The sequence below is a fragment of the Frondihabitans sp. PhB161 genome, assembly GCF_003814635.1.
Taxonomy (GTDB): Bacteria; Actinomycetota; Actinomycetes; order Actinomycetales; family Microbacteriaceae; genus Frondihabitans.
On the sequence record NZ_RKQW01000001.1, the window covers coordinates 1,301,084 to 1,354,876 of the forward strand.

Annotated in this window: 66 protein-coding genes (1 of these 66 running past the window's edge); 26 read left to right on the top strand and 40 right to left on the bottom strand. The window is 64.4% G+C overall.

Translation table 11 applies throughout. The features are described 5' to 3' along the window. The first annotated feature begins 11 nt into the window (after positions 1-11). Positions 12-158 carry a hypothetical protein gene (locus tag EDF39_RS17475; protein WP_157510058.1) on the top strand — a complete coding sequence of 49 codons (147 nt, stop codon included), beginning with the start codon at positions 12-14 and terminating at the stop codon, positions 156-158. Between the two features lie 114 nt (positions 159-272). Here the strand turns inward: EDF39_RS17475 and EDF39_RS06280 are convergent, their stop codons facing one another. The 13 genes from EDF39_RS06280 to EDF39_RS06335 all read right to left on the bottom strand — a co-directional run bounded on the left by EDF39_RS06280 (position 273) and on the right by EDF39_RS06335 (position 7,314). Next, on the bottom strand, positions 273-632 hold the full coding sequence (locus tag EDF39_RS06280; protein ID WP_233572989.1) for a phosphatase PAP2 family protein: 360 nt from the start codon (positions 630-632) through the stop codon (positions 273-275). A 246-nt stretch (positions 633-878) separates the two neighbouring features. Further along, positions 879-1,328, bottom strand: coding sequence for a YsnF/AvaK domain-containing protein (locus tag EDF39_RS06285; RefSeq protein WP_123941397.1), 450 nt, complete (start codon positions 1,326-1,328; stop codon positions 879-881). 133 nt (positions 1,329-1,461) lie between these two features. Continuing rightward, positions 1,462-2,124 (bottom strand): hypothetical protein, encoded by a 663-nt coding sequence (locus EDF39_RS06290; protein ID WP_233572990.1) that lies wholly within the window; start codon positions 2,122-2,124, stop codon positions 1,462-1,464. 26 nt (positions 2,125-2,150) lie between these two features. After that, positions 2,151-3,026, bottom strand: a complete 876-nt coding sequence (locus EDF39_RS06295) for a DUF2382 domain-containing protein (RefSeq protein WP_123941399.1) — start codon at positions 3,024-3,026, stop codon at positions 2,151-2,153. A gap of 211 nt (positions 3,027-3,237) precedes the next feature. Continuing rightward, a complete protein-coding gene (locus tag EDF39_RS17780; RefSeq protein ID WP_255410109.1) occupies positions 3,238-3,366 on the bottom strand; it encodes a hypothetical protein in 129 nt (42 codons plus the stop codon). A gap of 14 nt (positions 3,367-3,380) precedes the next feature. After that, on the bottom strand, positions 3,381-3,986 hold the full coding sequence (locus EDF39_RS06300) for a hypothetical protein (RefSeq protein ID WP_123941401.1): 606 nt from the start codon (positions 3,984-3,986) through the stop codon (positions 3,381-3,383). Then, positions 3,983-4,561 carry a hypothetical protein gene (locus tag EDF39_RS06305; protein ID WP_123941403.1) on the bottom strand — a complete coding sequence of 193 codons (579 nt, stop codon included), beginning with the start codon at positions 4,559-4,561 and terminating at the stop codon, positions 3,983-3,985. The genes EDF39_RS06300 and EDF39_RS06305 overlap by 4 nt, the downstream gene beginning before the upstream one ends. Next, complete coding sequence (locus tag EDF39_RS06310; protein WP_123941405.1) at positions 4,558-4,953, bottom strand: hypothetical protein; 396 nt, start codon at positions 4,951-4,953, stop codon at positions 4,558-4,560. Before EDF39_RS06310 ends, EDF39_RS06305 begins: the two co-directional genes overlap by 4 nt. Beyond that, positions 4,950-5,141 carry a hypothetical protein gene (locus tag EDF39_RS06315; RefSeq protein WP_123941407.1) on the bottom strand — a complete coding sequence of 64 codons (192 nt, stop codon included), beginning with the start codon at positions 5,139-5,141 and terminating at the stop codon, positions 4,950-4,952. The genes EDF39_RS06310 and EDF39_RS06315 overlap by 4 nt, the downstream gene beginning before the upstream one ends. Then, positions 5,138-5,593 (bottom strand): Asp23/Gls24 family envelope stress response protein, encoded by a 456-nt coding sequence (locus tag EDF39_RS06320; RefSeq protein WP_123941409.1) that lies wholly within the window; start codon positions 5,591-5,593, stop codon positions 5,138-5,140. The genes EDF39_RS06315 and EDF39_RS06320 overlap by 4 nt, the downstream gene beginning before the upstream one ends. 175 nt (positions 5,594-5,768) lie before the next feature. Beyond that, positions 5,769-6,095 (bottom strand): hypothetical protein, encoded by a 327-nt coding sequence (locus tag EDF39_RS06325; protein WP_123941411.1) that lies wholly within the window; start codon positions 6,093-6,095, stop codon positions 5,769-5,771. Next, the gene (locus EDF39_RS06330; RefSeq protein ID WP_199726152.1) at positions 6,095-6,751 is read right to left on the bottom strand and encodes an Asp23/Gls24 family envelope stress response protein; all 657 of its coding nucleotides are present in this window, start codon (positions 6,749-6,751) and stop codon (positions 6,095-6,097) included. The genes EDF39_RS06325 and EDF39_RS06330 overlap by 1 nt, the downstream gene beginning before the upstream one ends. Further along, positions 6,748-7,314: an RNA polymerase sigma factor gene (locus EDF39_RS06335; protein ID WP_123941413.1), complete on the bottom strand. Its 567-nt coding sequence runs from the start codon at positions 7,312-7,314 to the stop codon at positions 6,748-6,750. The genes EDF39_RS06330 and EDF39_RS06335 overlap by 4 nt, the downstream gene beginning before the upstream one ends. A 291-nt stretch (positions 7,315-7,605) precedes the next feature. Here EDF39_RS06335 and EDF39_RS06340 point away from each other — a divergent pair, with 291 nt between their 5' ends. The 4 genes from EDF39_RS06340 to EDF39_RS06355 all read left to right on the top strand — a co-directional run bounded on the left by EDF39_RS06340 (position 7,606) and on the right by EDF39_RS06355 (position 10,235). Next, positions 7,606-8,322 carry a TetR/AcrR family transcriptional regulator C-terminal domain-containing protein gene (locus EDF39_RS06340; RefSeq protein ID WP_233572991.1) on the top strand — a complete coding sequence of 239 codons (717 nt, stop codon included), beginning with the start codon at positions 7,606-7,608 and terminating at the stop codon, positions 8,320-8,322. 143 nt (positions 8,323-8,465) lie between these two features. Continuing rightward, positions 8,466-8,822 (top strand): hypothetical protein, encoded by a 357-nt coding sequence (locus tag EDF39_RS06345; protein ID WP_123941415.1) that lies wholly within the window; start codon positions 8,466-8,468, stop codon positions 8,820-8,822. Positions 8,823-8,982: 160 nt separating this feature from the next. Beyond that, a complete protein-coding gene (locus EDF39_RS17915) occupies positions 8,983-9,570 on the top strand; it encodes a VanZ family protein (protein WP_123941417.1) in 588 nt (195 codons plus the stop codon). A 116-nt stretch (positions 9,571-9,686) separates the two neighbouring features. Then, positions 9,687-10,235 carry a GNAT family N-acetyltransferase gene (locus EDF39_RS06355; RefSeq protein WP_123941419.1) on the top strand — a complete coding sequence of 183 codons (549 nt, stop codon included), beginning with the start codon at positions 9,687-9,689 and terminating at the stop codon, positions 10,233-10,235. 71 nt (positions 10,236-10,306) lie between these two features. On the opposite strand, the gene EDF39_RS06360 is transcribed toward EDF39_RS06355, so the two are convergent. The 5 genes from EDF39_RS06360 to EDF39_RS06385 form a co-directional block, all read right to left on the bottom strand. Continuing rightward, positions 10,307-11,065: a hypothetical protein gene (locus tag EDF39_RS06360; RefSeq protein WP_123941421.1), complete on the bottom strand. Its 759-nt coding sequence runs from the start codon at positions 11,063-11,065 to the stop codon at positions 10,307-10,309. Further along, positions 11,062-11,664, bottom strand: a complete 603-nt coding sequence (locus EDF39_RS06365; RefSeq protein WP_123941423.1) for an RNA polymerase sigma factor — start codon at positions 11,662-11,664, stop codon at positions 11,062-11,064. Before EDF39_RS06365 ends, EDF39_RS06360 begins: the two co-directional genes overlap by 4 nt. A gap of 110 nt (positions 11,665-11,774) precedes the next feature. Continuing rightward, complete coding sequence (locus tag EDF39_RS06370; RefSeq protein ID WP_123941425.1) at positions 11,775-12,272, bottom strand: GNAT family N-acetyltransferase; 498 nt, start codon at positions 12,270-12,272, stop codon at positions 11,775-11,777. A 552-nt stretch (positions 12,273-12,824) separates the two neighbouring features. Then, positions 12,825-13,721: an arginase family protein gene (locus EDF39_RS06380; protein WP_123941427.1), complete on the bottom strand. Its 897-nt coding sequence runs from the start codon at positions 13,719-13,721 to the stop codon at positions 12,825-12,827. Positions 13,722-13,839: 118 nt separating this feature from the next. Beyond that, the gene (locus EDF39_RS06385; protein ID WP_123941429.1) at positions 13,840-14,433 is read right to left on the bottom strand and encodes a TetR/AcrR family transcriptional regulator C-terminal domain-containing protein; all 594 of its coding nucleotides are present in this window, start codon (positions 14,431-14,433) and stop codon (positions 13,840-13,842) included. A gap of 76 nt (positions 14,434-14,509) precedes the next feature. Between EDF39_RS06385 and EDF39_RS06390 the strand changes: the two genes are divergently transcribed. After that, entirely contained in the window at positions 14,510-15,790 is a 1,281-nt protein-coding gene (locus tag EDF39_RS06390) for an FAD-dependent monooxygenase (RefSeq protein WP_123941431.1), read from the top strand. Positions 15,791-15,924: 134 nt separating this feature from the next. Here EDF39_RS06390 and EDF39_RS06395 read toward each other — a convergent pair whose 3' ends face one another. Then, on the bottom strand, positions 15,925-16,449 hold the full coding sequence (locus EDF39_RS06395) for a DinB family protein (protein ID WP_123941433.1): 525 nt from the start codon (positions 16,447-16,449) through the stop codon (positions 15,925-15,927). 554 nt (positions 16,450-17,003) lie between these two features. Here EDF39_RS06395 and EDF39_RS06400 point away from each other — a divergent pair. Continuing rightward, positions 17,004-17,969, top strand: a complete 966-nt coding sequence (locus tag EDF39_RS06400) for an endonuclease/exonuclease/phosphatase family protein (protein WP_158613174.1) — start codon at positions 17,004-17,006, stop codon at positions 17,967-17,969. A 21-nt stretch (positions 17,970-17,990) separates the two neighbouring features. Here the strand turns inward: EDF39_RS06400 and EDF39_RS06405 are convergent, their stop codons facing one another. Beyond that, on the bottom strand, positions 17,991-18,530 hold the full coding sequence (locus tag EDF39_RS06405; RefSeq protein ID WP_123941437.1) for a GNAT family N-acetyltransferase: 540 nt from the start codon (positions 18,528-18,530) through the stop codon (positions 17,991-17,993). 573 nt (positions 18,531-19,103) lie between these two features. Between EDF39_RS06405 and EDF39_RS06410 the strand changes: the two genes are divergently transcribed. Together EDF39_RS06410 and EDF39_RS06415 are read left to right on the top strand one after the other, a co-directional pair. Continuing rightward, positions 19,104-19,319, top strand: a complete 216-nt coding sequence (locus tag EDF39_RS06410) for a hypothetical protein (RefSeq protein ID WP_123941439.1) — start codon at positions 19,104-19,106, stop codon at positions 19,317-19,319. A gap of 86 nt (positions 19,320-19,405) precedes the next feature. Then, positions 19,406-20,422: a GNAT family N-acetyltransferase gene (locus EDF39_RS06415; protein WP_123941441.1), complete on the top strand. Its 1,017-nt coding sequence runs from the start codon at positions 19,406-19,408 to the stop codon at positions 20,420-20,422. A gap of 179 nt (positions 20,423-20,601) precedes the next feature. Here the strand turns inward: EDF39_RS06415 and pip are convergent, their stop codons facing one another. Genes pip through EDF39_RS06430 form a run of 3 tightly spaced genes read right to left on the bottom strand, consistent with a single transcriptional unit; the run spans position 20,602 to position 22,706 of the window. Further along, positions 20,602-21,543: a prolyl aminopeptidase gene (gene pip / locus EDF39_RS06420; RefSeq protein ID WP_199726153.1), complete on the bottom strand. Its 942-nt coding sequence runs from the start codon at positions 21,541-21,543 to the stop codon at positions 20,602-20,604. A 53-nt stretch (positions 21,544-21,596) separates the two neighbouring features. Then, positions 21,597-22,136: a GNAT family N-acetyltransferase gene (locus EDF39_RS06425; RefSeq protein WP_123941445.1), complete on the bottom strand. Its 540-nt coding sequence runs from the start codon at positions 22,134-22,136 to the stop codon at positions 21,597-21,599. A gap of 57 nt (positions 22,137-22,193) precedes the next feature. Beyond that, positions 22,194-22,706, bottom strand: a complete 513-nt coding sequence (locus tag EDF39_RS06430) for a GNAT family N-acetyltransferase (protein ID WP_123941447.1) — start codon at positions 22,704-22,706, stop codon at positions 22,194-22,196. A gap of 149 nt (positions 22,707-22,855) precedes the next feature. Here EDF39_RS06430 and EDF39_RS17710 point away from each other — a divergent pair, with 149 nt between their 5' ends. From EDF39_RS17710 to EDF39_RS06450, 4 genes are all read left to right on the top strand, one after another. Further along, positions 22,856-23,062, top strand: coding sequence for a hypothetical protein (locus EDF39_RS17710; RefSeq protein WP_233572992.1), 207 nt, complete (start codon positions 22,856-22,858; stop codon positions 23,060-23,062). Further along, positions 23,063-23,374, top strand: coding sequence for a tetratricopeptide repeat protein (locus EDF39_RS17715; protein ID WP_233572993.1), 312 nt, complete (start codon positions 23,063-23,065; stop codon positions 23,372-23,374). A gap of 111 nt (positions 23,375-23,485) precedes the next feature. Further along, the gene (locus tag EDF39_RS06440) at positions 23,486-23,959 is read left to right on the top strand and encodes a GNAT family N-acetyltransferase (protein ID WP_233573043.1); all 474 of its coding nucleotides are present in this window, start codon (positions 23,486-23,488) and stop codon (positions 23,957-23,959) included. A gap of 275 nt (positions 23,960-24,234) precedes the next feature. Next, on the top strand, positions 24,235-24,720 hold the full coding sequence (locus EDF39_RS06450; protein ID WP_123941451.1) for a GNAT family N-acetyltransferase: 486 nt from the start codon (positions 24,235-24,237) through the stop codon (positions 24,718-24,720). Between the two features lie 104 nt (positions 24,721-24,824). Here EDF39_RS06450 and EDF39_RS06455 read toward each other — a convergent pair whose 3' ends face one another. The 3 genes from EDF39_RS06455 to EDF39_RS06465 all read right to left on the bottom strand — a co-directional run bounded on the left by EDF39_RS06455 (position 24,825) and on the right by EDF39_RS06465 (position 27,884). Next, positions 24,825-25,199 (bottom strand): VOC family protein, encoded by a 375-nt coding sequence (locus EDF39_RS06455; RefSeq protein WP_123941453.1) that lies wholly within the window; start codon positions 25,197-25,199, stop codon positions 24,825-24,827. A 96-nt stretch (positions 25,200-25,295) separates the two neighbouring features. Continuing rightward, positions 25,296-25,991 (bottom strand): YafY family protein, encoded by a 696-nt coding sequence (locus EDF39_RS06460; protein ID WP_123941455.1) that lies wholly within the window; start codon positions 25,989-25,991, stop codon positions 25,296-25,298. 102 nt (positions 25,992-26,093) lie between these two features. After that, on the bottom strand, positions 26,094-27,884 hold the full coding sequence (locus EDF39_RS06465) for a phosphatase PAP2 family protein (protein ID WP_123941457.1): 1,791 nt from the start codon (positions 27,882-27,884) through the stop codon (positions 26,094-26,096). A gap of 186 nt (positions 27,885-28,070) precedes the next feature. Between EDF39_RS06465 and EDF39_RS06470 the strand changes: the two genes are divergently transcribed. Further along, positions 28,071-28,658: a DUF1349 domain-containing protein gene (locus EDF39_RS06470; protein WP_123941459.1), complete on the top strand. Its 588-nt coding sequence runs from the start codon at positions 28,071-28,073 to the stop codon at positions 28,656-28,658. Positions 28,659-28,788: 130 nt separating this feature from the next. Here the strand turns inward: EDF39_RS06470 and EDF39_RS06475 are convergent, their stop codons facing one another. Together EDF39_RS06475 and EDF39_RS06480 are read right to left on the bottom strand one after the other, a co-directional pair. Then, a complete protein-coding gene (locus EDF39_RS06475) occupies positions 28,789-29,460 on the bottom strand; it encodes a hypothetical protein (protein ID WP_123941461.1) in 672 nt (223 codons plus the stop codon). A 1,229-nt stretch (positions 29,461-30,689) separates the two neighbouring features. Further along, positions 30,690-31,370, bottom strand: coding sequence for an NADPH-dependent F420 reductase (locus tag EDF39_RS06480; RefSeq protein WP_255410118.1), 681 nt, complete (start codon positions 31,368-31,370; stop codon positions 30,690-30,692). 290 nt (positions 31,371-31,660) lie between these two features. Here EDF39_RS06480 and EDF39_RS06485 point away from each other — a divergent pair, with 290 nt between their 5' ends. After that, positions 31,661-32,359: a transglycosylase family protein gene (locus EDF39_RS06485; protein ID WP_123941465.1), complete on the top strand. Its 699-nt coding sequence runs from the start codon at positions 31,661-31,663 to the stop codon at positions 32,357-32,359. Between the two features lie 105 nt (positions 32,360-32,464). Here the strand turns inward: EDF39_RS06485 and EDF39_RS06490 are convergent, their stop codons facing one another. The 3 genes from EDF39_RS06490 to EDF39_RS17485 form a co-directional block, all read right to left on the bottom strand. Further along, positions 32,465-32,683: a hypothetical protein gene (locus EDF39_RS06490; protein ID WP_123941467.1), complete on the bottom strand. Its 219-nt coding sequence runs from the start codon at positions 32,681-32,683 to the stop codon at positions 32,465-32,467. A 121-nt stretch (positions 32,684-32,804) separates the two neighbouring features. Beyond that, a complete protein-coding gene (locus EDF39_RS17480; RefSeq protein WP_158613175.1) occupies positions 32,805-33,191 on the bottom strand; it encodes a PIN domain-containing protein in 387 nt (128 codons plus the stop codon). Next, positions 33,188-33,457, bottom strand: a complete 270-nt coding sequence (locus tag EDF39_RS17485) for a hypothetical protein (protein WP_055960226.1) — start codon at positions 33,455-33,457, stop codon at positions 33,188-33,190. The genes EDF39_RS17480 and EDF39_RS17485 overlap by 4 nt, the downstream gene beginning before the upstream one ends. Positions 33,458-33,542: 85 nt before the next feature. Here EDF39_RS17485 and EDF39_RS06500 point away from each other — a divergent pair, with 85 nt between their 5' ends. Together EDF39_RS06500 and EDF39_RS06505 are read left to right on the top strand one after the other, a co-directional pair. Then, on the top strand, positions 33,543-33,839 hold the full coding sequence (locus EDF39_RS06500) for a putative quinol monooxygenase (protein WP_123941471.1): 297 nt from the start codon (positions 33,543-33,545) through the stop codon (positions 33,837-33,839). A 161-nt stretch (positions 33,840-34,000) separates the two neighbouring features. Then, positions 34,001-35,254, top strand: coding sequence for a GAF domain-containing protein (locus EDF39_RS06505; RefSeq protein WP_123941473.1), 1,254 nt, complete (start codon positions 34,001-34,003; stop codon positions 35,252-35,254). Between the two features lie 210 nt (positions 35,255-35,464). On the opposite strand, the gene EDF39_RS06510 is transcribed toward EDF39_RS06505, so the two are convergent. Next, positions 35,465-36,361: an SDR family oxidoreductase gene (locus EDF39_RS06510; protein ID WP_123941475.1), complete on the bottom strand. Its 897-nt coding sequence runs from the start codon at positions 36,359-36,361 to the stop codon at positions 35,465-35,467. A gap of 112 nt (positions 36,362-36,473) precedes the next feature. On the opposite strand from EDF39_RS06510, the gene EDF39_RS06515 reads away from it, so the two are divergent. Next, positions 36,474-37,043 (top strand): TetR family transcriptional regulator, encoded by a 570-nt coding sequence (locus EDF39_RS06515; protein ID WP_123941477.1) that lies wholly within the window; start codon positions 36,474-36,476, stop codon positions 37,041-37,043. Positions 37,044-37,074: 31 nt separating this feature from the next. Further along, a complete protein-coding gene (locus tag EDF39_RS17785) occupies positions 37,075-37,197 on the top strand; it encodes a hypothetical protein (RefSeq protein ID WP_255410110.1) in 123 nt (40 codons plus the stop codon). On the opposite strand, the gene EDF39_RS06520 is transcribed toward EDF39_RS17785, so the two are convergent. From EDF39_RS06520 to EDF39_RS06540, 5 genes are all read right to left on the bottom strand, one after another. Next, a complete protein-coding gene (locus EDF39_RS06520) occupies positions 37,194-39,704 on the bottom strand; it encodes a glycoside hydrolase family 65 protein (RefSeq protein ID WP_123941479.1) in 2,511 nt (836 codons plus the stop codon). The genes EDF39_RS17785 and EDF39_RS06520 overlap by 4 nt on opposite strands. Further along, the gene (locus EDF39_RS06525) at positions 39,701-40,546 is read right to left on the bottom strand and encodes an HAD family phosphatase (RefSeq protein ID WP_304999868.1); all 846 of its coding nucleotides are present in this window, start codon (positions 40,544-40,546) and stop codon (positions 39,701-39,703) included. Before EDF39_RS06525 ends, EDF39_RS06520 begins: the two co-directional genes overlap by 4 nt. 159 nt (positions 40,547-40,705) lie before the next feature. After that, on the bottom strand, positions 40,706-41,491 hold the full coding sequence (locus EDF39_RS06530; RefSeq protein WP_123941481.1) for a hypothetical protein: 786 nt from the start codon (positions 41,489-41,491) through the stop codon (positions 40,706-40,708). A gap of 109 nt (positions 41,492-41,600) precedes the next feature. Continuing rightward, on the bottom strand, positions 41,601-42,467 hold the full coding sequence (locus EDF39_RS06535) for an aldo/keto reductase (protein WP_055960206.1): 867 nt from the start codon (positions 42,465-42,467) through the stop codon (positions 41,601-41,603). A 125-nt stretch (positions 42,468-42,592) separates the two neighbouring features. After that, positions 42,593-43,327: a CPBP family intramembrane glutamic endopeptidase gene (locus tag EDF39_RS06540; RefSeq protein ID WP_123941483.1), complete on the bottom strand. Its 735-nt coding sequence runs from the start codon at positions 43,325-43,327 to the stop codon at positions 42,593-42,595. Positions 43,328-43,443: 116 nt separating this feature from the next. Here EDF39_RS06540 and EDF39_RS06545 point away from each other — a divergent pair, with 116 nt between their 5' ends. The 6 genes from EDF39_RS06545 to EDF39_RS17920 all read left to right on the top strand — a co-directional run bounded on the left by EDF39_RS06545 (position 43,444) and on the right by EDF39_RS17920 (position 50,345). Continuing rightward, on the top strand, positions 43,444-44,880 hold the full coding sequence (locus EDF39_RS06545) for a polysaccharide biosynthesis tyrosine autokinase (protein ID WP_123941485.1): 1,437 nt from the start codon (positions 43,444-43,446) through the stop codon (positions 44,878-44,880). Further along, positions 44,877-45,455: a low molecular weight phosphatase family protein gene (locus EDF39_RS06550; protein WP_055960196.1), complete on the top strand. Its 579-nt coding sequence runs from the start codon at positions 44,877-44,879 to the stop codon at positions 45,453-45,455. Before EDF39_RS06545 ends, EDF39_RS06550 begins: the two co-directional genes overlap by 4 nt. Further along, a complete protein-coding gene (locus tag EDF39_RS06555) occupies positions 45,452-46,420 on the top strand; it encodes a hypothetical protein (RefSeq protein WP_123941487.1) in 969 nt (322 codons plus the stop codon). The genes EDF39_RS06550 and EDF39_RS06555 overlap by 4 nt, the downstream gene beginning before the upstream one ends. Then, positions 46,414-47,874, top strand: a complete 1,461-nt coding sequence (locus EDF39_RS06560) for a sugar transferase (RefSeq protein ID WP_055960190.1) — start codon at positions 46,414-46,416, stop codon at positions 47,872-47,874. The genes EDF39_RS06555 and EDF39_RS06560 overlap by 7 nt, the downstream gene beginning before the upstream one ends. Further along, the gene (locus EDF39_RS06565; RefSeq protein ID WP_123941489.1) at positions 47,874-49,202 is read left to right on the top strand and encodes a hypothetical protein; all 1,329 of its coding nucleotides are present in this window, start codon (positions 47,874-47,876) and stop codon (positions 49,200-49,202) included. Before EDF39_RS06560 ends, EDF39_RS06565 begins: the two co-directional genes overlap by 1 nt. 477 nt (positions 49,203-49,679) lie before the next feature. After that, positions 49,680-50,345, top strand: coding sequence for a glycosyltransferase (locus EDF39_RS17920; RefSeq protein WP_370275172.1), 666 nt, complete (start codon positions 49,680-49,682; stop codon positions 50,343-50,345). On the opposite strand, the gene EDF39_RS06570 is transcribed toward EDF39_RS17920, so the two are convergent. Genes EDF39_RS06570 through EDF39_RS06580 form a run of 3 tightly spaced genes read right to left on the bottom strand, consistent with a single transcriptional unit; the run spans position 50,342 to position 53,137 of the window. Continuing rightward, entirely contained in the window at positions 50,342-51,040 is a 699-nt protein-coding gene (locus tag EDF39_RS06570) for a DapH/DapD/GlmU-related protein (protein WP_123941491.1), read from the bottom strand. The two genes, EDF39_RS17920 and EDF39_RS06570, sit on opposite strands and share 4 nt — an antisense overlap. Next, positions 51,009-52,205 carry an oligosaccharide flippase family protein gene (locus tag EDF39_RS06575; protein ID WP_123941493.1) on the bottom strand — a complete coding sequence of 399 codons (1,197 nt, stop codon included), beginning with the start codon at positions 52,203-52,205 and terminating at the stop codon, positions 51,009-51,011. The genes EDF39_RS06570 and EDF39_RS06575 overlap by 32 nt, the downstream gene beginning before the upstream one ends. Before the next feature lie 38 nt (positions 52,206-52,243). Continuing rightward, positions 52,244-53,137, bottom strand: a complete 894-nt coding sequence (locus EDF39_RS06580; protein ID WP_158613176.1) for a glycosyltransferase — start codon at positions 53,135-53,137, stop codon at positions 52,244-52,246. Positions 53,138-53,575: 438 nt separating this feature from the next. Here EDF39_RS06580 and EDF39_RS06585 point away from each other — a divergent pair, with 438 nt between their 5' ends. Then, positions 53,576-53,793, top strand: the 5' portion of a protein-coding gene (locus tag EDF39_RS06585) for a serine O-acetyltransferase (RefSeq protein WP_123941497.1). 166 nt of this gene lie beyond the right edge of the window; the window shows 218 of its 384 coding nt (coding positions 1-218); it begins with the start codon at positions 53,576-53,578; its stop codon lies off the right edge, out of view.

Below are 53,793 nucleotides of genomic sequence, written 5' to 3' on the forward strand. Positions count from 1 at the left end.
AAACTCCGACCATGTCGGTCTTCGCAGTCTTCCTCGCCATCGTGGCGGGTCTCATGGCCATCGCCCTCGTCGCGCTCTTCGTGACCCTCGTCGTCCTGGCGGTGCGCGCCCGCGGCAAGCGACGCTCGGTGCAGTACCGCCCCGGCGCCGAGCGCTAACTATCGAGTCGGTGGGCGGTCGCGACAACGTTCGCGTCAGGCTCGTCCGGTTGACGAAGGCAAGCGTTGGCCCCGATTGTCGCCGCGTGCGAGGGGCTGATAGTTCTGGCCGTCTTATTTGTTCGGAGGCACAATCTGTCCGCCGAGGAGGCCGATAAGAAGGCCGACGAGGTTTCCGGTGGCCACGTCCGAGAACCAATGCGCGCCGATGTGCAGTCGCGAATATCCGACTGCTAATGCGAGGGCGGTGATGGCGATTCCACGGGTGGGGTCGGCAACCCACACTCCAGTGGCGAGCGCGGCCGCGGTGGCGGTGTGCCCGGACGGGAACGAGGGGCTCGTCGGAGTGTGGTTGAGGTGCCGGTGCGTGAGGCCGCGCAGTCGGGGTCGGGGAGCGCGGATGGCTGTTTTCGCGACGAGGTTTGCCAGCGTGGTGGACACGACGAGGGTGAGAGCGCCCCGGCGGGCTGCCACTCTGCCGTTTGCTCCTGTGAGGGCGACTCCGAGGATGACCGCAGCCCAGAACGCGGTCCTGTCCGCGCTGCTGGACAAGGCGAATAGGCCGGTATTCACCCGGGAGGGGACATGGGTGTTGTACACGCGGTGTCCCACGGTCTCGTCGAGGGCGCGGACGAAAGGCGGAAAAAGAGAGCGGCGAGACCGGCGAGACAAGGGAGACATGGGTGCCTTTGTTCGGTGGAGCAGTGAATCGGGGAGACGTCAGGAGTTATGAGCACCGTCGACCGACCGCGGGTCGCGCGAGGAACTGGTGACGAGGTCTACGCGCTCCTTGAGGACGTCCCCTGTTACCCGGACATCGTCCACGAGAGTGTTCACGCGGATCCGGACGCGTTCTACCGGGACGACCTCGGTCGCAATGACGATCTGTTCCTCGTGTAACACGATGTCCAGGTCGCGAGTTTCCGCGGTGCTCTTCGGCCGTTCCTGGTATCCGTTCTCGCCTAGGGGCTCTCGAGTGAAGCGGAGTTCCTCGCGGCGAACGGTCACGGTGACCGTTCTCTCCTCCGTGACGATGACCTTCTTCACCCGCACCCGTTCTCTCGGAACCGAAAAAGTGCTGACGCTGAGGCGTTCCTCGAGGCGGGTGAGATGAACACCCGAGTCGTCATCGACACCCGGCAGATCGGGGACGGACTGTGCGTCGGTCATCGAGTGGCTCTTTCGGTCCTGATCGGCGGGAAGCCGGTCGTGGTCGGGTCAGTGGACGTCGATCGGAAAGGGGAGGGTGGTGCGGGTGGCGGTTAGGGGACGCCGCCCGCACCGGTTTCGAGGCTCGGCCGAGTTACAGGCCGAGACCCACTTTGTCGACCTTGCGGTGGTACCGCATCCCAGTGAGCCCACCGAGGATTGCCCCGACAAGAGCAAGGATCACGACGAGAACCAGGCTGATGATGCCGCCGGCGGTCATGTTTCCGTTGATGCTGTCGGTGGGGATGGTGCCGAGGCGGTTGAGGACATCGAACTGGCTGCCAGCGATGAGGCCGATGATCGCGAGGATCACGGTGACGATGACCGCCCACAGCCAGACGGCGACGCCCTGACGAATACCGTTGAAGCGAGCCATCCGACCCGCGACGTAGCCGCCGGCGAAGTAGGCGATGAACACGACGACGAGGAGCACGATCGCGCTCACGATCGTCGTGGTCGTCGCGTTGTCTTCGGCGGCGTTCTTGGCGTCGCCGTTGGTCGCGGCGACGCCGACTCCGATGCCGGAGAGGATCCCGAGTAGCAGCACGGCGAGCCCCGTGGCCGTCAACCAGCCGAAGAAAGCACTTCCGAACTTCATTCCGCCGAACTCGGCCTTCTCCCTCGCCACGACCGACTGGCGGTCGTTGGCGAGGGTGTCACTGTTCGCACCGTACTGGCCTCGCTCGGCATCGTGTTGTCCGTCGTCGCCGCGGGTTCGGTTGTCTTCGGCCCCGGGGCCGCCAACGCTGCTGCTCATGTGATTGTCTCCCTCTGTGATCGCGATTAGACGCGGTCGGCGTCGAGGTCACCGGTGGTCGTGCGACCGGCGGTGTGGGTGTCGTCCTCGAACTCGATCTGTTCTTTGCGGACGTCCTCGGTGACTGTCTGCTGCTCGGTGACTTCTTCGGTACCGAGTTTGATTCGCTCGACGGGGACGGCTTCCTTGTCGACGACGACCTTGTCTTCTTGGAGGACGACCTCGTGTTCTTCCTCCGTGAGGTCCCCACCGGAGAGGGCGTCGCCGCGGTTGGCCTCGGTGATGGGCTCGCGGGTGATGGTGACCTCGTCGTGAGAGACGGGGACGGTGCGGGTCTCTTGCTCGGTGACGATGTACTTGCGAAGTCGCGCCTTGCCGGCTTCGGTCTGGCGAGTGCCGACGTGGAGCTGCTCCTCGGAACGCGTCATCGCATCGTCCGTGTTCGCGCCCGACGTGTCGTGACCTTCGGTAGAGCGTCCCGTTTCGGTTTCTGCGTACTCGCCTGTCACGGCGGGTCCGGTGGGGGCGTCCTGGTCGTAGACGGGAGGGTTGCCGTAGAGGTCGGCCTGATCGGTGGTGGTGTCCTCGAGGCCGTAGTGGGCGTAGAGGGCGGACTCCTGCTCAACGGTCAGGTAGCCGTCTTTGTCGTCGGAGTGCGGGGCATCCTTGACCTGGTCCTTGGTGTAGGGGACCTGGACGTCGTTGCCCGTCACGGTCGCCTGGCTGAGGGGGACGAACGATTCGCCGGAGCCGAAGAGGCCGGTGGAGGCGGTGACCCACTCGGGTTCACCGGTGCGGTCGTCGGTGAAGATCTGGCCGATGGAGCCGATCTTCTTGCCGTCCTGGGAGACGACATTGCCGTTACCGGAGAGCAGGGTGTTGATTTCGTCGGTGCTGATCACGATGATCATTCCTTTGCGGATTGTGGACAGAACCTAGGAGTTCCGTCCGGTCGAGGTGGTGTCGGTTGTGATGTGGTGCAGGCATGCCGAGGGGTCTCTTCTAGCGAGACCGTTCGGGCGATGAAGGGCTAGAAAAGACCCCTGTGGCTGGCAATGAGATGGCGTGCTGCCGGCGATGCTCCTCCCGTCGGAGGCAGTTGATGCCGTAGAGCTACTTCCGGAACGTGGACCGGCGTCCATTCCGGGTCTTACCGGTTTGGCCGGTGGCGCCTTTTCGGCTCTTGCGGAGGATGCCCACGATCGAGACAACGACGGGGAGGTACTTCAGGAGGCGGATCATCCGGTTCTCGTCTTCTACTGGAGGCGGGTCTTTTTGGCGGTGCGGGCGCGAAACCCACCCGAAATCTGGATCAGTGCAGGCACTTCGAATCCGAGCAGCTGGTCGAGGGCTTTGAGGTTCGACTGGATGGCGTCTGAGATGACCTTGGGCGAGACGCCTCGGCGAGCCGTCGCACTGATCTTCAGTACGTTCGTGCCTTTGACATCAAAGGAGCTGACGGAGGAAGACACCAGGTCGTCTCGCCGTTTCAGAGCCTCTAGGAGTGCTTCCTTGGCGACGCCGGCTTTGATGATCGTGGACCCGTGTTCGGTGGTGTCGTCGTGGAACAGCTCGGTCGTGTGGCCGTTGCCCTGCCTGACGATGAAACGCACCAGCAGAATCACGAGAATCAGCAGGACTGCAACTACGGCGAGGTCGAGCCAGCTCGACCCGGTCGAGAAAAGGGGCACGGCCGAGAAAGTGGTGGAGATATTCTTCGACACGGCAGGTGCCGTCGACTTCCACGATGAGGCGAAGCTCGGCAGAACACCGAGAAGGATCGCCGTGGCAGCCAGGATCAGAACGACGAGGCCGACGATGAAGAGGAGAAGCCGGTTGGCGCCGCGGTTGGTGGTGTTCATGCGCCGACCTTCCCGGTCTTCCGGATTTCGATCTTTGAGGTGAGCTTCGGGGTGACGTCGTATGTGGCGAGCTGTGCGTCGACGGCGTCCTTGATTCGGCCCTCGTCGACGGTCCGTCCGGTGATCGGGGTCATCTCGACCACAGCACGGTGGTGGGTGACGCTGACCCGAGTGTTGTCCGGGTCCGTGTTCGCCGCATACGACGCATGGCGCGCGAGAGCGGATGCGATGACCTCGTTATCGATCACCGTCACCGCTCGGTCCGTCTGAATCAGGTGTCGCGGTCGCCGTCCGGAGGCGAACGACACGATGATCAGCCACAATCCGATGAGGGCGAGGACGATGCCGGCTGTGACAAGGATCCAGAGGGGAAGCGTGTTTGCCCTGACAAGCGCGTTGGCTGCGTTGCCGGGTGTGACGAGTAGCGGCTTCTGGTCTGAGATTGAGAGGATGATCTCGATCATCGCCGAGACGGCCACGAGGATCAGGATCACGGCCAGGAGGATCGCGAGGACCGCCCGGGGCGAGTGGGTTTCCCGGCGCGCGATGCGCGAATACGTGGATTTCGTACTCATCGGACGCGCCTATTTTCGTGAATAGTGACCCCGGTGATTTTGATGATTACTCGAGCGACCTGGCTACCGGTTAGATCCTGCACACGGGTGCGGATCTGTTCCTGGGCCGTCTTGGCACGGCCGAGGAGCGGCCCGCCCTGCTGGTCAACGACGCCGGGTTCGTCCTCGATCTGAAGGAGCGAAGGGACCCGGATGGGAGTCGACACGGTGAGAGAGAGGCAGCCGTCGTCGTCGTCGAGGTTGACCGATACCTTGTGCGATTCGACGCCGAGGGCGTCGGCAGTGACGGCCGAAACGACCCGGTCCAATGCACGGGGTGCGATCTTGGTGCGCCCCGGCGGTTTCGCCCACTCGTTTTGACCGGTGGTGCGGGTCGTTTCGGTCATCGTCATGAGGAAGAGCGCTTTCCCCTGAAGACGTCCAGAAGTGCCGAGAACTCGATGTCTCCGGCCACAATGCGACCGATAATCGCGCCGACGGCCATCGCGAGAACAAGAAGGATGAACGCGCCGAAGCCGAGGGTCATCCAGGTGAGGACGAGAGCGGCGGCGATGGCGATCCCAGTGACGGTGGGGGTCACTTGACGCGGCTGTCGGACTCGTCGTCGTCATCGTCCGAGGGGACAAAGACGTCGGCGATAGTCACGTTGATCTCGGCGACCTCCATGCCGACGATGTTCTCGACCGCGTCGGCGACCGCGTTGCGGACGTTGTCGGCCAGATCCTGGAGGGCGACGGGGTACTCGGCGGTCAGGGTCACATCGACGGCGACCTGCGTCTCGCCGACCTCGACGCTGATGCCCTGGGCGAGGTTGGTCTGTCCAACACGGTCCCGGAGTGCACCGATGGCACGTCCGGCACCGCCGCCGAGTGCGTGGACACCGCGGACCTCGCGGGCTGCAATGCCAGCGACCTTGGAGACGACGGCGTCGTTGATGTTGGTCGTGCCGGACTCGGTGGTGCTCGACGTGGAGACAGCTTTCGACGCGGTCGGGGGAATTACGGCGTTGGGGGTGGGGGTGGTGTTCGACATGACGGTCTCCTGATGTTTGTGATGTTCGCGACACCGTGTCGGCGTCCTGAAAATGCCACTGCCACGAGTGCGTGGTGGCCCTCGAATGAGGGGCAGCTACTAAGGAAACGAGACGAGATGGCTATTCGTCACACAGTTGCCTCAACATTTTTCTGCGGCCCGGTCGGATTGGGCGTTAGCCAGTGGTGTACGCGATGGTGACCTTGACGCTCATGTCGTGGCCCGTGAGCGCGAGTTGCCTTCGAATCCGGGCGCAAACGGCTTCGCCGATATCTGACGCCGGCGCAGACATATCGATTCCGATGGACGCAGAGACCGCCTGTCGTGCCTCATCGACAACGACGCGAGCCGCGGGTACGGGAAGGTGGAGGCCGGTGAGAACGCGACGCCCCGTGTCTCTGCCCGGGATGACGCGGGTGGGCAGATACAGGCCGGTGACACCGGGTGTCGATTCCACCAGGGCGGTCAACGTTGCAGCGAGGTCGATCTCAGTCGTGGCCATTATCCGTTGCCCTCGGGGGCAGTATGCACGTCGCTGATCGTCACCGTGATCGCCCGGATGGTCAGGTCGGTGTTTCGTGCCAACGTGTCTTGAATGGCGTCCCGGAGTCGCTCGGCTGCATCGGGGATGCTGTTTCGCCAGATGATGGTCGCATCGACTTCGACGGTGATCGGCTCGTCGATTACGGTGACGTCGCCCACGAGGGCACTTCGTCCGACGAGAATCCCATGCACCATGTCACCCGCGGCGCGGATCAGTCCACGGACGGCGCCCTCTGTGATCACGAGTTCTGTCTGGCGAGTGACACTGCGATAGGGGATTTGCCGCCCTGTGCGAGAGTCCATGGAGATGTTCTGGAGGAGGGCCACAAGCCACGAGTCATTTCGCGGCTCCTCGAGCGCCGCCTCATCCACGAGATAGGTGGCAGTGAGTGATCTAAGACGGATGAGGGCGGCCAGGGCAATTTGGCAGGAGGGCGACGTGTCGATCACCGGGTCCTGGGGGGTCATGCCCGCCTCGAGGTAGTCGGCGAGGTCGTCAATGGTGTATCCGTCGAGATCCTCGGGTTCGAGGGCGAGAACAGCGGAGGCAGGGACATCGCCTTCGAGGAGGTGCTTTACGGGGGCGTCTGGGGCCGGGTCGGGGGTGGTGTTCATCGCCAGGCCTCCATTTCGCGAATCATATTTTTGCGGGCCCGAGAAAGCAGTCCCCGCACCGTGCTGAGAGGCTGACCCATCTCGGTGGCAATGTCGTCGTAACTGTAGCCACCCAACTCCTTGAGCACCCAGCACTGTCTCTGCTCCGCCGGCAGGGTGGCGAGAGCCACACCGATGGCCTGTTGCCGACTTGCCGCTTCGGCGGAAAATTCCGGGCCGTCCTCCGGGCGGGTCAGCTGGTCATGGTCGTCGATGGCTGCATGATCGCGTCTCGCTCGAACCCGATCTATGGCCTTCCGCGACGCGATGGTGAGAAGCCAGCCGCGGATCCGAGACGTTTCTTGCAGGCCCGGCAACTGCTGCCACGCGGTGAGAAACGTTTCTTGGGCGACGTCGTCAACGTCGGTTGAGGATCCGAGAATGCGGCGGGCGTACACCCTGACGACTGGTTCGTGTCGGCGGACGAGCGTTGCGAAGGCGCGCATGTCACCATCGCCGGCCCGGCGGGCGAGGACGGGGTCGTCGACGTCTTCCAGGAGGAATTTTGTCTCAGTGACGGGCATCTCAGAGATCCTCGACTGTGGTGGCGAACAGACTCCTCGAGGCACGAACACCACAGACGTCTTCTAAGCACTTGCCGGCGAGGGCCCTCCAGAGGCCGCCCTTGCAGTACGTCACGGAACTGTTCCTTTCGCTGTGCCGGTCTCCTCGAAGAGGGAGGCCGTCGCGGACTTACGGTGTAAGCCTCCCGCGACCTTACAGTGTAAGTCGAGTTAGTGTTGTGCGGTCGGGTGCGACCGCGGCTCCAGCCCTGTTGTCAGCGAAAATCCGCAGATCTGCTGAGGGAACTAGCCGTGAACAATTCGAATAAGCCCAACGGGATCGCCGCGGCCTCCGCGAAACTCAGTCGCGACCTGATCGTCGATACCGCACTCGGGCAGGTTGACCGTCTGGGTGTGCAGGGGTTATCGATGCGGTCTCTCGCGCAGGAGCTCGGCGTCGAAGCGATGTCCCTCTACCGGTACGTTCATGGCAAGGAAGATCTGCTCGAAGGGATAGTCGCCTCGTTGATGAGCGACCTCACGTCTCAGCTCGACGAGGCTGAGGGAGATCATTGGCAGGCGTTCCTTCAAACAGTTGCTCACGCGGTGCGTCGCATCGCGACGGAGCATCCCAAGGCGTTCCCACTCGTTGCAACCCGTCACCCAGCGGCACCGTGGCTCCGGCCGCCCCTCCGGAGCGTGAAAGTGGTCAACACGTTTCTCTCGGCCTTGATCGAAAACGGCTTCACCGACGCCCAAGCCGTCGATGCCTATCGGGCGTTCAGCAGCTTTCTCCTCGGCCAGCTCCTTCTGCAGTCTGTAGTCAAAGGAGCTGAGGCTGGGCCCGCGGAAGAGCCTTTGGATGAGGGAGGTGCTGCGATCCCGGAAGGCGACGGGAATGTCTCACTCGACGTCGCACCAGAAGTCCAGCGCCTCCGTGTGCTGTTGAGTGAAGACCGGAGTGACGAAGAATTCGAAGTCTCTCTCGAAGCGCTCCTCGATCGCTTGGATCGCGAGCTTTCTCAGTAAAACCGCCCCCTGCACCGCTAAAGCTCGGCGTCGGGTGGCCCTGACAGGAACCAATCCGTTGGGAGCTCGAGGTATGGCAGTGTTGCCTCATGCAGGCGTGGGGGAGCGAGAGCCGGGTCCCGGCATGGGGTGAGCAGTCGGCTTTGTCGACTCGACGCCGCGGCTCTGCATGGGCAGTATCCGGCATCGTCGTCGCCGCGACGGGGCTTACGGCAGCATTGATCGGCGCGGTGCTGGGGGTGGCCGCGCTGCTGGGCAGCGGGCTCATCTATGCCGCCAGCCAGGGGGAGGCCGGTCACGGGCACCTGTTCAGGGAGATCACCCGGATCGGTGGCTTCTATGTCGTCGTACCGTTGGCCGTGGTTGCAGTGGCGTGCACGGTGACAGCGTGGCGGCGCACGCGTGCGCGGGACCGGTCACGTTCGACGACGATCGTTTCAACCGTGTTGACGTCATGTCTTGTATTTGTGTCGCTGGTCACCGCTCTAATCGCGAGTTGACAGATCGGCTCGAACTCATTCACCGCTTCCTGCGACGCGCGGTGCGGCGCACAAACATCAAAGCGAGCGCATCGGACGGGAAACGACGATTTTGCTCACTCTGGTCAATCGCGGTGTGGATACGGAGTAAAAAGTTGTCCGGCAGCCCCTCGCTTATGGGATGGAGTCACTTGCTGGGTGCCGCTTTGGGGATGCTCGACGATGCGAAGATTCTTCAGTGATAACCACATTTCTCGTCAACCATGCGTCAGCGGTTCGTGTGCTTTTCTGGGTCGCTCTGGCCCTCCTGTCAGTTATTGGTTGGCTTGGCCATCGCCTCCAGGCACGGCGGGCTCTCGTGGCGCTTTCGGTAATCAGTCTTGCGGGGGTCTTGGTCCTGACGATGACGCCGTCTGGAGACGGTGGTAACGGGACCTTCTGCACGGTTCAGTTATCGATCCCCTTCCAGGGAATCGATACTCTCGCCAACGTCGCACTCTTATTTCCATCCACTCTTTTCTTAGCAGTCCTGATTAAGCGACCCGCGAGGGTGGTGTTGGCAGCGTCGGCTTTCTCCGCGGTACTAGAGCTGATCCAGTCGCTGCTGCCTAACCTGGGGAGGGCGTGCGACACGAACGACTGGTTCATGAACACGGTGGGAGCTGTCCTGGCCGCTTTAGTCGCTGCTGTAATCGTCTTCGCCGACCGCCGTCGGCGTCGCCTTCGAGGATCCGCTGGAGGTCAGGTCACTGCCGTTCCTCTCAAGTAGCCCGCAAGTGCCGGATGCGTTAGAAGCGGACGCCCGTGTCAGCGGACTCGGCACCGGGTTGTCAGGGAGTGTTGGCACGAACTGCGGGCTGCGGGCGCGGCCTTTACGGTGAAGACATGTCTATTGCTCTTACTCGCCTCGATCCGTTCGTCACCGACCGTGAGGCGCTCGTAGATTTCATGACGAGTAATGAGTTCCCCTTTCATGTTCTGTCCCACTTGACGCGGGAGGCCGTTGAGAAGGCGATCGCTGATGGGAAGTACCGTGACGAGGACAACGACTCGTTCTGGGTCGACCACGCAGAGCTAGGCCGGATTGGATTCCTCCGCCTCGAGGACCTCACCGAGCCCGTTCCGATCTTCGACTTGCGTTTGGACGGGGCCTTCCGCGGTCGAGGCCTTGCGGCTATGACGCTTCGGGCCGCTGCAGATTATGTCTTCTCTACGATGCCGGAGGTGCGCAGGTTTGAGGGTCAAACGCGTGAGGACAATGTTCCAATGCGGAAGACTTTCCTTCGGGAAGGCTGGGTGAAGGAGGCACACTACCGCGAGGGGTGGCCGGTGGAAGGGGCGGAGCCGCTTGCAGCAGTCGCCTACGCGATCATCCGCCGTGATTGGGAGACAGGTCAGACGACCACGTTTGTCTGGGAAGACCTCGTCAAATGACTGGTGCTACCAAAAGACGAACCTGTTAAGTGAGCAGACTCGTCATTGGGCGAAGGATCGGCTATCGCGTGCTAGCTCTGCCCGGCTGTGTGGGCTGTTCCGATCCGGGTGGTCCCGTCGACGGCGTACAGGGGAATGTCCTGTGTCGTTGACGAGGGTGAATGAGCTCCTGCGGATGGCGAGGGGGCTGCTTGCGGTGTGTCTGCACGACGCGTGTAGCCGGTGATCGAATTACCTTGAGGGTCGGTACCGGTTGTGGCGATGAGGTCTGGCCTGCCGTGCTCGTTGGGGAGGCCGTAGGTCTTGCCATGGGAGTTCGTCGCCCACGGGACCGTGACCTCGTCGGTGGCGGCGATCCTGATCTCCCACTCTGTGCCCGGTGTCGCGATCACGTCGAGGTGCTTCCGGCCGCCCGCCATGTTGCCGCCTTCGGTAGCCCCCTGCGTGCGGGCAGCATCAACGAGCGATTGGTCGCAGGTGATGGTCGTCAGCCCTACTACGGTGACTGTGCCTCGGCTGAGGCAACCAATCTCCACCTCCAGAGTTGAAGCCCCTCGGGGTAAGGAGTCAAGGGTGATCGTTGCTGACCCCGCATGCGTTTCGATGATCGGTGTGCCGTGCGTCGTGATGACGACACTCCCCGGTGCGCCGAGGACGGCCGCTGTGGCCGCGGATGCCCCGCCGAGAGCTAGAGCGGCAAGGGGAAGTGCGATCGCGAGCTTGCGATGCCGTCGCCACCACGGGCGAGGCGCCCCGCGGGCCGCATCCACTTCGTTGCGGAGGGCAGCTTCCACCGCGTCGGCGAAAACCGGGTCGAGCGTGGGAGTCAAGGGGTAGTCCCTTCGATGTTGCTGGCGGCAGCAGCGGTGAGTGTGGGGTTCAGGCTCGGATGGCGTCTGAGGCGGACGCGCGCGCGATGCAGCCGCGTTCGGGCACCGGTCTCAGTGAGCCCGAGCTCTCTTGCTGCCTCCGCCACGGTCAGTGCCTCGTACGTCACGAGTGTGAGCAGCGTGAGGTCCTGGGGAGGCAGGTTGCGCATTTCCGCGAGCAAGGCCGGATCCAGTGAGGCGACGAGGCTGGCGTCCTCGTGCTGCCGATCGGCACCCGGCGCTGGTTCAGTTCGCGGGAGCGTGCGAAGGAGCTGGTCATGCCGCGCGGTTTTCCGGGTGACGTTACGAGCGGTGTTCGTCGCCGTCACGAGAAGCCAGGCGAGGACCGACCCATTGACGGTTCGGACCGACTCCCGGCGACGCCAGAGCTCAAGGAACGCCGTCGCGGTGACATCTTCCGCATCTTGAACGGCACTCGTCAATCGGTAGGCGTGGCGGTAGACACGGTCACGATGTTCGATGAACAGCGACCCGAAGGCGTCGCTGTCACCGTTGAGACTCCGCTGCCACAGCGAATCGTCCGTGCTCTTTACTCCCATACCCAGAAGTGTCGCGAACCCCCCGCCGTGTTGCACCTCCGCGTCATGCAATACGGCGCACTAACAATCGGCCTCCAGGACCGTCCAGATTCCGTCCGACAGGCCATCTTTCAGCGGATCAGTCGGACCGTCGTTCCGATCGGGCCGAAGCTCGAGGTAGCACCGTCGGCAGCGAAGCCGTTTCGTCGGTAGAACGAGTGGGCGCGCGGGTTGTCAGCCGCGACCCACAGCGACGCCGGACGTTGACCAAGCACAGCATCCAGTAACGCTTGTCCTGTGCCACTTCCGTGCGCGCACTCGAGCACGTAGAGCATGCTCAGCTCCTCTGGCCGGACGGCATCCGGTTCTTCCATGGTGGTCCGGACCGCGGCGAAGCCGATCACACCGGCTCCTGTAACGGCTACCGCAGTCCTGAGGGTCTGGTCCTCAAGGTTCGAGGACCACATGCTGACGCGCCTGCCGACGTCGAACCACGGGCTGGTATCTGGGTCGTCTACCAACCGCCCATAGGTTTCACGCCAGGAGGTAGCGTGCACGCGGGCAATGCTTGCCGCGTCTTCGATGGTTGCTGACCGGATCACGGCGGTAGCTGAATCACGCACGCCCATGTTCTGACTGTACCGATCGACGCGGCGAGACGGGTCGCATAGCTGATGGCACTCGGCTCGCTGTTTCCGTTGGGATTAGATATTGAGGCGTTGGGAAGGGCCAGTCGTCACAGTACGAATGAGGCACTGCCACGACCTGAACGGCGTCGCTATAAATGATCCGGCCAGGGGTCCGCGAGATGAGCTGCACCCAGGGGACGTCGTACCGGTCCAGGAGGTCGAGGTACGGGATGGTCATGGCGAGGGCATCGACGGCATCGACGGAGAACCAAGCCCGTGCCCCGGGGTTGCGGCTCTGGTCGTAGCAGTCAGGGTCAACGCTCGACGGATCGATGTACTCCGTGGTTGCGCGAAGATTCGCTTCCTGGTGCCACTCCGCGTCCTCTGCGGTCAATATGGCGTGGTCACGCAGCCCATTGGCAAGTGCGAACACCCCAGGGTAGCGACCGTGCCGGTTAGGCACGGCGCTTTGGTACCGCACGAAGTTCTCCATGACGCCGAGGGTACGACGAAGCCGAACCATCCCATTCAGCGATCGTCCGGCGGGCTCGGTCAAGCGTTCCGGGTGAGCTGATCGAGACCGGTGGTGAGAATGTCGGTCAAAGTTCTGGCGTAGTCGCCGGCCGGGTCGAGATCAGGGTCGAACACGGTGATCGAGATCCCGATCGCGTGAGGTGCAAGGTGATGCAAAAGGGCTGTCAATTCTTCCGCGGTGAGGCCGCCGGGATCGGGGCTGTCGACCGCCGGCATCACGCTCGGGTCCAGAATATCGACGTCGACCTGCAACCAGTAGCGGGTGCCGGCGACTGCGCGGACATCTGAGGCGAGCTGTCCTGGTGTCCTGGCCTGCGCCTCCTTGGCTGAGACCACGAGACCCAGGACGCGAGTGGCCTCTGCTGCTTCCTCGTCGTCTTGACGGTGGCCGACGTGCACGGTGCGCTGAGGGTCGAAGTACGGACCGGCGTTGTCGATGTCGGCGATCGCGGACCAGTGCAGTCCGACCGCAGCCGCGAGGTCCTCGCCGGCGACGCTGGCGCATTCGTGGCTGTTGCCGGGGTGGCGGAAGTCGGTGTGGCCGTCGAGGTGGACGAGACCGATGCCGTCTCGCGGAGACGTCGCCAGGCCGATGCCGAGAAGGACGCTGCAGTCCCCGCCGAGGACGAGAGGGGTGTCGCCTGTGTCGAGCAGGGCGGTGATGCGTCTCGCGAGGCGACGAGAGTGGTCGATCATCGCCTCCTGGTTGCGGACGACGCCGGAGGGTCGGGTCAGGTCGTCGTCGACGTAGCGGCCGGCGAGCACGACGCCGGCGTCTAGCGCGCCTGCCCCTGTCAGCTCCGCCATCAGCCCGGCCTCACGAAGTGCCTCGGGTGCCTTAGAGGCGCCTGGTGTGCTGCCGGGCTCGGGCGGGCGAAGCCCGAGATTGCTTGGGGCGGAAAGGATCGCGATCACATACTCAGCGTGGCAGAGCCCGTAGCATCACGGTTGCCGTCCTGAATGGGGATCGGCCATCGAGACACTGAACTACAAGTGGCGAGTGGTGCCGGTGTTCCCGGTGAGCTGAGGTGCGTCAGAGTCGTCTAGCTGTAGCGGTAGTGGTCGAGCCTTCGAGACCGGTGAGCAGCATCAGGAGGCCGGCCTCAAAGGCTTGTTCGTGTGTTGGGGCAACGGGCTGCTCGACCACTTCTGGTGAGGCCCTGTCCGCGTCAGGGTCCGCCTGTTGCTCGAGGGCGCTGCCAACGGTGAACCTGCTTGCAGCGAGCATCCCCGTGATTGCATCCTGCTCGGCCACGCCAGCCTCGATGAGGAACGCGAACTTCTGTAAAAGCCGTTCCCTGGAAGCGCCGTCAGGGACGGAGCCGGCGTGGAGGCGTGCCCCGTCGCGGTGTGCCAGGAGGGCGCCGCGGAAACTCCGGTAGTTCTCCAGGAACCACGACTTCCAGTCGTCGCCCACCTGCGGCAACGGAAGCTCGTCGTGCCGCTGCAGCGCCGCCGCCGCCATGGCTGCCAGGAGTTCCTGCTTGTTCTTGAAGTGCCAGTACAGGGACGGCTGCTCCACCCCGAGTCGCCGAGCAACGGCACGGGTACTGACCCCATCCAGACCCACTTCATCGAGCAGCTCCAACGCTTCCCAGACCACTGCAGCTCGATCGATCTTCGCCATGCTTGACAATCTATCACCGATAGGCGCACACTCCGAGAACGGTAACTATCACTGATAGAGAAATGGAAGCAGCGTCATGGTCACGGAAAAGAAGAAGTCGTTGAAGGTACTCATCGCAGGCGGCGGAGTCGCCGGTCCTGCGCTGGCGTTCTGGTTGGCGCGAGCCGGTCACCGGGTCACGGTGGCGGAGCGGTTCCCGGCGCTTCGGGCGACGGGTGCGCAGGTCGACCTGCGAGGGCAGGGCATTGAGCCGATCACCGCCATGGGCCTGCTCGAAGAGGTCAAGGCTCACCTGGTGGCCGAGCCGGGGGTCGCGTTCGTGAGCAGGTCGGGACGACGGCTCGGGGCGATCATGGCGAACACGTCGGGTCAGGGCAAGCAGACGCTCACTTCCGAGTTCGAGATCATGCGCGGCGACCTCGTCCGTATCCTCTACGACGCTACGCGAGAGGACGTCGAGTACCGGTTCGGGCTGACGGTCGACGCGTTCGACCAGAAACAGGACAAAGTCACCGCCCATTTCTCCGATGGCTCCGAGGAGACCTTTGATTTGCTCGTGGGAGCTGACGGTCAAGGATCCAGGATCCGACGGGCCATCCTCCCTGAGGGAGCGGACGTTTATTGGCGGACCGGTCTGCACATGGCGTACTGGTTCGTGCCCCGAGTCGCTTCCGACAGCGACATGAGAGAGACCTACGCCGCGTCGGGTGGCCGGCAGATCATGCGGCGCAGCCACAACGCGGCCGAGACGCAGGCGTACTTCATCGTCCGCGACTCATCGACTGAGGCCTCCGCGATCCACCGCGCGCCGATCGAGGACCAACAGCGGTTCTGGGGCGACCGCTTCCGGAATGCCGGTTGGCAGACGCAGCGGTTCATCGACGGTATGAAAGAAGCGCCATTTTTTTACTCGCAGGAGGTGTTGCAGGTCCGCACCGGCACCTGGTCGAAGGGTCGCGTTGTACTGCTCGGGGATGCTGCGCACTGCGCCTCGCCCTACAGCGGTATGGGCATCTCCGGTGGGCTCGTCGGGGCGTACGTCCTCGCGGGTGAGATTAACGCCACACCCGATGACTCGGAAGCGGCCCTCGGTCGGTACGACTCGACGCTTCGCCCCTTCGTCGACGAGATCCAGGCTGCCGTAAAACCTCGTCTGTTGGCGTTCGGGTTCCCGCGACGGAGAATTGCTGTTGCTGCGCTCCAGGCGGCGTTCTCCGTGGCCTGTGCCCTCCGCATCCCAGAACGCGTTGCGGCACGAGCCACGACGGATCGAGGTGGTGCGTGGGCTCTGCCGGGCTATGAGCAAGCATCAGCTGAACCGTCGGCGCAACACAGTCCTGCAGACCTCGCCCGGTAGCCGACCGCCTGATGAGACGTCGTCAACGGCTCTGGCGGAAGAACAAAATAACCGTCGCGACGATTACCGGCGCAACGATCAGAATCCGAATCCCGACGAGGTGAGAGCCGGCGCCACCCGGGTACTGCGCCTACTTAGCTCTGATCCAGCCCTCGCGCGTCAGGCCGCGTGAACTCAGTAAGGACGAGGTTTTGACGGCCATCGATGAGCTCGCGTGCAATGTCGAGGTGGCCCGCATGCGCGGCCGTCTCCGTGATGACGTGCAGTACCGTCGCCAACACGCTCCGCCTGGGGGCCCATGGGTAGGTGGACAGTGCTTGCGTCGGGGGGAGTGCGTCGAGCGGCGTGGCACGGATGATGTCATCGGAGCGTGCGGCCGCTGCTTGGTACTCGTTGACGACGAGTTGTCGGGCGGGCCACGGTGTCGGGTGCCACACATCGTCGTCGGTGGGCAGGTCGAGTGCTTCACCGGCGACGACCCCCTGGAACCAGAAGTGTTCGACGTCGATGGTCAGATGACGGATCACACCAAGTGGTGCCCAACCCGAGGGAACCATGGATCCTGTCGTTGCTTCGTCGGGTAGTCCATCGAGTGTCTGCAGGACACGACGGCGCTGCTCATCCAGGGTTGACAGCAGGCTGTTAAGCAGATCGGTCATCGCCCCAGACTCTGCGGATTGCTCGTAAATCGCAATCCGCAAACCGCCGCTGTTCCAATCAAAATCAGATGGGGCCTAGTGGCGAGCACGCCGGGATGGTGTCGGCGAGCCCGCGCGGAAGCGTGTTTAGCGCCCGGTGGCCGATCCCCGACCGAGATTCATTCCGTACTGACCGACCTACCGAGACGTCTCCACTCGCGCAGCTACGGGGATGGGCTCGACGCACACGATCGTTCGAATCGGACGCAAGTGCGCGACGCGTGCGGGTGGTCATAAGTGGCTTCGGTGGACCGTGCCGTTGATCAAGAACGGGGGGACGATGTGATGTTGGACGAGTTGTATCGCGACGACAGCTTGCACGATTGTGAAGAACCAGACCGCTGCGATCTAGAGCCACATCCACCCGATCAGACGATCAGTGCTCAGCCGAGCGATGCCAGGGGTGTGATGTAGCGATCGATTCTCATGCCCATGGGCAGTCGGGCTGGTGCCTCTTCTTCGAGATGTCTGCTGTGTGCCATGCTCTCGGTGACGACGGGGGCAGTGTGCGGCGGGTGCTGGCGTGGGTAGTGGTGGCTGTTGCTGCCGTAGTCACGGGTGCCGTTCTGGTGGCGTCGCGGACCGGGTCCACGGTCCCGTTGCTGTTCGTCATAGCGGCGTTCCCGCAACTTGCCTTGTTCGGGGTCGCCCTCGTCTCGGCCGCGGTGCTTGTCCTCGCCGCCAGAGCTCACCTCCGGATCGTCACGGCCGCGGGGCTTTTCGTGCTGGTGGTCAGCGCCGGACTCGGCATCGGTTCGACTGCCGACAGGCAGGCGCCAGTTAGAACAGCAGCGAGTACTTCCACGAAGGCAGGTCAGCTTCGAATCCTGTCGTGGAATACGAACCAGCAAGACGTGACGGCGCAACATCTGGGCGAGCTCATGGACTCGGAGCAGGCTAACGTGGTCGCCCTCCCCGAGTACTTCACCGGCATCGCGGAGGGAACGCTGGCCGAGCTCGCTCAGCGGCACAACATGCAGATCGTCGGGACCGATTCCTCTTCGGCAACGTTGCTGATCTCCAACCACTTAGGCAGCTACTCCGTCGTTGATCAGAAAGGGACGCCCGCTTGGGCGGGGTTTGTCGCGACGTCCGATGATCCCGCTGCCCCGGCCATGTTGGTGGCGCATCTGCAGCGCCCATCACTGCTCGATTCGAGCGCCTGGCAGGATCACCTTGCCTGGGTGAAACAAGAGTGCACCGACCGGCGCAACATCGTTGCCGTCGGTGACTTCAACGCCACCGTCGCGAATCTAGACGGAAATCGGCTCGGCCACTGCCAGGACGCCGCGTCCTCCCTGGGGATCCAGTCAACGGGTACCTGGCCAGCAGCGCTGCCTGCTTCTCTCGGTGCTGCCATCGACCACACCTTCGTCGGGGCTGACTGGGAGCCCGTCGCCTTTGCGGTGCTCGACAGTCAGGCAGCCAAGGGTTCTGACCACCGGCCCATCGTCGCCGTAGTCGATCCGAAGGGCTCGTAAATCGTCTTAATAGCCGATCCTTCACCGGGCGGTCTGGAACGCAAGAGGGTTCATGGTCGGGTCAGGGTCGCTTGCAAGGCGTGCGTGGGTCTCGACGTCGAAGCGCTCGGTCCCGTAGCGCAGCTTCTGGCGTTCGATGCCTTCCGTCGAGAACCCGGCTGCTGTGGCGACTCGGCACGAGGCGGGGTTGTTCACCCGATGCCCGAGCTCGAGCCGGAAGAGCCCCGTATCGAACGCCCATTCACTGACGGTCTGCAACGCTCGCGCTGCGTAGCCGCGGCCGCGAGCTCCTCCTGCCAGCCAGTAGGAAGCCCACGCTGTTTGGTGCCGAGTCTCTATCGCGGAGAGTCCGACGTTTCCGACGGCGACGCCGTCCTCCACGACGGCCCAGTTCTTCGCCGAGTCACTGAACCGTAAGAAGTTGCCGATGTAGTCGGTGGCCTGCGCTTCGTCTGAGAGGTCCGCTCCGGTGAACTGCGTGTTCAGGTCGGGGCTTGACCAGCGGGCGGCGAGGAGCGCCGGCGCATCGCGGAGTAACCACGGTCGCAAGAAGACGGGCATAGTTCATTCTCACAGCCGAGCCAGCGGCTCCTCGTGGTGATCGTGATGCCCGCAATAGGATCGCCCTCCGGCCATGGGAGGCAACGTTATTCGCCGCCGCGGTTGTTGAGCTCGCTGAGCAAGACGTCCTCCACCGGCTCGATGCGTAGCGGGCCGTCCGTACGGAGCGCGACCCGGTGGACGACGGGATCGGTGCCCCACAGCGCCATAAAGTCGTCCAAACGTGGGGTGCGTTCGTGATCCACAAGCCAGACGTGTTCTCCAGCTCGCTCCACCCACGCCCGGTTAGTCTCCGAATGCGTCGTGCACCTCCCACTTGAGTGCGTCGCCTACAGCGATGCTCGATCCGTTACGGATGTGCTCATCCCGAAGCCCGTTCTGTTGGCCGGCCACGGTACGGCCGCAGCGCATGAACTTCTCAAACCAAGTCTCCCCACGAGTCATGGCCCAAGCCTAAGTGGCGTCTCACTAGCCGATCTGCTGTTGCGGCCGAGGGCACTAGTAGCTCTTGATGTTGGATAGACGAGGTCTGATGATTTGTTCATGCGTAATGCGGGCAAAGATCAGGACCCAATGGGTCAGCTGTTCAGTGCCGAAAACAGTGAGGTGGTTGCCCCCAAGAAACACCGATCAGCTTTTCTCCTTCTCGGATTCCTGCTCCTCTTTGCGCTGATCTGTGCAGCGTTAGGCGCGATCATCCTTGCGGGACTCTGGCAAGGGCTCAGCGACCTGTTCTCCGGCTTCCTTAGGTCGATCTCGGACAGCATCCGTGAGGCTAACGGCGGCTAGCATGCAAAACCGACTCATCAGCCGATCGCTCAGCGGACGTGAGGTGGACCGCTTTGGGCATCGCTTCACGGGTACGGTTGCCTGTTGTGTCCACTCTCTACGACCGTGTGTCCGCTCCGATCGACATCACCCCACGTCCCCTCGACGGCGTCACCTGGCGGCCCCTCACCACTGACGATGTCGACACGCTCGTCGAGCTGGGCCGCGCCATCGCTGCCGCCGATCACCCCGACTGGGCGGACACCCGCGAAGACTTGCTCGACGAACTTGGCCACAGCTACACCGACCTCCCGGCCGACTCCCTCGCCGCGGTCACCGACAGGGGCGAGGTCGTCGCCTGGGGACTCGTCGTCATGCCCTCGGAGCACGAGACTCTCGTGCGCGTCATCCTGCTCGGCGGTGTCGCGCCGTCCCACCGCGGTCGCGGTATCGGCCGCCGTCTCCTGGCATGGCAGCACGGGCGCGCCCTGCAACGACTCGCAGGTTCCTCGAGCCTCCTTCCGGGGTGGGTCATCGTCGCCGCCGACCGCCGTGCACCCGCCACCACGCGCATGCTGGAACACGCGGGTTTTACGCCGGGACGCCATTTTCACAACCTCGTCCGGTCGACGAGCGAGCGTCTCACCTACCTCGCTCCGCCTGACGGGATCTGTGTCGTCGGCTACGCCCCCGAGCACTCCGCTGCAGCCCACGGCGTACGCGACGAGGCCTTCCGAGGTGAGGGCAGCAGCCAGCCGATGAGTGACGAGCAGTGGGAGTCGATGACGCACCTCGCGTCGTTCGCCCATGCGTTCTCGTTCGTCGCCCTCGACGCCGCCGACTCGATCGTCGGGCTGCTGCTCACCCTCGTGACAGAGGAGGATCAGGCCGAACAGGGCTCCTCCAATGGGTACGTCTGGGTACTTGGCGTCGCCCCCGAAGTCCGGCGCCGCGGTGTGGCACGCTCCCTTCTCGTAGCCCACCTCCGCGCCCTCCGCGAGACCGGCATCGACCAGAGCGTCCTCGACGTGGCCACCGATGGCCCCGGCGACAGCCTCGCGCTCTTCACCGACCTCGGCTACCGATCGCAAGCCATGAGCATCAACTACATCCACACCTACTGACCACCTCACCCTTTGACGATGATCAGCGGGTCATCCTCGAACCGTCACCGCCCAGGAACCGCCGGGCCTCAGGTGCATCCTGTTCTTAGCGTTGATGCTCATGGCCCTAAGTACAACGCGGGGTTCGCCCTGCTCCAAGAGCCCAACAAAATGCTGGCTCGTATTCAGTAGTCGAACGGCTACCTGGCGACGGCGAAGGCGTCTATAGCTTCCTGAGCGGTTTGCATTTCGATGGGGCCGCCATGGCCCTCCTCTTCGATGATCACGAGGCGGCTCCCAGGCCAGGCTCGGTGCAAGAGCCAAGGCGTGATGGTCGGGCCACTGATGTCTCGTCGGCCGTGGATGATCACGCCTGGCAAACCGGCAAGTTCGCCAGCGCGCGTCAGGATCTCGTCCCTGTCGAGGAAGCAGTCATTGGACCAATAGTGGGTGACGAGCGTGGCGAAGTTCTCGCGGAGACGATTGTCCGTATGTACTGGTCCGGGCTGCCAGTTGGGATCAAGGGAGACGTGCGTCGACTCCCACTCATCCCATCGATCGGCGGCTGCTAACCGGACCTCAGGATCGGTGTCGCGAAGCAGGCGCGCGTAGTGGTCGATCACGCGAACGCCCGCTGGCACGCCTTCGGCAAGACGTGACCACGCTTCCGGGAAGACAGCTCCCACGCCTTCAGTAATCCAGTCGATCTCACGGCGGGCGCCCGTCGTCACAGCAACGAGGACCAAGTCGGTGACGCGGGTCGGATGCGCGAGTGCATATGCCAGCGCGAGCGTGCTGCCCCACGAGACGCCGTGCACCAGCCAAGCCTCGATCCCGAGGTGACTGCGAAGCGCCTCGATGTCGTCTATGAGCTCTTGCGTCGCGTTGTCGGTGAGCGTAGCGAGATCGTCTATGGCCCATGGGGTGCTGCGTCCGCAGCCGCGCTGGTCGAACCCGACGACGAGGTGGCGGTCTGGGTCGAAACGGCGCCGGTAGCCACCTGCCCCGAGCCCCGAGCCCGGGCCGCCGTGGAGGTACAGAGCAGGACGCCCGCGGGGGTTACCCGAGGTCTCCCAGTAAAGTTGTGCGCCATTTGGTCGACTCAGGTACCCAGAGCGGAACGGATCGATTGGCGGGTGCACAGCCAAAGCCTATGAGGCGCTGCTCTTGGATGGGTTGGTTACCGGCTGTGGTCTTAAAGCCGCGCTCTGAGTAGAAGCGAGTCTCCGTGCACTGCGTCGATCTCACGCTCACCAGTGACTACGAACCCCAATTTGCTAAGCACGTTGAGCGAAGCGGTGTTCCATTCGCGAACTGTAGAAGCGAGATAGTCGTATCCAAACGCCGCCGCACGATCAACGATTGCCCGAGAGGCTTCCGTCGCGAAGCCCTGACCCCAGAACTTCTGAAGAAACTCGAAAGCCAGTTCTGGTTCCTCCATTCGACCGAGACTGTTTTCTATGAGCCCGCAATAGCCGACAGCGCCCGGGGTACAGAGTTGTTCTACAACGAATAACCCCGGTGTCGGAATCGGCCTGTAGGTGCGAAGCCACCCCTGCATCTCAGCGACTGTCGGGTGTCCATCGGTGGTGATACGACGGCTCGCAGGAACACGCTCGTCGCGCTCCTCCCACAACTGGCGGTGGAACTCGACGTCCGTATTCTCCCACGGCCGCAATCTCAGACGCTTTGTATGAAAGTCTGTCTGCTCGTTGAGTAGACCTTCTCTTCGCATATCGGGATTATGTCGGATGAACACCCCCGCTAGGCGGCCCTCTCAATAGGCGAACGCCTATCGAACAATCGCACTCGGGGGAGTGAGTGTTTTGGTCATTCGATAGTTCGTTAGTTCCATCCCCTCCATAGTGGCTCGTTGCTCCCGGACAAGGTCAAAGCCCATGCTCTCGAAAAAGGGTCGGGCAGCCTTGCTGACGTCAGAGCTCAGCAGCTTCGTCCCCGTCGCTTGCGCTCGGTGCTCGATGTGGCTCAGCAGTGTCCGAGCTATCCCGCGGCGCAGATACCTAGGCGAAACAAACAGCATGTCGATGTGTCCGTCTCGATCGACGTCCGAGAAGCCCACTACCTCAATTCCCGCGACAGCGACGACGCTCCCGCGTCCGCGCATTGCGTCGTTCCAAGCGTTGGGGTCGCGCCGTCCCGGCTTCGCCCACGCCTCGATTTGCCCTGCTGTGTAGTAGGCGGCCGCTGTCTGAGTGATGGCCTCTGTGAAGACAGCGAGCGTGGCGATGGCGTCGGCGGGTTCATACGGGCGGAGAGTGATGCCCTGCGTTGTGGAGTATGTCACTGACTCAGCCTGACATGCCGGCCTCCCTTGACGACTGGCTATCGAGACGAAGCCGTTGATGACGTCTCGATAGTTGATCGGTAATCGAGACGGTCGATATCCTGGCGGCAGCCGCCGCGGCCTGCCCGATCCCCTGAGCAGAAAATGCCATGACTCACACTCTCGATGCGCAGCTGGACAGCATCTTCGCCTCCCGGGACCGGGACAACATGCGCCCAACCATCGATGCCCTTCTACCCCTCTACGAGAAGCACCCAGAGAATCCGAGGGTCCTCTACGAACTCGGCGGCGCTTACGATACGGCGGGAGAGGAGGCGACGGCGCTCGGCTTCTACGAGCGGTCCATGCAGAAGTGATTGGCGGGGGACATTCGCCGCCGCTGCTACCTCCAATACGGCAGCACGCTCCGGAATCTGGGGAGGATCGAAGAGTCCCTGCACGTATTTGCTCGGGCGCGTGGTGAGTTCCCCGACTCTGTGGCTTTAGGAGCTTTCGAATCCCTCACCTTCCACGCTGCGGGTAAGACGAACACCGCACTTGCAAGTCTCCTCAACCTTTTGGCCGATCACGTGGATGCGGCAGAGCTTATGAGGTACAAGCCGGCTCTGAAAGGTAACGCTGACTATCTTTTCTCGTTGGACGCAGCGCCCGCCACCACGCCTCGATAGACCATCGGTTACCGGCCGCATTGGGCCTGTGCCATCATCCTGTCAATGACGATCACAAGCTCCCCATGGGCCCACCCCCGGCCTCAGCGGTCACAAATTCACTTGGACGTCGTGCCGGAAGCTCTTCTGCACAAGCTGGCCACGGGCGAGTCGGTGTCGCTCGCCTTGCAGCACGTGTCGCCCTATCTCGCGGGACCGGATTGCGCGGGGTTGTGGCGCATGAGAAGCAAGCAAATCAAGGAACGCCCCGGTGACGCGGCCTGGATCACTCGGCTGATCGTCGATCCCAGCGTCACCATGTTTGTCGGCTTGGCCGGTTTTCACGGGGGCCTGGACGCCGCCGGCATGGTGGAGCTTGGCTACCGTGTTGACCCTCAGTTCCGCCGCCGCGGCTACGCACGACAGTCTCTCGAAACCCTTCTCGCAGTCGCCCATCGGCACCCGGATGTGTCGATTGTCCGGGCCACCATCAGTCCAGACAACGAAGCCTCTCTTGCGCTCATCAAAAGCTACGGGTTCGTCGAGAACGGGGAACAGTGGGACGAGGAAGACGGCCGAGAAATCATCTTCGAAATGCCCGCGTAGGCAGCGACCTTCGTCCAATCCATGTCCCAGAGACGATCAGCTTTGGAGACGGTGGGACCAAATCTCGGTGCCGGACTCTGAGGCCCTGGCGCAGGTACTCCGGCATGCTGGTCAATCTCTTCATGCAACCCGAGACGAAGTGGTACGGCATCGACGATGAGGAGGCTGGCGTGCAGTAGTTCCTCGTCCAGGACCCCGACGGATACCTCATGCGCTTCCAGTCGTCTTTGGGGCGACGACCGCCGTCCGGTAGGTGATTCCTTAAGCTTCATGTCGTGATCACGATCGAAGCCGTCTCCCCTAGCGCCTCAATGGCGGACCTGATCGTTCGTGGCTACATGAGCGACGTCGCGTCCCGATGGCACGGGCGGCCAGTAACGGAGGACGAGTTAGATCAGGCGCTCCGGGATGAACCCTACGACGACCTGCAAGGCGTCACCGGCGAGCTGCTCGTCGCCGTCGAAGGCGAGCACCCCCTCGGCTGCGCCGGGGTTCGATTTCTCGGCAGCGCCGCCGAACTGACGAAGGTGTTTACATCGCCGTCACATCGAGGACGAGGTATTAGCTCGCAGCTACTCCGCGCCATCGAGAAAGCCTGCCTAGAGCGCGCGATCGGTACGCTCCGGCTCGACACTCGCGCCGCCCTGACAGAGGCATGCGCAATGTACGAGCGAAACGGTTTTGTGCGCGTCGGTGCATTCAATGACGAACCGTATTCCGACCGCTGGTACAGCAAGACCCTCGCCGCGAGCGTCCGATAGCCAATCGCTTACCGAGCGACTCTGATTACCACGCGATGCCTGCTCCGAGGTCGGGGCTTGTGGTGAGTGCGGGGCTGCTATGCCCGGGTGTCTAGGATGTCAGCTCACTGCCCGACGGGCTTGCTGAACAGGTTGACGACGTTTCCGTCGGGGTCGCGGATCAGCGTGGAGCGGTTGCCCCACGGCATCGTTGTCGGTTCAAGGACTACGTCCTCGGCCTTGAGCTGGAGGGCGGCGAAGTCAACGTCGACGTCCGCAACTTCGAACTCGATGAACACGGATCGGTTCGTCGCAGGGGTCAGTGCTCCGTCGAGCATCGCGACGGTGGCGGCACCGGCAATCGCGAGGTTCGCACCCGGGCCGCTGAACTGCGCGAACACGGGTGCGGGACGCTCCGCCCGTTGTCCGGTGACTCTCTCGTAGAAAGCAACGAGGTCGTCGAGGTTGTCGGTGATGATGCGGATGGATGCGAACGGCATAAGTTCCTTCAGGGGTGTTGATGAGGTGAAGGCTTTAGCTTTACCTGTCTTCGCGACACCGTCCTGTCGGTGTTTCCGAACGTCTTGCGCCTCGGGTCAGTCGTTCACGACGGGCCGTAGCCGTCCGTAAGCTATCGAAAGGTCCTCGGATCGAAGGGTGCGCCGCGGGGGCCTCTCGTCGGTCACCTCGATCGAAAGCATCCGGTCTCCCCTAAACGCTCGCACGCCCTCGCGAAGTCGGCACCAGGCAATCAAGTACCACTGCCCGTCCTTTTCGATCGCGCCCAACGGTTCAACGCTTCGGGTGGAATCCGCACCGCTGGCGGCCTGGTATCGAAGCGTCACAACACGGTCGCTGCGAAGGGCCGCCGCAAACTCAGCCGGCACAACCGCGTCGTTTTCGCTCTCCAGAAAATGCACCCGCGAAGCGAGTCTTCTGGCACGTGACGCGTCCTCTTTCGGCATCACCGCCAGCATTTTTCGGGCAGCAGTGTGGGCAGCTTGCCGAAACGGACTGTGACCGAGCGTCGCGAGCCCGACCAGCACCGCAAGGGCCTCATCCAGCGTGAACCCGGCGGGGCCGAGCGTCGCTGACGCGTCGATGACGAACCCACCAGTCCGGCCAGGCTCGGCCCAGATCGGCAGACCCGATTGCTGCAGCGCGGAGAGGTCTCGCTCAATAGTGCGGACCGATACCTCGAACCGTTCCGCAAGGCGACGCGCGCTTCGCGGCCGCGGTGAGAATGCCCGCAACTCCTCCACGATGCCGTACAGACGATCAGTCCGATTCATTGACCCATCATCCGACAGATCTCTTTCTCTCCCATGTCGAATGGCTCCGCCGGGGTGCGACGTCGTCTCGATCGGGCGCGCGCGGTGCCCTCCGCTTCAGGCTCAGTGGCCGTGGCCGTGTTTCTTCGCGTTGGCGTTGATCAGGTGAAGTACGTTGCCGTGGCGCTGCAGCACGGGCTTGTACCCGGCTGGCAGGCCGGTGACGCGGACTGTGCGGAAGCTCGTTCCCTTCTCGATCCGGTCGGCCGCGATCAAGACGATGTCGTTCGCTACGGCCTTGGCCTTAGTGACATGCACCACCAGCTTCCCCCCGAGCGAGGCGGTGCCGGCAACGCGCAGGGCTGGCTTCGGCCCGTCGACGCCCAGCGAGAGTGTGGCGCGCGAGTGCTGCGTAAGGTTGCCGCCGACGTGAATCGTCTTCGTGCTGGCGTCTGCGAGCGTGCCGGAGACGGTCGTCACCGAACCTTTGCCGAGCGAGTCAGCGGCGTCCGCAGCCAAGGTTCCGCCGCGGACGGTCGTGCCACCGGTGTAGCGGTTCGTGCCGGCGAGGGCGAGGGTGCCGGTGCCCCGCTTGGTCAGCGACCCGGTGCCGCCGATGTTGTTGCGCCAGGTGTCGGCGGCGTTCAGGCCCTTCTCGGCGGCGTCCATCGAGACCGTTACCGCGCCGTCGAAGGCTCCGTAGCCGGAAGCGGCCGAGAAGAGGTCGAGTCGTCCCCACCCTTCCGCGTCGTCGAGGAGCGGGTAGCCCGACGGCAGAGCGGTCGTTCGGAGTACTTCCCGAATCTGCTTGTCGCTGAGGTACGGCAGGCGGGTGCGCAGCAGCGCCTCGGCGCCCTTCGGCACCGTGGCGGGGATCGTCTTCGTGCCGGACTGCGTGAACCCGTAGGTTAAACGCTTGCGGTAGTCCGCCTTGTCCGCTGCGTAGTCGGCATACTGATCGACTGCGGTCGGAGTGGACGCGGCGAGCACCTTCTCCGCCTGCTGGTGTGCCTGCTGCTCGAGATCCGTATTGGCCGGGTCGTTCAGGATCGCAGCGGCCAGCGCGGTCGAAAGGACTCGTCCTCCCATGACGTCGAGCGGCGAGTGCATCCCTGCGACGATACGACTGTTGCCGATCTCCGAGCCGTTGGTAAGGAGCTCGGTGTACTTCTGCGGGTACGCGTACGCGAAGGCCAGCGTCGCCAGGTAGCCGGCGTTGGTGTGCCCGCTCGGGAACCCTCCGTCGGTGGCGGGTGTCGGGGATTCTTCGGGCACGAGCTGGGGGAGGACCTTTACATCCGAGCTCTGCCGATACGGCCGCGGGTACTGGTAGTACTTCTTCGCGTTGCTCGCAGAGGAGTAGTCACCCCGCAGTGTGTTCACCAGCTGCACGACGTCACCGAGCTCCGAGTCGACGTCAGCCCACGAGCCGTTGGCATTGCCCTGGTCGACGTACTGCTTGGTCGTTGCGTCCGCCGGGATCTCGTCGGGGATGGTGGTGCCCGCGTTCGTCGCGGTCGTCACGGCGCCAGACAGGTCACCGAAGCCGGCGATGGCCGAGTAGCTCTGGTTGCGTCGGTCGATGAGGTACGCCTCGCGCCCTTGCGCATCCGTGCGGGTCTGCGTGATCTTTGCTGCCTGCGCGATGTTCGAGTCAAGGATCCGTTGCCCGGCGGCGTCGACAGCGACCCCGCTGTCCCATGTGGCCCCCGGACGCCACAGGTTCCCGAACGGCGACAGCACTCCGATCGCGGCATTCGTCTCCGATGTGGTGGCGGCAGGGGTGTTGGTCTTGTAGGTGTCGACGAAGTACCCATAGGCGCCTGCACGCGGCGCGGTCCGCGGTGTTGCCGCGGAGGCTCCTACGGGAACGATCAAGGAGGCGGTGCACGCCACTGCCAGGACGCCCAGCATCGTTCGGGCTCGACGTCTAGGAACAGCGATCGGGAACGGGCGCATGGCTTTCTCTCCATTCGAAGCGCGGTCACCCGGTGCGGCGACACGCAGAGAAAGCGTGGCCGAGGCTCGTGAACCGGAAGTGGCACACGCGTGAACCGCTGTCGCCCTGTCCGCCACAGAGACAGCCGCTACGTTGACGTCATGACCGACATCGACTGGAACTCCGGCACCTGGACGAACTCGCCCGCACGTGTCGTCGTCGCGGACGACGGGATGCGCGTCACCGCTATCGAAGAGAGCGACGCCTGGCGCATCACTTCGTACGGCTTCGTGCACGACACCGAGCACGCCCTCCTCGAGCCGTTCGCCCCGGGCACCGCGATGGAGGTGTCGTTCCGTCTCGATTTCTCGGCGCAGTTCGACCAGGCCGGCATCTTCGTCAAGGTCGACGACAGCACCTGGATCAAAGCGGGCGTGGAACGAAGCGACGGCGAAGACAGCCTCGGCGCCGTGGTAACGCGCGGCGTCTCGGATTGGTCGCTCTCGCCCGTCCCCGGCTGGCACGATCGCCTCGTCACCATTCGCGCCAGCCGCTCCGGAGACGCAGTGACCATCCGTGCCCGGGTCGACGACGAGCACTGGCGCCTCGTGCGGGTCGCACCCCTCGCCCCCGACGCTTTGGTCACGGCAGGTCCGATGTGCTGCGCCCCGTCGCGGGATGACCTCACCGTCCACTTCACGTCTTGGCGGACCGGGACCGCAGACACGAGCCTGCACCCGGGCGACTGACCGGCGGAAGCTGGCTGGGGGCTGCTCTTTTTGGGTTGCCGCGGCGGCAATCCAGGCAAGCCCCATCGCACCATCCGCTAGCCGATCGTCTCCGGCGACGAGGTCAGCGGCTTCGATGGCGATTTCGCTTCTACTCGCGCTTTCCAAGAGTGAATTCGTGCGCAACGGCCCGGGTCGCGTCGTTCGCAGCGTACTCATGCACGATTTCGGAGACGCGCCCAGCCACGGCGCTGTCGGAGGCTGCGAGGATCGCACGGTAACTGCGCAGCGACTCCAGTGACCGCGGAGATCCGTCGATCGCAAGCCAGGCACACATGATCGGGTAGTGCACACCGCCCTCGGGCCACTGTGGCAGGCGGCGCGGGCGTTCGATGGACAGCTGGATGGCTTCCAAGAGGGCTGCATCGACCACGTGCCTGCTCACAATGTCGGATAACCGCTTGAGAGCACCGGGAACGCTGGTGTAGCGGGCGATGTCGTTGTAGATCGAGCTAGCTTCAACAACGCGGTGACGACGAAGGGCTTCGCGAAGAAAATACGGGGTCCAGGCGAGGTGATCTTCGCGGTCTAACCCGTTTAAGAGCGGCGTGTGCGCGACGGGTAGGTCTTTCTTGCGAAAGATTTCTGGGATCACGAAGGGCCGGTCTCGTGCGACCAAGTGCAGTACCTCGTCGAGGTGATCACGGCTGAGGCGCGCTCCCGCTTTATGGAGCGCAGAGGCGAGCTCTCTGTCGTAGAAGGCGTCGACCTTGTTGGGCTCAGGGTTCAGACGGAATTGTTCGAGCGTTTCGAGAGGATCCACACGACCATTGTGCGGCGTCGCCAGGTTGAGACAGCGGCTGTCTGACACAATCTGGGCGGTCGCGTGAGCCGACTGTTAGTGCTCCCTCGCGCGAAGCGAAGCTGACGCGTGCTGAGCGTGATGACGGGGTGGCACGGACCCGAACCGGTGCCACCCCGTCGTGAGTTGCCCTGAAGGGGTACAACCCGCTCCAGGAGGGGTACTCGACCGGAGTGGCGATAAATGTAGACCGGCCCGGGTTTCCTTGCCCGCATGTGTGTTGATTCCGAAGGAATTTCAGATCGAAGAGATGAGCACCGACAGGGACAGAATGCGCAGTCATGCTCCTGACCGCCTTCGAGGAGCAACCATGGGCGTGCTGGTTGGTAACCGGCGAAGGCCACGGCTCGGGAGATTCCACTGATCCGGTTTCTTCTCGGGGATGGCCGCGGGTCTCCTCGCCCGGGCGAGGAGACCCGCACTCACATCCGCGCCAGCAGAGCTGCGGTGAGCGCGGCAAGTCAAAAAGCGCAGTCTCCCCGGGGCTTTTTGGGCGTTGTCGGGGGGTGGCCCAATAATTCTCACTAGGCGCCAATTCACGGTGGCGCCAGGGCCCTGATTCACGGCAGAGCCCACGAGTAAATGTTCCCTCAGGTGGTGCAGGCCGCCGGAATCGAGATGAACGATGTCATATCTCCATGCCCTTGGCCACAGGGGGCGCACGCACGCACGAGTTCCATTCGCCGTCTCGACGGTCGGCACCGCCAGCTCATCGAGGGCGGGTATCCGAATCGCGCGGGCTGTCTCGCTATGAGTCTCTACATCGCTCATCCTGGAGCTACGCCGATTCGTATCGCGGCCTACCCCAAACGTCGCCGCCACTCCCTAGAAACGACTGCCCCGGCAAGCCTCGACGCCCCTCTCGGTGCGCATTCTGTCTCGTCGCCTCAAGCGGACTTCACCTATACCGATTTCCTCGCGCTGCCGGCGCGTGAAGTCGGCGTCGCCTGAACGAAGACCGGAGAGGAAGAGGGGCACGGGTGCGGATTTCTCCGCTCCCGTGCCCCTCTAGAGATGCCGATGTTGTTGCACAAAGCTTCACGGGCAGGGATGCAAGCAACACCGGCCAATGAAGACGTCGATTAACGCCTTCGACTCGCTCGACGCTACTCGCCCAAGTGGAATCGCGACCGGGCCGCCGTGAACGGTGGCTCGATCGCGATTCCGCGGATCCTTGGTGGTGCTCGGGGTTAGCGAGTGGCCTTGGCCAGGTTGTCGATGAGCTCCTGCTTGGTCTGAGCGATCACGTAGGCGGGCTGGTCGCGCTCGACACGCCAGCTGTCTTTGAGTGGGCCGACGTTGACGGTGTCGAAGCCGATCTCGTCGTAGAGCTTCTCGACCAGGGCGCTCGCGTCGTCGAAGTCGCTCGACGTGGCGAGTGCTCGGCGGTCGGGCGTGCCGGCGGGCTTGCCATCGGTCGTGATGTCGTCGGCCTTGATGTGGTTGAAGCCTTTGGCGACGCGGCTGGTCGGAAGGTGGCGCTGCAGCATCTCGCTGACGGTGTCTTTGCCCTCGTCGAGAGCTGCGATGTGACCGTCGCGCTCGAAGTAGTAGTTGTTCGTGTCGATGACGATTTTTCCGGCCAGCTCCTCGACGGGAACGGCCTCGTAGGCCTTGAGGGGAACGGTGACGACGACGAAGTCGCCAGCTGCACCGGCCTCCTTCGAGGTGGCGGCGGTAGCCTTCGGGCCGAGCTCGGCGACGAGGTCGCTGAGGGTCTCCGGTCCGCGAGAATTGCTGATCACGACGTCATACCCCGCAGTGATCGCCGCTCGTGCGACCTGGCTGCCGATAAAACCTGCTCCGATGATTCCGATTGTTGTCATGCGCAACCTAACCGCCTCCCGGCGTGCTTTAGTCCTTGCGGATATGGGAATTCGCTGAGACTGTCGACCCAGGGGATTCCCAGCGCCTCGGCTTGCTCCCCGCGACCTTGACGCCTAGGTTGGCTCGAGTCGTCCCGGAGCGGACGACGACTCCGGCCGATTTTCGGCCCGGAGAGCATGCACGGCGCTGCACTACGCCACTCGGGCTGCCCAGCCTGCAGCCGCCGCCACCTGACCTCTATCGGCAGGGATGGGCAGTCGACCCCGATCCACGACGGACGGGGGCTCGGACCCTTCGGGGATCCCTCTGGCGTTCCCACGGAGCATTCATCGCAATGAGCAAAATCACTCGTCCCCGTACCCTCCTCGGCACCGCTGCGCTGATCGCGCTGACCGCCGGAGGCGTCGGGATCGCCGCAGCACCCGCAAACGCGGCCTCCACCTCGACCTGGGACGCCCTCGCGTCCTGCGAGTCGGGCGGAAACTGGGCTATCAACACCGGTAACGGCTACTCGGGCGGCCTGCAGTTCTCGCAGAGCACCTGGGCTGCCAATGGCGGAACCGGTTCGCCGGCCGCCGCTAGCAAGGCCACGCAGATCCAGGTCGCCGAACGCATCCTGGCTTCGCAGGGCTGGGGCGCCTGGCCGGCCTGCTCGGCGAAGCTGGGGCTCTCGGGTACCTCCTCCGCTGCGGCTGCACCGGCTCCGGCCGCCCCTGCAGCACCCGCGGCTCCTGCCGCCCCTGCAGCGCCGTCGACCCAGGCCGCACCCACCACCACCACACCGAGCACGAGCGGCTCGAGCACGAGCACGAGCACGTCGACCGCTGTCGCCGCACCCGCAACGCCGTCGATCCCGGCGGTCAAGGCCAGCAAGCGCGTCTACACCGTGAAGTCGGGCGACACGCTGGCGAAGATCGCCAAGAAGCTCGACGTCAAGGGCGGCTGGATCAAGCTCGCCGGCGCGAACAAAGCGACCCGGTCGAACCCCGACCTGATCGTGCCCGGGCAGAAGCTGCACACGCCTAAGAAGTAGGTCTCGCCGACCTCGCTTCACGAGATGGCCCGAACAACCGGAACCCCACAAGGATCCGGGCGTTCGGGCCATCTCGCGTTGCAGCGAGACTTTCAGCCCGTGCGGCTAGTGCCTGTGCTTCCAGAGGTACGGGAGGAAGAAGCCGAGATTGGCACTCCCTCCCATCGACGACCGGATCATCACCTCGGTCTCGCGGTCGAAGGTCTCGGCCCCGCTGTCTTCAGCGGTTGTGGGCTCATCGGGGGTGATGTACGAGCACTGCTCGATCAGCAGTCGTGTCTCGCGCTTCGCTTCGCGGACGAACCGCTTTGTGTCTCGATCCATGGGACTTCGTCGCCTCTCTGCGCCGTGTACCTGTAGGGCCTGGGCCCCCATCGCCGACTTCACTGTCGGTGATGCTTTTATCGTACGTCTGCCGCAGCAGTGGGGTGCAGACGCGGCGGTTTCATGCCCCGATGACCAAGAGCCCTCGGGTGCGGGCCTCGCGAGCCAGGGCCGTGTCAAAGGTGGCGAGCGTGGCCTGGTTCGTCAACGCGGTCAAGAGTACAAGGGAGTCGGGGAGCTTGAGGCGCGATTTCCAACGGAGTTCCGCGAGTGGGAGAGCTGATTCTTCTCCAACGGAGATGACGCGTACTCCTAAGCCGCGCAAAATTGTGGACGCCTCGTCGGCTCGTCCGCTTTGTGAGGGCCAGACCAGCGTTTCGGCGAGCGTTATCGAGCTGATCGACAGCTCGCCGAACTTCGCAGCATCGAATACTTCAACTGCGTCGGTGTGGTGGATGTCATCAGGATTGAGAAAAGCGATCACGACGCAGGCATCGAGGACGATCATTCTGGCCACTCCTCCTTGAGGAGCTGGGCGGCGTTTGGAGGGAAGACTCCGGTCATGGAGCCAGCCCCCGCGCGAATGAGTGCCCGCCGCTTCTCGATCGCGTCGACTCGGTGCTTCTGCAGCTCGTCCGAGCCGAACTCGACGATGCGGCGTAGCAATGCCGCCCGGTCGTTCTGGATTTCGGGCCAGGTCGTCGCAGCGATGTCGATGGCCTGGGCGATGGCGGGGGTTTCGGTGATGGTGAACCGGTGCAGTGTCGTCGGCATGGCGGGAGTGTAGCACCGGATCCTTCGGTGTCGCACCGGATTGTGAGCCGTCCTGAATGTCAGTGGGGGAGAGCATCATGGGGTCATGACTTTCACCGTGTTCTTAGAAATGACCGTCCGCCCCGACGCAGACGATGCCGCCGAGATCGCCCGCGAGGTGCTGGCGCAGACCGGCGCTCGTGAGGGCATCGAGAGCCTCGAGGTTCTCGTCGACGACGCCGATCCGCTGAAGTGGGTCGTCATCGAGAAGTGGGCGAGCGTCGAGGCGCGGAACGCCTATGTGGCTTGGCGTGCGTCTCCCGAGGGGGCTAACCGACTCGGCGACGTTATGGCCACCCCGCCGGTCTTCCGTACCTTCGAGAGCACCGTGCCGCTCGCCTGAGGGGCAGGCGGGCTGGCCCCCGCACTGGGTGGGGCTTAATGCGGACGAGACAATTAGTCTGGTCCGAACCACGCACTCACCATCGACGCGGTCGTCAACGGATCAGGGCGGCACAACCAGACGCGGCGACGGTGAGCCGAACCCACCACTCGGAGTCGCACATGTCTGTCTTTTCTCGACCCCTTCGCATTCAGCGCTACCGAATGCTGAGTTCCTCACCGGCCGTCTGCCGGCCCCGTGACGCCCCGCAGGGCCACGCGCACGGCGCCGATCCCGATCGGATCCTGCTCTTCGGCAACGGAGTCGCGACCGGCCGCGGCGTTGCCAGCCACGAACTGGCGGTTCCGGGCCAGCTCGCCCGCGCGGTCAGCGCCCGTACGGGTCGTGGCGCCGACGTCGACGTGATCGCCGACGATCGACTCGACATCGAATCAGCAGCCGATGCTCTTGCCGGTCGCGACCTCGGGGGCTATGACGCGGTCGTGGTCACCGTCGGATTCAGCGACGCCTTCCGGCTGCTGCCCGTGCGGCGCTGGGAGGCAGGTGTTCGGCGCCTGCTCGAGATCCTCGACCGCGAGCTCTCGGTGGGTACCGATGTGATGGTCATGGGGATCACGCCGCCCTCGGCGGTTCCGGAGTTCCGGGAGCGCCTCGGCGGCCCCGGCGACGATCGTGCCGCTCGCCTGAACACGCTGACCGCCGAAATCTGCGCCGAGAAGTCGACCGTGCACTTCGTGCAGGCGCCGGTCATGCGGGAGGAGCTCCTCGAGCACTCCGGTCCGCTGACACTCGGGCTCGTTTCGCCGCTAGAAGCACAGGCCTCGCAGCATGGCGGGCACGCCCGGCGAACGTCGGCGTGGTTCCACGAATGGGCCGCAGCCCCCGCCGACGTCCTCGCCCCGCTGCTCGATGCGCAGAGTGCCTTCGACAATCCGGCAAGGCGATTCCGCAACCAGCCGCAGGCGGCGGCGCGTCGCCGGGCCGTCCTCTGGGAGATGCGCCTTCTCGACTCTCCCGCCGAGAGTCGATTCGACGACATCGTGCGGCATGCGCAGTCCCTGTTCGGGGCGGCCGGTGCAGCCTTCAGCGTCATCGACGACACTCGGCAGTGGAACAAGGCCGTCGCCGGTGCAGGAACTCGCGAGGTGCCGATCGAAGAATCGTTCTGCCGAGCCACGATCGGATCGTCGACCGCGCTCGTCGTCGCTGATGCGTGGGACGACGAGCGAGTTCCCGGCACCGATGCCATGATGCGCTTCTACGCGGGCTACCCGCTCGAAGCGGCCGACGGCACCCGCATCGGAGCCCTGTGCGTCTTCGATGAGCAGCCCCGATCTGCCGACAGTGTCGACGTCGCGCTCCTTCGCGACCTCGCGCTGGCGATCCAGCGCGAGTTGGAGCCCGTGCGCGCCTGAGTCGGGGCGGTGACGGCCTGGGTCGCTGGGCTGCCCGCGAGCTGAGCTATGCGCCTGCACTCCGCGCCTGCGCCGGGTCCGCGCCTGTCGTGGCCCGTCGGCGCGGCCCGCTTGCAAATTCGAAGGAAAAACCCGCGACGACAGCCCCCCGATCGGCATGTTTCCGTCAGCGCCGCGAGGTTTCTCCTTCAAATTTGCAAGGGCGGGGCCTCACACGGCGAAGTAGGCGCCCGCGGCGATGTCGTCGAGCAGCGTCGGGCCGGTCGGGGTCCAGCCGAGCAGCTCCTGCGTCAGCGTGCTCGACGACGCCATGTTCATCGCGAAGAACGTGCCGATGAACCCGAAGTGCGCCTGCGCGTCGCCCGGATCAATCGAGGTCACTGGCAGTCCGAGCCCGGCGCCGATGGCTTCGGCGATGGCCTTCGTCGAGACGCTCCCTTCGCCGACGGCGTGCAACAAGGATCCGGCCGGAGCCTTTTCAAGCCCCAGGCGAATCATGCGGGCCGCATCCCCGCGATGTACCGCGGCCCACCCGTTGGAGCCGTCGCCGACGTAGCCCGACACGCCCTTCTCGCGAGCCGCCGCCACGATGTACGAGATGAAGCCGTGGTCGTCCATGCCGTGCACGGTCGGCGAGAAGCGGAGGCTCACCGACTTGACGCCCTTGTCGACGTAGTCGAGCGCGAGGTTCTCGGTGCCGCCGCGAGGGGCGTCGGGGCCGCTGAAGGGCGACGGGTCGAGCTCGGTGGAGGGGCGGCCCTGGGCCAGGCCCGCGACACCGGAGGCAACGAGGAACGGTGTGCCGGATCCTGCGAGGGTGTCTCCAAGAGTCTCGACCGCGGCGCGCTCGGCCCGGTTGGACTCGGCCGCATTGGCCCAGTCGTGCTTATTGGCGAGGTGCAGCACGGCATCGGCGTCGCGTGCTCCGCGGCGGAGGGAGTCGAGGTCGTCGAGGTCGCCGCGGAGGGCGGTCGCTCCCTTGGCGCTCAGCGATTCGGCCGAGGCGTCGGAGCGGGCGAGGCCGACGACCTCGTAGTCGTGGGCGAGGAGCTCGTCGACGGCAGCGGAGCCGATCCAGCCGGAGGCGCCGGTGATGAATACGCGCATGGGATGACCTTTCGTGAGAGTGGTGCCGGCGACTTGATGTCAGCGACAGACATCACCATACGCCTGATGTCGGTGACTGTCATCACTCTATCGAATCCCGTATCATCGACCCATGGGCAGATGGGAGCCGGGCGGCAGCAGTCGTCTGCGCGAGGCGGCGTTGGAGCTGTTCCTCGAGCAGGGGTTCGACGAGACGACCGCTGGCGAGATCGCGCAGCGGGTCGGGCTCAGCGAGCGCACGTTCTTCCGGCACTTCGGCGACAAGAAAGAAGTGCTCTTCGGCGGCTCGGAAGAGTTCCAGCGCGAGATGATCGCGGCCGTCGCCGACGCCCCCGAGGGCCCGTCACCCCTCGGCGTCGTCGCGAGCGGCCTCGCCAAGGCGGCGCGGTTCTTTCCCGACGAAGCCCGCGACTACTCGCGGAAGCGTTGGCGGATCCTCGGCGAGAACCCGGCCCTGCAGGAGCGCGAGCTGCTGAAGATGGCGGCCATCGCCTCGGGGATCGGCGCCGTGCTGCGCGACCGCGGTGTACCCGAGCCAGCCGCGACGCTCGCGGCCGAGTCGGGGATCACGGTGTTCCGGCTGGCGTTCGAGCGCTGGCTGGCGCCGGATGAGCACCGCCCGCTGGCCGAGATCGAGCGCGCCATGTTCGTCGAGCTCGGAGCCGTGGTCGCCGGATCCTGAGTTCCCGGTTCTTAGATCTCAGGTGCTGTGCGTGCCCGATGCCGAATTTGAAGGAGAAACCGCCGCGCCACCCCGCCCGATCGCGATGAATGCGTCGGGCGAGGCGGGTTTTTCCTTCAAATTCGGGGGAGGGGCGCAGAAGAAGAACAGCTAGCTGCTCGACACCTCGGCCTCGACCTCGCCGCGATCCACCGAGATGGTCGGGATCGACGCCGTGACGATCGACCCGTCGGGGCGGAGCATGCCGCGGAGGTCGCTCGTGGTCGGCGGCGGCGTCTCGATGCGCGGCCCCTGGTTCGGCAGCGCGACCGTGACCGGCGACCCGTTCACCACGTCGACTCGCTCGTGATGCACGTGCACCGTGACCTCGGTGCCCTCCTCGATGGTGAAGGTGATGTCGGCCTGGCGCACGTCGACGCGGAGGCGTGAGCCGCGCACCGTCATGCGGAAGGTCAGGTGCTCCCAGTCGGCGGGGAGGCGCGGGTTGAACGTCAGGCGGCCGCTGTGGTCGCGCATGCCGCCGAATCCGAACGCCATGGCGCTCCAGATGCCGCCGGCGGACGCCACGTGCACGCCGTCGGAAGTGTTGTGGTGCAGGTCGGCGAGATCGACGAACAGGGCCGAGAGGAAGTAGCTGTGGGCCAGCTTGTGGTGGCCCACCTCCGCGGCGATGATCGACTGCACGACGGCCGACAGGGTCGAGTCGCCCGTCGTCAGCGCGTCGTAGTACTCGAAGTTGCGGCGTTTCTCGGCGGGGGTGAACTCGTCGCCCTGGAGGAACAGCGCGAGCACGACGTCGGCCTGCTTGAGCACCTGGAAGCGGTAGATGACCAGGGGGTGGTAGTGCAGCAGTAGGGGGCGCTTCGATGCGGGCGTCGAGTCGAGATCCCAGAGCTCTTTGTCGAGGAACTGCGCGTCTTGCGGGTGGATTCCGCGGTGCGGATCGAAGGGGATCTCCATCGCGTCGGCGGCGGCCCGCCAGCCACGGATCTCGTGCTCTTCGAGACCGACGCGGCGCACCATGCGCTCGTAGGCGACCGGGTCGTTCGCCATCAGCTCTTCGCAGATGCGGACGGCCGACCAGAGGTTCGCCCGTGCCATGACGTTCGTGTAGAGGTTGTCGTCGACGACGGTCGTGTATTCGTCGGGCCCGGTGACGCCGTCGATGTGGAACTTCTCGTCGCCGTTGGAGCGCCAGAAGCCGAGGTCGGACCACAGCCGGGCCGTCTCGACGAGGATGTCGATGGCGCCGCGGGCGAAGAAGTCGTCGTCGCCGGTGGCCGCGACGTACTGCATGAGCGCATGCACGATGTCGGCGTCGATGTGATACTGCGCGGTGCCGGCGGCGTAGTAGGCGCTCGACTCGAGGCCGTTGATGGTGCGCCACGGGAACAGGGCGCCGCGCTGGTTGAGCTCGGTCGCGCGGTCGCGGGCGGCGTCGAGCATGCCCTGCCTGAACCGGATCACGTTGCGGGCCACGTTCGGCGCCGTGTACGAGAGGAACGGCATCACGTAGATCTCGGTGTCCCAGAAGTAGTGGCCGCCGTAGCCCGAGCCCGAGACGCCCTTGGCGGCGACGCCCTGGCCGTCGGTGCGGGCGGTCGCCTGGGCGAGCTGGAAGATGTTCCAGCGGATGGCCTGCTGCAGGATCGGGTGGCCCGGCAGCTCGACGTCGCTGCGGATCCAGAAGTCGGTCAGCCAGTCGCGCTGATCGGTGAAGAACTCGTCGACGGGCGTCTCGCGCGCGCGGTCGAGCGTGCGGTCGCAGCGGTCGGCCAGCTCGCGCGGGGGCACGCCGCGCGACGAGTGGTAGACGATGGTCTTGGTCATGCGCACCGACCGGCCCGCCTTGGCCTTGATGCGGTAGACGTGCTTGGCGATGTCGTCGTCGATCTGCGACGACTGCGACCATTCGTTCTCGGTCTCGAGCGCGTGCTCGGCGCCGACGGCCACAGTCATGCCCGAGTTGGTGGTCTGGTAGCCGAGCACGTAGCGGGTGTCGACGTTGCGCTTCCACTCCGGCTGCAGCACGCGGTCGGCGAAGCTCTCGGCCTTTCGTGGGTCGAAGCCGGCCGAGGCGCGCATGCCCGTGTGGTACTCGTCGCCGAGGTCTTGGCGGTTGAGGATCTGGCTCGACAGCAGCAGCGACGCGTCGGCGTCGAGCACCGTGACCTCGTAGTCGATCACGACGAGGTGGCGGTCGGTGAACGACACCAGGCGTCGGCTCGTGACCAGCACGCGCTTGCCCGACGGCGTGCGCCACTCGATCTCGCGCACGAGCACGCCGTCGTGGAAGTCGAGGCGACGGGTGTACTTCAGGATGTCGGATTCGGCGAGCACGAACGGCTCGTCGTCGACGTACAGCCGCACGACCTTGGCGTCGGGCACGTTGACGATCGTCTGGCCGACACGGGCGAAACCGAACGCCTCTTCGGCGTGCCTGATCGGCCAGGTCTCGTGGAACCCATTGATGAACGTGCCGTACGAGTGCCCACCACGCCCCTCGTCCATGTTGCCGCGGAGCCCCAGGTAGCCGTTGCCGACGTTGAACATTGTCTCGGCGACACCCTGGTCGTCGGGCGCGAACTCGGTTTCGACGAGAGCCCACTCGTCGACGGGAAAGCGGTTGCGGTCGAGGGGGTCTTCGGTGATCGTCGTCATGCGTCGGTGGCTTTCGTGTCGCGCTCCTCCGGAGCGGAGGGAGCGGACGGAGCAGCAGCAGGGGCAGAGGCAGCAGAGGCAGCAGGAGGAGCAGAGACGGCGTCGACGAGTTCGGCCAGATCGCCGACCACGAAGTCGGCACCGTACGCGAGCAGGGCTTCGGCGCCGACACCGCGGTCGACTCCGACGACGAGACCGAAGGATCCGGCCCGACCGGCCTCGACCCCCGACTGTGCATCTTCGACGACGACGCACTGCCCTGCGCTCAGGCCGAGACGCTCGGCGCCGTCGAGGTAGGTGTCGGGCGCGGGCTTGCCGGCGAGCTTGTCGTCAGCGGCGACGAGTCCGTCGACCACGACGTCGAAGCGGTCGCTGAGACCGGCGGCCGCGAGCACGGGGACGGCATTGCGCGAACTGGAGACGACCGCGACCCGATGCCCGGCTGCGATGGCCGCGTCGAGGAACGCCACGGATCCTTCGTAGGGGGTGACGCCGTTCTCGCGCAGCTCGGCTGCGAAGACCGCGTTCTTGCGGTTGCCGAGACCGCAGACGGTGTCGAGGTCGGGGGAGTCGTCGGGGGTGCCCTCGGGCAGGGTGATGTTGCGGCTGGCGAGCAGCGATCGCACGCCGTCGTAGCGGGGCTTGCCGTCGACGTATTCGAAGTAGTCGCCCTCGGCGTAGGGGGCGACGTCGGGTGCGTGCTCGCGGAGGTAGTCGGTGAAGAGGGTCGACCAGGCACGCATGTGCACTTCGGCCGTGGGCGTCAGCACCCCGTCGAGGTCGAACAGGATGCCGGGGAGGGCGGGCAGGCGCGACGCGTCGCGGGCAGGGGAGGAGGACACGGAGCCGGGGGGATCCCTTCGAGCGGTTCGCCGAGGCGGCGGAGGAGACGGCGACGGGAACGGCTTCGGTCTTCACCCGGGGCGGGCTCGTCGTGCGACAAGTCTGGCACGGGCGGCGGGCTCGGCCTAGTGGCGTCGCCCGTGGATGAGGAGCGCTGTCTAGAGCTCGTGCACCGCGACGCCGTCGACGCCGCCCATGCGCTCGAGAGCTGCCGTCAGCAGGGTGCCGACGGCGTCGGGCAGCACGTGGTGGTTGAGGTAGATGCCCTCGAGCCAGGAGAGCACCTCGTCGGCGGGCATGCCGACGGCCTCCCAGTCGATGCCGGGCAGCGCACGCGTGACGGGCAGCTCGGTGTCGGGATCGAGGCGCGCCTCGGCGATGGCGACCTCGGGTGCCCCCTCGGTGGCGTACCACATCAGCGCGATCGGGTGATTGTCGCCGTCGATGTGGTCGTGGTCGACCCGGCCGCTGCCGAGCCACGGCAACGTGAGCAGCTCGCCCTCGATGTCGACGGTGATCAGGTCGAGCTGGGTCGGCTCTTCGACCTCGCAGATGAAGAGCGTGTAGCCCTCGTCGTTCCAGGCGGCCGCTTCTTCGAGGTCTTCGAGCAGGTCGGGCATGCGCTGGTGGAACTCGGTGAGGAGCACCGATGCCCAGTTGAGGATGGGCCCGCCGAGCGTGTCGGGCCAGGGGCTGCGGTCGATGTCGGAGCCGTTGCCGCGGTGGAAGTGGTAGTCGATGCCGCCGTCGACGGTGTCGAGGTGGATCTGCCCGCTGGCGAACTCCACGGCGATGCTCGACTGGCCTGTCTCTTCGTCCCAGTCGCCGAAGATCTCGGGTCGACCGAGAGTGGCGGGCGGCGCGATCGCCGCGGCCGTCTTCGGCCCCAGGTTCAGCACGGCCTGGAACCGCGTGGTGGGAAGTCGAAGACTCATGTCTGTCACGGGTGGTTCCAATCGCTCGGTGTCGAGACTAGCCGACACCGAGCGACCGGAGGCCCGTGCTCCCCAGGGGAGGGGTCAGCTCACGCGAGTGAGCCAGAGATGTGCCAGATCAGGCGATGGCCGACAGCTCGGCGAACTCGTCGTCCGTCAGCTCGATCTCGGCGCCGTGCATGTTGTCGTCGAGGTGCGAGACGGTCGACGTGCCGGGGATCGGCAGCATGACGGGCGAGCGCTTGAGAAGCCAGGCGAGAGCGAGCTGCGACGGCGTCGCGCCCTTCTTCTCGGCGATTTCGTCGAGCACGCCGCCCTTGCCGGCCAGCGAGCCGGTCGCGAGAGGGAACCACGGGATGAACGCGATGTTCTGCTCGGTCGACCAGTCGAGCAGGTCTTCAGCCGAGCGGTCGGTGAGGTTGAACAGGTTCTGCACCGAGACGATCTCGGCGACCTTCTGCGCGGCCTTCACCTGGTCGATGGTGACCTCGCTGAGGCCGATGTGACGGATCTTGCCCTCGTCCTGCAGCTTCTTCAGCTCGCCGACCTGGTCTTCGAGCGGCACCTGGGGGTCGATGCGGTGCAGCTGGTAGAGGTCGATGCGCTCGAGGCCGAGCCAGCGGAGGCTCATCTCGGCCTCCTGGCGCAGGTACTCGGGGCGACCGACGGGCGGCCATTCGTTCGGGCCGGTGCGGGTCAGACCGCCCTTGGTGGCGATGACGAGGTCGTCGGAGTAGGGCTTCAGCGCCTTGGCGATGAGCGGTTCGGCGACGGCGGGGCCGTACGAGTCGGCGGTGTCGATGAAGTTGACGCCGAGTTCGACGGCGCGGCGCAGCACGCGCAGGGCCTCGTCTTCGTCTTTCGGCGGGCCCCAGACGCCGGGGCCGGTGAGCTGCATGCTCCCGTAGCCGAGGCGGTTGACGGTGAGGTCTCCGCCGAGGTCGAATGTGCCCGCAGCCTGGGCGGGAAGGTTCTGCGTGGTCATAAAGACTCCTTTCACAAATCGCCCGGGTGGGGCGACGTGTCGCCGGTCAGAGCGACAGGGATAGTAAACGCTCCCGAGGATCCTGCATTCCCAGATGGGGGTACAGGCTCGGGCGCAACCCACCTCTATACGGGCCAGGTCAGCCAGACCGCGATGCCGTTGAAGACGATGTGCGCGACGAGGGCGCCTCCGACACGGCCGGTCGCGGCGGCGAGCCCGCCGGCCAGCAGCCCGAACACGAGGGTGCTGGCGAACGTGACTGCGGCGGCCGTCCCGTCGGTGCTGCCGGCCGCGACGTGCAGTAGCGCGAACAGCAGCGCGGTGACGGCGACCGCCATCACCTGCACGAGCACCCGGTTCACGCGCGTCCCCGGGCGCCCCTGCTCGGCGAGGGTGTGCTGGAGCACGCCGCGAAAGAAGACCTCTTCGAGCAGCGGGGCAACGACGACCGGGGCGACGAGCCCGACGACGAGGATCGCTTTTGTCGGCCCGTCGCCGAGGATCACCGGCGCGTGCAAGCCCGTGTCGCGATAGACCGAGAGGTTGATCGAGGCGTCGACCGCGCGTGCGAGGCACCCGACGGCGATGCCCCAGAAGACGTCGAAGAGGCCGAACCGCAGACCCCAGCGCCGGAGGAGGCTTGGCGGCCCCGCGCTGCGCCGTGCGAGAACGACGGCGACGAGGATCCCGGCGGCCAGCGGCACCCACACGACGCCGTAGGCGAGCCACGCCTCGAGCGCGCCACCCGTGAGCCCGAACGGTGTCGCAGACGAGGTGAACGCCCGCCCGGCGAGGGCCGCGACGGCCAGCGCAACGAGTACCGCGACGAGAATTCGCCGGGAACCGCTCGTGGTCTGCATGACCCCCAAAGTAGACGACGGGTGCGGTCATGCCGTGTCGCCGCTCGGCGGTGTGAGAATATGTCGAAGCACGGTTGAAAGTCAGGGGACCGCTGCGCGCTAGGGGAAGGCGAGCTGTGGAGCTTCGCGAATACATCACGGTGCTGCGCAAGGGATGGATTCTCATCCTCGTGCTGGCACTGGTCGGAGTGGCTTTGGCCGCGACTTACTCGCTCGTCAAGAAGCCGGTGTTCTCGGCGACGGCGCAGGTGTTCGTCTCGACCCAGTCGAGCGGCAGCGTGAGCGACCTCGTTCAGGGAAGCACGTTCACGCAGCAGCGAGTGACGACGTACGCCAACCTCGTGACGACGCCGATCGTGCTGCAGCCGGTCGTGGCGTCGTTGAAGCTCGACATGACCGCCGAGGAGCTGGCCCAGATCGTCAGCGCCGACGCGCCTCTCAACACGACGCTGATTCAGATCACGGCGACGTCGACGAGTGGGGTGCAGGCGGCCGAGATCGTCAACGCGACCTCGCAGAGCCTGACGAACGTGGTGCAGAACATCGAGGCGACCGGCAAAGACGACGCGTCGACGGTAAAGCTGACGCGCGTGCAGGAGGCCCAGGTGCCGACCTCGCCGATCAGCCCCAAGGTGCCCCTCAACGTGATTCTTGGCCTGCTGATCGGGCTCGCGGTCGGCGTCGGGCTGTCGGTGCTCCGCGAGACCCTCGACAACCGCATCCGCAACGAGGGCGACGTCGAGAAGATCCATTCCGGGCCGATCATCGGCGGCATCGCCTACGACGCGAAGACGTCGAGTCGCCCCCTCATCGTGCACGCCGACCCGCGCAGCCCGCGCGCCGAGTCGTTCCGCACCCTCCGCACCAACCTCCAGTTCTTGGAGCTGGAGGGTAAGGCGCGCACCTTCGTCATGACCTCCTCGGTGCAGAGCGAGGGCAAGAGCACGACGGTCGCCAACCTCGCCATTGCGCTCGAGACGGCCGGCTACCGTGTCGTCCTCATCGACGCCGACCTGCGCCGCCCGAAGATCGCCGACTACATGGGCCTCGAGGGCGCGGTCGGTCTGACCGACGTGCTGATCGGCCGCTTCGATCTGTCGGACGCCGTCCAGCCCTGGGGCTCGGGCAACCTGCACGTGCTGCCCGCCGGCCAGATCCCACCGAACCCGAGCGAGCTCCTCGGCTCGCGCCGCATGCAGGATCTCCTCTCCACCCTCGAGGCGAGCTACGACTACATCCTGTTCGATGCCCCGCCGCTGCTGCCGGTGACCGATGCCGCGATCCTTGCGAAGCGGGCGAGCGGCGCCATCGTCGCGGTGGCCGCCGGTCAGACGCACAAGAACCAGCTCAGCGGAGCGGTCGCGACCCTCGAGAACGTCGGTGCGCCCATCGCCGGCTTCGTGCTGACGATGATGCCTCTTAAGGGGCCGAACGCCTTCGGCTACGGCCGCTACGGGTACGGCAACTACGGCTACGGCACGAGCGACGAGGCAGTCGCTCCCGCGCGCGGCGGGCTGTTCCGTCGCGGTCCGTCTCGGCAGGCGACTCGATGACGACTGCGCTTCCGCTGTCGGTGCTCGTCGTCTGCACGGGCAACATCTGCCGGTCGCCACTCGCCGAGCAGCTTCTCGCCGCGCGCCTCGACCGATCGTTCCTGCTGTCGAGCGCCGGCACCTTCGCCGAGACGTCCAGCCCGATGGAGCCCCTGTCGGCCGAGCTGTCACGCCAGTACGGCGGCGTTCCCGAGCTGCACCGGGCGCGCGACCTCGACGTCGACATGATCCGGGCCGCCGATCTGATCCTCACCGCCACTCGCGAGCATCGAGCGGCAGCGGTGTCGATGCTGCCCCGCGCCTCCCGGTACACGTTCACGCTGGCCGAATTCGCGCGACTGGCGGCGTACGCGGGGGAGAGCGGCGAACTGGTCGCGTCGGATCCTCGTCTCGTCGTCCAGGCTGCGGCCGCCTCGCGCGGGATCGCCCCGCCGCCCGGTGATCCGGCCGATGACGACATCGAGGATCCCTACGGCCGGAGCCGAGCCACCCACGAGCGGGTCGCGACCCGAATCGACGACCTCGTGTCGAGCATCGTCGGGTCGTTCGCGCTCGCGGGGGGCACCGGTCGATGAAGTCGCGGGTCGCGGGGTCGGGGTTCTTCTCGTCGCTGGCGGGACGCATCGTCGTCATCGCCGTGATCGTGGCCTTCGTCGTGGTCGACGTGCTGCTGGTCGCCGCGGCTCTTCGCGCGACGGCTCCGGTCGATCCGGGAACCCCGGGGCCCATCCCCACCTACACGAGCTCGCCGCAGCCGACCGCCACCGCGAGTGCCTCCGCCGCGATCAACGAGCCCTCGGGCGTGGTGCGGTTGCTGTCTGCCGTGAGCGCCACCGAGGCCTGGCGCACGACTCCGGGGCTCTGCGGGGGAGCGGCCCCGAAGGTCGAGCGCTCGACCGACGGCGGTGACACCTGGGCCGTCGTCGACCTGGGGTCGACCGGCGTCGCCGACGCGGTGGCCCTGAACGCAGGATCCGACCGCACGGCTCTCGCAGGTCACCTCACGGGCTCCTGCGCCAAGACGAAGGCGATGGCGACGTTCACCGAGGGCAAGTTCTGGGCGGCGTCGACGACCGACGTCGCTGATCTCGCTTTCGTGGTGCGCGGATCGAATCGCGTGCACCTCGCCTCCGGTGTCGTCGCGGGGCCCTGCGCCACACCGCTCGGCGCCGTGCAGTCGGGCAGCGCCGCCGCCGTCTCGTGCGCCGATGCCTTCGCGGTCAAGAATGGCGACGCCTCCTGGCAGACGGTCACCGTCGACGGGTTGCTCGGCTTCACGGCGACCGGCACGGGCACCGCGTCCAGCTACCTGCTCGCCGTCGACTCGGCCTCCGACGACTGCGGTGGCGTCGCGATCGAGTCGCTCACGGCTGACCTGACTCCCGACTCGGTTCCGACACCGGTCGGCTGCGCCCCGGTTGCGACCGCTGCCGGCACGCTCGACCCGTCGACGGTCGCACTGTCGCGGGTCGGTGCGAACGTCTGGCTCTGGGCCGGCTCCCGGGTCTCGGTCTCGGCCGACGGCGGCGCGTCGTGGTAGCCGAGCGGCTGGCCACCCACTCCGACTGGAGCCTCGACTACGCGAGGCGCCTCCGTATCACCGATCTGCTCGTGCTGGTCTGGGTCGTCTTCGGCGTGCAGATCGCCTGGTTCGGCTTCGACAGCCAGAAGCTCTCGGGCAGGGGAAACGTCAACGACCTCGCGATCAACTACACGGCGGTCTCGATCGTCGTGATCGTCGCGTGGATGATCATGCTCGCCGTCTACGCCACCCGCGACTACCGGGTGATCGGCGGCGGCTCGGCGGAGTACCGCCAGATCGTCGACGGCAGCGTTCGACTCTTCGGACTCCTGGCGATCGTCGCCTTCCTCTTCAAGATCGACCTCGCCCGCGGCTACATCTTGATCGCCCTGCCCCTCGGCGTCGTCGTGCTGGTGTTCTCGCGGTGGATGTGGCGGCAGTGGCTGTCGGTCAAGCGCAACCGCGGTGACTACTCGGCGCGCGTGCTGCTGGTCGGCTCGGCCGAGACCGCCCGGCACATTGCCCGCGAGCTCGCTCGGCACCCCGAGGAGGGCTACCGCGTCGTCGGAGCCTGCATTCCCGCCGGTGCCCCGGGCACGACCCTCCTCGACACCGGCGTGCCCGTGATCGGCCGCATCACCGACGCGCTGAGCGTGCTCGACGAGATCGGCGCCGACACGGTCGTCATCACGGGATCCGAGGAGCTCGGCCCGCAGAGCATCCGCGAGTTGGGCTGGGGTCTCGAGGCCGGCCAGCAGCACCTGATCGTGGCCCCGAGCCTCACTGACATCGGCGGCCCCCGGATCCACACCCGCCCCGTCGCCGGCCTCCCGCTCATTCACGTAGAGACTCCGCGCTACGTCGGCGGCAAGCAGTTCGCGAAGCGGGCCTTCGACATCGTCGGATCGACGTTGCTCATCGCCCTGTTCTCTCCCGTGCTGCTGGTCGTGGCGCTTCTCGTCAAGACGTCTAGCCGCGGCCCCGTGCTCTACCAGCAGGAGCGCGTCGGCCTCAACGGCGACCACTTCCACATGCTGAAGTTCCGGTCGATGCGCGTCGGCGCCGACGCCGAGCTGGCTGCGCTCCTAGCCGAGCAGGGCAGCAGCGACCGGCCGCTGTTCAAGGTGCAGGACGACCCGCGCGTCACGCCGATCGGCCGCGTTCTGCGCCGCCACTCGCTCGACGAGTTTCCGCAGCTCTTCAACGTCTTTCTCGGGTCGATGAGTCTCGTCGGCCCTCGCCCGCAGCGCGATGGCGAAGTCGCCCTCTACGACGAGGCCGCGCGCCGCCGCCTCCTGCTCAAGCCCGGCATGAGTGGTCTCTGGCAAGTCGGCGGGCGCTCCTCGCTCGACTGGGAGGACGCCATCCGCCTCGACCTCTTCTACGTCGAGAACTGGTCGGTGATGGGCGATGTCGTGATCCTGTGGCGGACGATGCGGGCTGTGTTGGCTCCCGGTGGGGATGCGCACTGATGGCCGTTGGTCCAGGACCGATCCGAACTGCGCCCATCGCTCTCCTGTCGGTCGTTGTCCTCTGGCTCCTCATCGGGCCCCGAATCGAGATCGCTTCCGTAGGCGGATCAAGCGTCCGCTTCGAGGATTTCCTCCTTCTTGGTGTTGGCCTGTATGTGATCCGAAACTGGCCGCTCATACGGGCCGAAAAGCTGGTGCGGCGAGGCATCGGGCTTGTCGTTCTCGTGTCTCTTTTGGCGGCCGGAATTGGGACACTGACCGGGAGGGTTCATCTGGGCTCGTCCCTTCTCTACAGCCTCCGACCGCTGGAATACTGGGTTATTTATCCGGCGGTTGCCGTGCCCCTTCACAAGGCAGGCCCGAAAGCCTTCACGTGGACCGTCGGTGTGCTCATCGCAGTGACTTGCCTCAACACATTTGCCGCTGGCCTCCAATTCGTGGGTGGCATTCAACTCGGCTACTCAAATTCGAGTATCTCGAGAGGAGCCGGCCTGACTGCTGGACCGTATGAGCTGGGAGCGCTCATGGCGATGCTCGCGTGCTATTGGCTGTACTTCAGGCGTTACGGCCTCACGGTGATTGCGTTCGCGGGCCTTCTAATGTCCCTGTCGCGAGTTTCCCTTCTGGCGGGGGTCGTCGGGGTGGCGGTCATTCTTATCGGGCAACGGTTCTCGAAGGAACCCCGTATACCCAGCTCGAAACCCAAACCTCTCTTGGTAGTAGGGATAACACTTGCCGCCGTTGCCCTAATTGCCGTCTCTCCACGAATTGGCAACACGCTGGTGAGGCCTGCTTTGGAGCGCACCCAGTCGACGTCCATAGTCGGCTCCTGGCAGAGCGCTGGCATTGTCGTCTCGACAACGCCGCGGCAGCTCACGAGCGACTCTTATTTTGAGACGACCTACACCGGTATTGGCGACTACATCCTCGGTGCCACATCGAGCAGTGATGCTAGCAATGTCGTCAGGTTCTTCCGCTGGCAGATTTTGCTAAGAGAAGTCACCGCCAGCCCAGCCAATTTGTCTTTTGGCCTTGGGCCATCCTTCGCTGGCGCCTCGGTCGATGGGACGTACGTCAGGATTTTTGTCGAGACGGGACTTCTCGGCCTGATCGCTTGGGGTCTCATGATTGCGGGTTGGCTGAAGCGACGACCTCTCTGGCTGGTGGCGGTGGTAATAACGATGATCGTAGGCTCGTCGTTCATCGATCTTCTGTTCGCGCTCCGACCGATGGTGGTTCTTTGGATCCTCATCGCAATTAGTCAGTACCCGAGCCCGGCGGTCACTGAAGCCCGTCAAGCAGCTGCCGTAAAAACGATTGGTGCATAGATGGACATAGATTTCGTTGTTCGATCGGATGCCCAGGTCAAATCGGGAGGCGACAGCATTCAGGTCGAGGAGTATCGATCAGAATTGCAGATGCGCGGACACGATGTGCGCGTAATTCCATTCAGCCCGAGTATGAGCCTCCGTAAGACCGCTGTAATTCATTTCGTAAATTTGGATCGTCCCTTTGATTACCTGGTTGGTAGTTCTTTAGCCGCGGGCCAACCACGGGTCATTAGTCCGATTCACCACGATCTCCAGCGAATCCGCCTTATGCGCAGGAACGAACGAGGCTATGGGTTCCGGTCTCTGATTGGGCGGTTCCTGCCCGAGAACGGACGCGAGTTCCTTGCCTTTTTCGTCCGGGGTCTAATAGCCGACCGTTCGATTCGCGGACGAATGCAACTAGTGAAGGCCTCGCTGTCGGTGGCGAGACACATTCCAGGCATCTGGGCTCGGGTCGGCGTCGAATTGAATCGGATGGACCGCGTTCTTCTTCTGGCTAACGGCGAAGGGCATTCGATTCAACGCGACACAGGCTGGGCTGGACACAACAGCGAGTTGGTGCCGAACGGGCGCCCCTCCGTCACGATCGATGATTCTGTGGCATGGGTAGACCGAAGCGAATCGCTCCTCTGTGTCGGTCGGATAGAACCTAGAAAGCGGCAGCTCGATATCGCCCGCGCTGCAGTTGCACTCGGGGTCCGTGTGACGTTCGTAGGGGACCTGGTGAAGCCCGATTCAAGCTTCGGTATCGACTTTCTCGAACAAGTAGGGACGAGCAGCGTTCTTGAGTGGTTGGGGCCGCTTCCGCGAGAGGAAACCCTCGTCCGAATGAATCACAGCCGGGTGCTTGTGAATGCCTCGTGGGTGGAAGTTCAAAGTCTTGTCGACCTGGAGGCGAGTTTCCTGGGGTGCTGGGTCATCGCCACACCTGCCGGAAACTCAAGGGAGTGGCTTCCGGAAAGCGTCCAAGAGACAGAGGGGTTCTCTGTGGACGGACTCCTCAGTCGTGCGGTTAATTTGCTTGGCGCTACCGCGGGCCCACCACCCGTGGCTTACGAGTGGACATGGTCAGATGCAGGTTCGAGCCTTGCGGATCTCTACGAGGGGTTGCGTTCGCGGTTCAGCCCCTCAGCCGGCTAACCGTTCAAAAGGCGCGCGGGAACTCCGGCGATTTTTGATCCTGCGGGAAAGCTCTTCGTCACGACGGCCCCGGCACCGACTATGCAACCTTTACCCAGCACCACCCCATCGAGCAGAGAAACTCCATGTCCGAGCCAGCAGTCATTACCGATCTGCACGCCAACGCGCACTACACGGGTGGAGCTCGGCATACCGTCCGGTTCGATGGCGTGATTCTCCGCGATGATCGTGACGTTCGCGCCGATCTGACAATTTGCACCAATCGTTATCGGCCCGCCCACGCCAAGGACGACCGACGGCCCAATGTATGTTCCGTCTCCAATGCGAAGACCAATTCCTGGAGCTGACGGATGCGAGGAGCACTGGATCCAGGCGTTCTCGCGCAGAGTGACGTGATCTCCGAAATGGATGCCCTTCTCGGAGAAGGCGTTGATCGTGGATCTTGCTCCAACGAAGCACGACTTGCCGAAGTAAATTTGGCGCCGATAGCTGATGGATGTGCCCCTGCCTACAAATAGAGGCAATCTCGCCCTTCGATAGAGCCAGAATGTCACCGAGCCACGAATGACCGGGGCCAGACCCTTCCTCAGATACCACCCCAGAAGTACCGGCGCAGCGACCGATGCTGCCGCGTCGCTGCGAGGCCGAACCCGATTGATGACCTTATTCAGCGTCGATGAGGCTATTGACAGCACTTGTATCTCTCCTTCTGCGCAGGGCTACTAGCGACGTAAGGCTGCCAGCAAGGTACGCCACGATGAGGGGCACGATCATGATCTCCGGGTTAATGCTTGGAAAGCTTGTAACGATGAAGCATCCTGCCGCTAACGTGATTAGCACAGCCGCGGCGGAAATTAGGGAAAGGCGCTGGAGGCCTCGCGAAGCCAGGTGCGCGGAGAACCACACGTATATGACTCCAAGAGTGCCAGCCGTAGCGGAAAGAGGGAAAGCCAATGCTGCAGCGTGATAAGCGGCGCCGAATAGGAGGGGCACAAGCAGCAGTCCCAGGACGGCTCCGGCTGCCGCAACACCGATCAATGCCAGACCGTTGCGGCCTAGAGCCTTTCGGAGACCGCGTTGGAAGACGTCCTGCAAAAAATAGCCCTCGAGGGTAATAGCACCCAGCAAGAGAATCGACGTCGCGATTTTCGCTACAGCGTAGAGGCCGAGTTGGCTTGTCGGAGCAAGGGCGCCGTAGATCAACGAGTCAATGTTGCTGGCCAAGATCGGAACAAGCGTGGCGGGGGCAAGTATCCAACTCGCCTTCTCGAACGTTCGCAGGACGACCATATCTCGCGGAGCGAGGTGCGGCTTGTCAAGCGCTCGCGCGCGTATTCCAGCGAGGGAGCGACTCAGCTCGCTGAAGAGCGTGACGGTTATTGCCGTCCACAGGGTGAGCGATCGAAGCGCGAGAAGCGCTATGTTGCCGACAAATTCGACCAGAGAAGGCAACCCGGCAAAGGCCACGATCCGCTTGCGTCTGCCGTCTCGCTGGGCGCTTGCGACCTCCAGCTGCGTCATGGCAAACAACGGTCCGCCTAGCGCCACGATGAGGATAGACCAGCCGACGGTGGACGACAGGGACGCGAATCCTATCCAGGCCAAAGGGATACCTAGACCCAGGCTCAGCCCGCTGGCTGACAAAGTGACTCTGCGACTCTTCAGATGGGGTCGCGGATCCCCCGGCGTTGTAACTGCGTAGTAAGCGTGCCGGATCCCGATCGCCGAGACGGCAGTTATGACAGACAAGGCGGCCTGAAAATAGGCGAACTCACCACGGCCGCTTGGCCCGAGAACTCGTGCTCGAATTGGTGCAAGGGCCAACGGTAGGACTGCTGCTAAAACGATCGCCGATGTCATCAAGACATCAGCCCTGCCGGATCGTTCGCCCTTTTGTTTCAACCGCGGAGCCGTCTCACGAGATTGCCGCCCAACAAAGTAGCCCAGAATCGGAGTTCCACGCCCGCATGGACTGCATAGGACTGCAAAGCGGAGGTCCGAAGGTTTTTCGAATAGTAGATGTAAAGAGCATCATGGAAAGCTCGATGCGATGCTCGTGATCGCGGCCAACCACTTGAGGCTCCCTTGAGATGCAATGAGGGACGTGCCTCGACAATCCCGACGGTGTAGCCCTCAGTGGCCGCATCGAGGCAGAGTTGCAGATCTTCGCCGTACATCCAATAGTCAGTGTCGAAAATAGGAGCATTGCCTGGCCGGAAGCTCGGCCGTATCATCATCAACGCACCGGTGGTGGCCTGAATTTGATTGACAGCTGTTCCATCTTGCAAGGTCGCCAGCTTCTTCGACGAATCTGCACTGCCATTGTTGTATCGCAGGTTCCTCGGCACGATTTTGCCAAGAATCCCGTAGAGCGCGGAAGATCCGAGCTGCGGCAGGGTGCGACGACTGGCGGAATCCTCCGTGCCATCTTGACCTACGAGTGGCACCGTAGCGATGCCGAGATCCAATCGACTGTTGAGGGCCTCGAGCAGCAAGACAACAGAATCTTCTGCTAGCTCGACATCGGGGTTGAGGCAAAGAGTGGGAAGATCAGCATCGAGAACTCCAGCAGACGCAGATGCGTATCCTCCGGCAAATCCAGTGTTTATGGACTCAATGATGTTCAGCTCGTAACCAATTGTTAGCCCTCGTGCTATTTCAACCGTTGCGTCCGTACTACCGTTATCGACAAACACGACCTTGCGAATGAAACGGCGATGAGCCTCGAGGCTTTCCAGGAGACGGACCACTGTTTTCTCATTGTTGAAAGCAACAATCAGGACGTTGCACATGTCTGGAACGTGGGCCTTACGAGTAGTCGCAGTCATTTGTCCCCCTGGACGCACTCTTCGGACGGGTCGATCGGATGCAGCTGGCATTGGAACTATACGGCGACCGCGAACGACCAAATTCCCTAGGCGCTTTCATCTCAGCCCTGAGGAGTTCTCATTCATGGTGGAGTAGCAGGCTAGGCGCTGCTTCCTCGCCGTTCGGCGAGACAAGACTCAGGGGCAAAGAACGCTTTGTCATCCGCCCAGATCCAGATGCCAAGATTGCGGGCGCTGCCCGGACGTGCAAGGTTTAGTCGACAGTCCGTTCAACGACCGAAAGACTCGAAAATGTCATCTCCCTTGGTGGATTGGACCGTCAATCGAGGTGACTTGAGGATCCAGCTCGCGCTTGTGCTGTACCGAACCTCTCACCTGCTCCGGACGTCTAAGAGTGCTTCGATGCGCAAGCTCGGACGTGTTGTCAGCCTTGGTTATCTCGTAATCGTCGAGTGGACCTGGGGTATGGAGATTCCGTGGGCGACCCAGATCGGTCCGAGGCTGCGAATCTTTCACGGCACCGGCATCGTGATCAACGCTGAATCAGTGCTCGGAGCGGACGTCGTTCTCCGCCAAGGAGTGTGTCTTGGTAACCGGCGCTCGGGTGGAGGGTCTCCTCG

Bases quoted from the DNA above. Each gene is read 5' to 3' on its own strand.
- EDF39_RS06335 (WP_123941413.1), bottom strand. From the start codon at position 7,314: ATGCCCGTCACTGAGACAAAATTCCTCCTGGAAGACGTCGACGACCCC.
- EDF39_RS06320 (WP_123941409.1), bottom strand. From the start codon at position 5,593: ATGTCGAACACCACCCCCACCCCCAACGCCGTAATTCCCCCGACCGCG.
- EDF39_RS06390 (WP_123941431.1), top strand. From the start codon at position 14,510: ATGGTCACGGAAAAGAAGAAGTCGTTGAAGGTACTCATCGCAGGCGGC.
- EDF39_RS06465 (WP_123941457.1), bottom strand. From the start codon at position 27,884: ATGCTGGGCGTCCTGGCAGTGGCGTGCACCGCCTCCTTGATCGTTCCC.
- EDF39_RS17780 (WP_255410109.1), bottom strand. From the start codon at position 3,366: ATGATCCGCCTCCTGAAGTACCTCCCCGTCGTTGTCTCGATCGTGGGC.
- EDF39_RS06355 (WP_123941419.1), top strand. From the start codon at position 9,687: ATGTCTATTGCTCTTACTCGCCTCGATCCGTTCGTCACCGACCGTGAG.
- EDF39_RS17485 (WP_055960226.1), bottom strand. From the start codon at position 33,457: ATGCCGACGACACTGCACCGGTTCACCATCACCGAAACCCCCGCCATC.
- EDF39_RS06385 (WP_123941429.1), bottom strand. From the start codon at position 14,433: ATGGCGAAGATCGATCGAGCTGCAGTGGTCTGGGAAGCGTTGGAGCTG.
- EDF39_RS06330 (WP_199726152.1), bottom strand. From the start codon at position 6,751: ATGAACACCACCCCCGACCCGGCCCCAGACGCCCCCGTAAAGCACCTC.
- EDF39_RS06425 (WP_123941445.1), bottom strand. From the start codon at position 22,136: ATGCGAAGAGAAGGTCTACTCAACGAGCAGACAGACTTTCATACAAAG.
- EDF39_RS06290 (WP_233572990.1), bottom strand. From the start codon at position 2,124: ATGAGCAGCAGCGTTGGCGGCCCCGGGGCCGAAGACAACCGAACCCGC.
- EDF39_RS06535 (WP_055960206.1), bottom strand. From the start codon at position 42,467: ATGACCACGCAGAACCTTCCCGCCCAGGCTGCGGGCACATTCGACCTC.
- EDF39_RS06540 (WP_123941483.1), bottom strand. From the start codon at position 43,327: ATGCAGACCACGAGCGGTTCCCGGCGAATTCTCGTCGCGGTACTCGTT.
- EDF39_RS06405 (WP_123941437.1), bottom strand. From the start codon at position 18,530: ATGCCCGTCTTCTTGCGACCGTGGTTACTCCGCGATGCGCCGGCGCTC.
- EDF39_RS06285 (WP_123941397.1), bottom strand. From the start codon at position 1,328: ATGACCGACGCACAGTCCGTCCCCGATCTGCCGGGTGTCGATGACGAC.
- EDF39_RS06300 (WP_123941401.1), bottom strand. From the start codon at position 3,986: ATGAACACCACCAACCGCGGCGCCAACCGGCTTCTCCTCTTCATCGTC.
- EDF39_RS06500 (WP_123941471.1), top strand. From the start codon at position 33,543: ATGACTTTCACCGTGTTCTTAGAAATGACCGTCCGCCCCGACGCAGAC.
- EDF39_RS06395 (WP_123941433.1), bottom strand. From the start codon at position 16,449: ATGACCGATCTGCTTAACAGCCTGCTGTCAACCCTGGATGAGCAGCGC.
- EDF39_RS06325 (WP_123941411.1), bottom strand. From the start codon at position 6,095: ATGGCCACGACTGAGATCGACCTCGCTGCAACGTTGACCGCCCTGGTG.
- EDF39_RS06485 (WP_123941465.1), top strand. From the start codon at position 31,661: ATGAGCAAAATCACTCGTCCCCGTACCCTCCTCGGCACCGCTGCGCTG.
- EDF39_RS06470 (WP_123941459.1), top strand. From the start codon at position 28,071: ATGACCGACATCGACTGGAACTCCGGCACCTGGACGAACTCGCCCGCA.
- EDF39_RS06555 (WP_123941487.1), top strand. From the start codon at position 45,452: ATGAAGTCGCGGGTCGCGGGGTCGGGGTTCTTCTCGTCGCTGGCGGGA.
- EDF39_RS17915 (WP_123941417.1), top strand. From the start codon at position 8,983: ATGGAGTCACTTGCTGGGTGCCGCTTTGGGGATGCTCGACGATGCGAA.
- EDF39_RS17920 (WP_370275172.1), top strand. From the start codon at position 49,680: ATGGACCGCGTTCTTCTTCTGGCTAACGGCGAAGGGCATTCGATTCAA.
- EDF39_RS06550 (WP_055960196.1), top strand. From the start codon at position 44,877: ATGACGACTGCGCTTCCGCTGTCGGTGCTCGTCGTCTGCACGGGCAAC.
- EDF39_RS06565 (WP_123941489.1), top strand. From the start codon at position 47,874: ATGGCCGTTGGTCCAGGACCGATCCGAACTGCGCCCATCGCTCTCCTG.
- EDF39_RS06580 (WP_158613176.1), bottom strand. From the start codon at position 53,137: ATGTGCAACGTCCTGATTGTTGCTTTCAACAATGAGAAAACAGTGGTC.
- EDF39_RS06365 (WP_123941423.1), bottom strand. From the start codon at position 11,664: ATGGGAGTAAAGAGCACGGACGATTCGCTGTGGCAGCGGAGTCTCAAC.
- EDF39_RS06455 (WP_123941453.1), bottom strand. From the start codon at position 25,199: ATGCCGTTCGCATCCATCCGCATCATCACCGACAACCTCGACGACCTC.
- EDF39_RS06490 (WP_123941467.1), bottom strand. From the start codon at position 32,683: ATGGATCGAGACACAAAGCGGTTCGTCCGCGAAGCGAAGCGCGAGACA.
- EDF39_RS06370 (WP_123941425.1), bottom strand. From the start codon at position 12,272: ATGGGCGTGCGTGATTCAGCTACCGCCGTGATCCGGTCAGCAACCATC.
- EDF39_RS06305 (WP_123941403.1), bottom strand. From the start codon at position 4,561: ATGAGTACGAAATCCACGTATTCGCGCATCGCGCGCCGGGAAACCCAC.
- EDF39_RS06520 (WP_123941479.1), bottom strand. From the start codon at position 39,704: ATGACGACGATCACCGAAGACCCCCTCGACCGCAACCGCTTTCCCGTC.
- EDF39_RS17480 (WP_158613175.1), bottom strand. From the start codon at position 33,191: ATGATCGTCCTCGATGCCTGCGTCGTGATCGCTTTTCTCAATCCTGAT.
- EDF39_RS17475 (WP_157510058.1), top strand. From the start codon at position 12: ATGTCGGTCTTCGCAGTCTTCCTCGCCATCGTGGCGGGTCTCATGGCC.
- EDF39_RS17710 (WP_233572992.1), top strand. From the start codon at position 22,856: ATGACTCACACTCTCGATGCGCAGCTGGACAGCATCTTCGCCTCCCGG.
- EDF39_RS06510 (WP_123941475.1), bottom strand. From the start codon at position 36,361: ATGCGCGTATTCATCACCGGCGCCTCCGGCTGGATCGGCTCCGCTGCC.
- EDF39_RS06515 (WP_123941477.1), top strand. From the start codon at position 36,474: ATGGGCAGATGGGAGCCGGGCGGCAGCAGTCGTCTGCGCGAGGCGGCG.
- EDF39_RS06575 (WP_123941493.1), bottom strand. From the start codon at position 52,205: ATGACATCGGCGATCGTTTTAGCAGCAGTCCTACCGTTGGCCCTTGCA.
- EDF39_RS06505 (WP_123941473.1), top strand. From the start codon at position 34,001: ATGTCTGTCTTTTCTCGACCCCTTCGCATTCAGCGCTACCGAATGCTG.
- EDF39_RS06410 (WP_123941439.1), top strand. From the start codon at position 19,104: ATGGGTCAGCTGTTCAGTGCCGAAAACAGTGAGGTGGTTGCCCCCAAG.
- EDF39_RS06460 (WP_123941455.1), bottom strand. From the start codon at position 25,991: ATGAATCGGACTGATCGTCTGTACGGCATCGTGGAGGAGTTGCGGGCA.
- EDF39_RS06310 (WP_123941405.1), bottom strand. From the start codon at position 4,953: ATGACGATGACCGAAACGACCCGCACCACCGGTCAAAACGAGTGGGCG.